The 57,671-nt window shown below is 56.8% G+C and carries 47 protein-coding genes (2 of these 47 only partly in view); 30 read left to right on the top strand and 17 right to left on the bottom strand.

Annotation, left to right across the window (positions count from 1 at the left end; all coding sequences use genetic code 11):
- From OYW20_RS04270 to OYW20_RS04255, 4 genes are all read left to right on the top strand, one after another.
- Positions 1-6,571 carry the 3' portion of a retention module-containing protein gene (locus tag OYW20_RS04270; RefSeq protein WP_268799492.1) on the top strand. It extends 3,353 nt beyond the left edge of the window, so 6,571 of the gene's 9,924 nt are visible here — the last part of the coding sequence; its start codon lies beyond the left edge, outside the window; it ends in the stop codon at positions 6,569-6,571.
- 81 nt (positions 6,572-6,652) lie between these two features.
- On the top strand, positions 6,653-6,991 hold the full coding sequence (locus tag OYW20_RS04265; RefSeq protein WP_268799491.1) for a tryptophan synthase subunit beta: 339 nt from the start codon (positions 6,653-6,655) through the stop codon (positions 6,989-6,991).
- A gap of 562 nt (positions 6,992-7,553) precedes the next feature.
- The gene (locus OYW20_RS04260; RefSeq protein ID WP_268799490.1) at positions 7,554-7,886 is read left to right on the top strand and encodes a helix-turn-helix domain-containing protein; all 333 of its coding nucleotides are present in this window, start codon (positions 7,554-7,556) and stop codon (positions 7,884-7,886) included.
- Positions 7,886-9,100, top strand: a complete 1,215-nt coding sequence (locus OYW20_RS04255; protein WP_268799489.1) for a type II toxin-antitoxin system HipA family toxin — start codon at positions 7,886-7,888, stop codon at positions 9,098-9,100. The genes OYW20_RS04260 and OYW20_RS04255 overlap by 1 nt, the downstream gene beginning before the upstream one ends.
- Positions 9,101-9,322: 222 nt before the next feature.
- Here OYW20_RS04255 and lapD read toward each other — a convergent pair whose 3' ends face one another.
- Both lapD and lapG read right to left on the bottom strand, forming a co-directional pair.
- A complete protein-coding gene (gene lapD, locus OYW20_RS04250) occupies positions 9,323-11,269 on the bottom strand; it encodes a cyclic di-GMP receptor LapD (RefSeq protein WP_268799488.1) in 1,947 nt (648 codons plus the stop codon).
- A gap of 8 nt (positions 11,270-11,277) precedes the next feature.
- Positions 11,278-11,973, bottom strand: a complete 696-nt coding sequence (gene lapG, locus OYW20_RS04245) for a cysteine protease LapG (RefSeq protein WP_408005460.1) — start codon at positions 11,971-11,973, stop codon at positions 11,278-11,280.
- Between the two features lie 542 nt (positions 11,974-12,515).
- Between lapG and OYW20_RS04240 the strand changes: the two genes are divergently transcribed.
- The 13 genes from OYW20_RS04240 to OYW20_RS04180 all read left to right on the top strand — a co-directional run bounded on the left by OYW20_RS04240 (position 12,516) and on the right by OYW20_RS04180 (position 28,008).
- Positions 12,516-13,607, top strand: coding sequence for a glycosyltransferase family 2 protein (locus OYW20_RS04240; RefSeq protein ID WP_268799487.1), 1,092 nt, complete (start codon positions 12,516-12,518; stop codon positions 13,605-13,607).
- Between the two features lie 604 nt (positions 13,608-14,211).
- The gene (rfbC, locus tag OYW20_RS04235) at positions 14,212-14,757 is read left to right on the top strand and encodes a dTDP-4-dehydrorhamnose 3,5-epimerase (protein ID WP_268799486.1); all 546 of its coding nucleotides are present in this window, start codon (positions 14,212-14,214) and stop codon (positions 14,755-14,757) included.
- Positions 14,757-15,584, top strand: a complete 828-nt coding sequence (locus OYW20_RS04230) for an ABC transporter permease (protein WP_268799485.1) — start codon at positions 14,757-14,759, stop codon at positions 15,582-15,584. Before rfbC ends, OYW20_RS04230 begins: the two co-directional genes overlap by 1 nt.
- The gene (locus tag OYW20_RS04225; protein WP_268799484.1) at positions 15,574-16,938 is read left to right on the top strand and encodes an ABC transporter ATP-binding protein; all 1,365 of its coding nucleotides are present in this window, start codon (positions 15,574-15,576) and stop codon (positions 16,936-16,938) included. The genes OYW20_RS04230 and OYW20_RS04225 overlap by 11 nt, the downstream gene beginning before the upstream one ends.
- The gene (locus OYW20_RS04220; protein ID WP_268799483.1) at positions 16,931-21,223 is read left to right on the top strand and encodes a glycosyltransferase; all 4,293 of its coding nucleotides are present in this window, start codon (positions 16,931-16,933) and stop codon (positions 21,221-21,223) included. Before OYW20_RS04225 ends, OYW20_RS04220 begins: the two co-directional genes overlap by 8 nt.
- A 51-nt stretch (positions 21,224-21,274) precedes the next feature.
- The gene (locus OYW20_RS04215; protein WP_268799482.1) at positions 21,275-22,540 is read left to right on the top strand and encodes a glycosyltransferase family protein; all 1,266 of its coding nucleotides are present in this window, start codon (positions 21,275-21,277) and stop codon (positions 22,538-22,540) included.
- On the top strand, positions 22,537-23,163 hold the full coding sequence (locus tag OYW20_RS04210; protein ID WP_268799481.1) for a hypothetical protein: 627 nt from the start codon (positions 22,537-22,539) through the stop codon (positions 23,161-23,163). The genes OYW20_RS04215 and OYW20_RS04210 overlap by 4 nt, the downstream gene beginning before the upstream one ends.
- Before the next feature lie 14 nt (positions 23,164-23,177).
- On the top strand, positions 23,178-24,278 hold the full coding sequence (locus OYW20_RS04205) for a DegT/DnrJ/EryC1/StrS family aminotransferase (RefSeq protein ID WP_268799480.1): 1,101 nt from the start codon (positions 23,178-23,180) through the stop codon (positions 24,276-24,278).
- Positions 24,275-25,225, top strand: a complete 951-nt coding sequence (locus OYW20_RS04200; protein ID WP_268801040.1) for a glycosyltransferase family 2 protein — start codon at positions 24,275-24,277, stop codon at positions 25,223-25,225. The genes OYW20_RS04205 and OYW20_RS04200 overlap by 4 nt, the downstream gene beginning before the upstream one ends.
- On the top strand, positions 25,212-26,174 hold the full coding sequence (locus OYW20_RS04195; protein WP_268799479.1) for a WxcM-like domain-containing protein: 963 nt from the start codon (positions 25,212-25,214) through the stop codon (positions 26,172-26,174). Before OYW20_RS04200 ends, OYW20_RS04195 begins: the two co-directional genes overlap by 14 nt.
- Entirely contained in the window at positions 26,167-26,562 is a 396-nt protein-coding gene (locus OYW20_RS04190; RefSeq protein ID WP_268799478.1) for a GtrA family protein, read from the top strand. Before OYW20_RS04195 ends, OYW20_RS04190 begins: the two co-directional genes overlap by 8 nt.
- A 44-nt stretch (positions 26,563-26,606) precedes the next feature.
- On the top strand, positions 26,607-27,125 hold the full coding sequence (locus OYW20_RS04185) for a hypothetical protein (protein WP_268799477.1): 519 nt from the start codon (positions 26,607-26,609) through the stop codon (positions 27,123-27,125).
- A gap of 118 nt (positions 27,126-27,243) precedes the next feature.
- Positions 27,244-28,008, top strand: a complete 765-nt coding sequence (locus tag OYW20_RS04180; RefSeq protein WP_268799476.1) for a hypothetical protein — start codon at positions 27,244-27,246, stop codon at positions 28,006-28,008.
- Positions 28,009-28,135: 127 nt separating this feature from the next.
- Here OYW20_RS04180 and OYW20_RS04175 read toward each other — a convergent pair whose 3' ends face one another.
- The 9 genes from OYW20_RS04175 to OYW20_RS04135 all read right to left on the bottom strand — a co-directional run bounded on the left by OYW20_RS04175 (position 28,136) and on the right by OYW20_RS04135 (position 37,660).
- On the bottom strand, positions 28,136-29,071 hold the full coding sequence (locus OYW20_RS04175) for a glycosyltransferase (RefSeq protein WP_268799475.1): 936 nt from the start codon (positions 29,069-29,071) through the stop codon (positions 28,136-28,138).
- Positions 29,072-29,104: 33 nt separating this feature from the next.
- Positions 29,105-29,995 (bottom strand): glucose-1-phosphate thymidylyltransferase RfbA, encoded by an 891-nt coding sequence (gene rfbA / locus OYW20_RS04170; protein WP_268799474.1) that lies wholly within the window; start codon positions 29,993-29,995, stop codon positions 29,105-29,107.
- On the bottom strand, positions 29,992-30,897 hold the full coding sequence (gene rfbD, locus OYW20_RS04165; RefSeq protein ID WP_268799473.1) for a dTDP-4-dehydrorhamnose reductase: 906 nt from the start codon (positions 30,895-30,897) through the stop codon (positions 29,992-29,994). Before rfbD ends, rfbA begins: the two co-directional genes overlap by 4 nt.
- Positions 30,894-31,970, bottom strand: a complete 1,077-nt coding sequence (rfbB, locus tag OYW20_RS04160) for a dTDP-glucose 4,6-dehydratase (protein WP_268799472.1) — start codon at positions 31,968-31,970, stop codon at positions 30,894-30,896. The genes rfbD and rfbB overlap by 4 nt, the downstream gene beginning before the upstream one ends.
- A gap of 253 nt (positions 31,971-32,223) precedes the next feature.
- On the bottom strand, positions 32,224-33,558 hold the full coding sequence (locus OYW20_RS04155; protein ID WP_268799471.1) for a DEAD/DEAH box helicase: 1,335 nt from the start codon (positions 33,556-33,558) through the stop codon (positions 32,224-32,226).
- A gap of 48 nt (positions 33,559-33,606) precedes the next feature.
- On the bottom strand, positions 33,607-34,506 hold the full coding sequence (gene yedA, locus OYW20_RS04150; RefSeq protein ID WP_268799470.1) for a drug/metabolite exporter YedA: 900 nt from the start codon (positions 34,504-34,506) through the stop codon (positions 33,607-33,609).
- Positions 34,507-34,784: 278 nt separating this feature from the next.
- Entirely contained in the window at positions 34,785-35,399 is a 615-nt protein-coding gene (locus OYW20_RS04145) for a 3'-5' exonuclease (RefSeq protein ID WP_268799469.1), read from the bottom strand.
- A 136-nt stretch (positions 35,400-35,535) separates the two neighbouring features.
- The gene (locus OYW20_RS04140; RefSeq protein ID WP_268799468.1) at positions 35,536-36,015 is read right to left on the bottom strand and encodes an NYN domain-containing protein; all 480 of its coding nucleotides are present in this window, start codon (positions 36,013-36,015) and stop codon (positions 35,536-35,538) included.
- Between the two features lie 820 nt (positions 36,016-36,835).
- Positions 36,836-37,660, bottom strand: coding sequence for a DUF2076 domain-containing protein (locus OYW20_RS04135; RefSeq protein ID WP_268799467.1), 825 nt, complete (start codon positions 37,658-37,660; stop codon positions 36,836-36,838).
- A 199-nt stretch (positions 37,661-37,859) separates the two neighbouring features.
- Between OYW20_RS04135 and OYW20_RS04130 the strand changes: the two genes are divergently transcribed.
- From OYW20_RS04130 to csgH, 8 genes are all read left to right on the top strand, one after another.
- Complete coding sequence (locus OYW20_RS04130) at positions 37,860-38,522, top strand: YciC family protein (protein WP_268799466.1); 663 nt, start codon at positions 37,860-37,862, stop codon at positions 38,520-38,522.
- Between the two features lie 66 nt (positions 38,523-38,588).
- Positions 38,589-39,707, top strand: coding sequence for an endonuclease/exonuclease/phosphatase family protein (locus tag OYW20_RS04125; protein ID WP_268799465.1), 1,119 nt, complete (start codon positions 38,589-38,591; stop codon positions 39,705-39,707).
- A gap of 701 nt (positions 39,708-40,408) precedes the next feature.
- Complete coding sequence (locus OYW20_RS04120; protein WP_268799464.1) at positions 40,409-40,852, top strand: CsgE family curli-type amyloid fiber assembly protein; 444 nt, start codon at positions 40,409-40,411, stop codon at positions 40,850-40,852.
- 11 nt (positions 40,853-40,863) lie between these two features.
- Positions 40,864-41,292 carry a curli assembly protein CsgF gene (locus OYW20_RS04115; RefSeq protein ID WP_268799463.1) on the top strand — a complete coding sequence of 143 codons (429 nt, stop codon included), beginning with the start codon at positions 40,864-40,866 and terminating at the stop codon, positions 41,290-41,292.
- Positions 41,293-41,355: 63 nt separating this feature from the next.
- Complete coding sequence (locus tag OYW20_RS04110) at positions 41,356-42,363, top strand: hypothetical protein (RefSeq protein WP_268799462.1); 1,008 nt, start codon at positions 41,356-41,358, stop codon at positions 42,361-42,363.
- 53 nt (positions 42,364-42,416) lie between these two features.
- Positions 42,417-43,319 carry a CsgG/HfaB family protein gene (locus OYW20_RS04105; protein WP_268799461.1) on the top strand — a complete coding sequence of 301 codons (903 nt, stop codon included), beginning with the start codon at positions 42,417-42,419 and terminating at the stop codon, positions 43,317-43,319.
- The gene (locus OYW20_RS04100; RefSeq protein WP_268799460.1) at positions 43,303-43,812 is read left to right on the top strand and encodes a curlin-associated protein; all 510 of its coding nucleotides are present in this window, start codon (positions 43,303-43,305) and stop codon (positions 43,810-43,812) included. Before OYW20_RS04105 ends, OYW20_RS04100 begins: the two co-directional genes overlap by 17 nt.
- A gap of 11 nt (positions 43,813-43,823) precedes the next feature.
- The gene (gene csgH, locus OYW20_RS04095) at positions 43,824-44,132 is read left to right on the top strand and encodes a curli-like amyloid fiber formation chaperone CsgH (protein ID WP_268799459.1); all 309 of its coding nucleotides are present in this window, start codon (positions 43,824-43,826) and stop codon (positions 44,130-44,132) included.
- Positions 44,133-44,520: 388 nt separating this feature from the next.
- Here csgH and hrpB read toward each other — a convergent pair whose 3' ends face one another.
- On the bottom strand, positions 44,521-47,052 hold the full coding sequence (gene hrpB, locus OYW20_RS04090) for an ATP-dependent helicase HrpB (RefSeq protein WP_268799458.1): 2,532 nt from the start codon (positions 47,050-47,052) through the stop codon (positions 44,521-44,523).
- 143 nt (positions 47,053-47,195) lie between these two features.
- Between hrpB and OYW20_RS04085 the strand changes: the two genes are divergently transcribed.
- Complete coding sequence (locus OYW20_RS04085; RefSeq protein WP_268799457.1) at positions 47,196-47,621, top strand: polyribonucleotide nucleotidyltransferase; 426 nt, start codon at positions 47,196-47,198, stop codon at positions 47,619-47,621.
- A gap of 54 nt (positions 47,622-47,675) precedes the next feature.
- Positions 47,676-48,569 (top strand): cation diffusion facilitator family transporter, encoded by an 894-nt coding sequence (locus OYW20_RS04080; RefSeq protein WP_268799456.1) that lies wholly within the window; start codon positions 47,676-47,678, stop codon positions 48,567-48,569.
- A gap of 3 nt (positions 48,570-48,572) precedes the next feature.
- Here OYW20_RS04080 and OYW20_RS04075 read toward each other — a convergent pair whose 3' ends face one another.
- On the bottom strand, positions 48,573-49,712 hold the full coding sequence (locus OYW20_RS04075) for a DUF6515 family protein (RefSeq protein ID WP_268799455.1): 1,140 nt from the start codon (positions 49,710-49,712) through the stop codon (positions 48,573-48,575).
- 505 nt (positions 49,713-50,217) lie between these two features.
- Between OYW20_RS04075 and OYW20_RS04070 the strand changes: the two genes are divergently transcribed.
- Positions 50,218-50,697, top strand: a complete 480-nt coding sequence (locus tag OYW20_RS04070) for an Lrp/AsnC family transcriptional regulator (RefSeq protein ID WP_268799454.1) — start codon at positions 50,218-50,220, stop codon at positions 50,695-50,697.
- 33 nt (positions 50,698-50,730) lie between these two features.
- On the top strand, positions 50,731-50,937 hold the full coding sequence (locus OYW20_RS04065; protein ID WP_268799453.1) for a DUF2788 domain-containing protein: 207 nt from the start codon (positions 50,731-50,733) through the stop codon (positions 50,935-50,937).
- Positions 50,938-51,120: 183 nt separating this feature from the next.
- Here the strand turns inward: OYW20_RS04065 and OYW20_RS04060 are convergent, their stop codons facing one another.
- From OYW20_RS04060 to OYW20_RS04045, 4 genes are all read right to left on the bottom strand, one after another.
- On the bottom strand, positions 51,121-51,753 hold the full coding sequence (locus tag OYW20_RS04060; protein ID WP_268799452.1) for a pseudouridine synthase: 633 nt from the start codon (positions 51,751-51,753) through the stop codon (positions 51,121-51,123).
- 79 nt (positions 51,754-51,832) lie between these two features.
- Complete coding sequence (amn, locus tag OYW20_RS04055; RefSeq protein ID WP_268801039.1) at positions 51,833-53,329, bottom strand: AMP nucleosidase; 1,497 nt, start codon at positions 53,327-53,329, stop codon at positions 51,833-51,835.
- A gap of 31 nt (positions 53,330-53,360) precedes the next feature.
- Positions 53,361-55,001 carry an acyl-CoA dehydrogenase family protein gene (locus OYW20_RS04050; protein WP_268799451.1) on the bottom strand — a complete coding sequence of 547 codons (1,641 nt, stop codon included), beginning with the start codon at positions 54,999-55,001 and terminating at the stop codon, positions 53,361-53,363.
- Positions 55,002-55,187: 186 nt separating this feature from the next.
- Entirely contained in the window at positions 55,188-57,164 is a 1,977-nt protein-coding gene (locus OYW20_RS04045) for a sensor histidine kinase (RefSeq protein WP_408005497.1), read from the bottom strand.
- A 258-nt stretch (positions 57,165-57,422) separates the two neighbouring features.
- Here OYW20_RS04045 and OYW20_RS04040 point away from each other — a divergent pair, with 258 nt between their 5' ends.
- Positions 57,423-57,671, top strand: partial view of a hydroxymethylpyrimidine/phosphomethylpyrimidine kinase gene (locus OYW20_RS04040; RefSeq protein ID WP_268799450.1) — the start only. Its footprint extends 549 nt past the window's final position; the window shows 249 of its 798 coding nt (coding positions 1-249); it begins with the start codon at positions 57,423-57,425; the stop codon falls past the right edge of the window.

Below are 57,671 nucleotides of genomic sequence, written 5' to 3'. Positions count from 1 at the left end.
AGACTTCAACGGCGTGATCAACCTGACCGTGACGGCGACCTCCACCGAAGCCACCGGCCCGACAGCGTCTACTTCGCAAACCCTGCCAGTGACCGTGACGCCAGCTAACGACGCGCCGATCCTGAATTTCAGCAGCGTCGAATACACCGAAAAAGGTGCAGCAACACCTATCGTCAAAGACCTGGTCATCAGCGATATCGACAGCACCGAGTTAAGCGGCGCGAAGATCACCCTCACCGGTGTTCAGGCCCAGGACCTGATCGTCTCCGAATACTATAAAGGTGGCGAAACCGGCACGGCTGTTCCAGGTGTGACCTACACCGTCAGCAATGACGGCGCCGGCAACGTGGTCATTGAACTGACGGGCAACGCCTCGATTGCGCAGTACGAAACGCTGATCAACTCGATCAAGTACCAGAACACCAGCGTTGATCCGAGCACCGACGTGCGCGGCGTGAAGGTTGAAATCACCGACGCTGATGCAAACGGCAACAACAATCTGAAAGCCATCCACGACGGCACGATCACCGTCAACCCGGTCAACGACGCCCCGGTGGTCCGCGATTCAGCAGTCGTCATGGACGAAGACGCGCCTCGCACTGCCATCACGCTGACCGGCAGCGATGTCGATGGCAACGTGAGCCAGTTCCGCCTGTCGAGCCTGCCTGAACACGGCACGTTCGTAGACGCAAACGGCAACACGCTGACCACGTCCAGCGTGATCACCGCGAGCGGCAACAGCGCCACTATCTACTTCAAACCCGACGCAGACTGGAGCGGCAAGACCAGCTTCACCTACAGCGCGGTCGATAATCAGGGCACCAACAGCACCGGCACCGCGACTGTCGACATCGACGTCGCGCCCGTGACCGACAAGCCAAGCATTGCGCTGGTCGGCGAAGGCTTCAGCCGTGGCATCGACTTCGAAAGCAGCGCCAACGTGGGCAACTGGAAAGACATTGCTGTCGATCAGTTGGGCGGCGGCCTGTGGCAAACAGGCAACCGCAACAACGCCGTCGAAATTGGCAAAGCCAGCACTTACGGCGTCATCGACCCCAAAGAGAGCGCGGGCAACCACGTCATCGAACTGGAAAGCAACGCAGGCGAAGTCCGCAACCTGTACACCGACATTCCGGCCAAGGCTGGCGCGACTTACACGATTTCAGTCGACTACTCGCCACGTGCCGGCTCACTGGACAACTCAGTGATCAACGTGACGTGGGGTGGTGTCCTGATTGGCACGCTCAACGCCTCGCAAACCGGGCTGAAAACCTACACCTTCCAGGTGCCGGTGACCTCCGATGGTTCCGCGCGTCTGGAATTCAAAGGGGTGGACAGCAACTCGTTCGGCGGCATTCTGGACAATATCAGCGTCACTCAGGCTGCCAACACCGGGCTTGAAGGTCACTCGATTGCGCTGTCGCAGTTCGCGGCCGCTGCAACCGACACCGATGGCTCGGAAAACGCATCGCTGAAGTTGAGCGTCAGTGGCCTGCCTCAGGGTTCTGTGATCACCGATGGCGTGAACACTCACACCATCACCACCGCAGAAGCGGGCAAACCGTTCGACATCACCGGTTGGGACACCAGCAAACTGGCGTTCACCCCAGCTACCGGCTTTAAAGGGGATGTCCCGCTGGTCTTCACCGTCACCACGCAAGATGGCAGCGCCGCAGCGAGCAGCAGCGACCTGAACCTCATGGTGCACGTATTGCCAGTGACAGCGCTGGTGCTTTCGGCGGCTGCAACCGGCGTGGAAGGCAGCCCGATCGAGTACACCGTAGCGCTGCAGGACAGCTCGAAAAACCCTGTTGTCGCCAGCGCCGACATCACCGTCAAGCTGGACAACAACCAGACGGTCACTATCCTCAAAGGTCAGTCGAGCGGCACTGTCAGCGTCGCCGGCCCGGGCGATGACGTCTATAAAGATGGCGGCACTCTCGTCCACTCAATCAAGGAAGCCACCGTTGGCGTGACTGCCGGGTTGACGGTCGATAACTCTCCAGTCAGCACGCTGATCAGCGACACCATCGACACCACCCGCGTGACGCTGAACGCCAACCTGGATTCGGTCAACGAAGACGGCACCGTTCGCTACACCGCCACACTGGATCACGCAGCCCAGACCAAGACCGAGCTCACCCTGTCCAACGGTCAGACCATTGTCATCGACGCCAACAGCAAAACCGGTTACGTCGACTACAAAGTGCAGAACGACGTCTACAAGGCGAGCGATCTGACGGTCAACGTCACCGGCACCACGACCACCACCGTCAACGGTAAAACCGTGGTCAACGATGGCAACTTCGAAAACCTGGACTACAGCAACGCGACGGTGACCACCAAGGTCGTCGACGTGGTCAACAGCAGCAACATCGCGCTGACGGCTGAAAGCAATGTGACCGAAGGCAACTACATCACGTACACCGCGACGCTGAAGAACGCCGCACAAACCGACATGCTCATCACCCTGAGCAACAACGCCACGATCACCATCGCGGCGAACACGACCTCGGGTTCCACGAAGGTCTACACCCACGACGACACCATCTATATCGATGCGGCCTCGGTGGGTGCGCACATTGTCAGCGCGGTAGGCGGTAACTTCGAGGCCGTGAATTACGCCTCAGGCGACCAGACCACCCAGATCCTGGACAGCAAAGACACTACCCAGCTGGCGCTGTCGACCGTGGGCACTGCGACTGAAGGCGAGACCATCACCTACACCGTGAAACTGACGGGCCCAACCGGCACGCCGGTGACCGCGCAGACCGACATGTCGGTCACGCTGGCAAACAACATGGTGATCAAGATCGCCGCAGGCCAAAGCTCGGGCTCGGCGCCTTACACTGTGCCGGACAGCGCCTACACCGACAGCGCGAGCAAGGTGTCGACCGCGATCAAGAGCTACACCGGCGGCAATTTCGAGGACGTGAACGCGGACCGCAGCGCGGTCAATACGCAGATCACTCAGGTCAACACCGACACCGTGGTGACGGTTCAGGCGCCGACTCAACTGCTTGAAGGCGGCACTGGCGTGTTCACCATCAGCGTCGATCACGCACCGAAATCCGACCTGACGCTCAAGCTGTCCAATGGCGACGTGGTCACTATCAAGGCCAACGAAACCAGTGCCCAGTACAGCGTGAGCGGCGACACGAACGACGTTTACAACACCGTCGCTTCCAAGACCGTCACCGTGGTCGGTTTCGCCAACGACAACAGCGGCCACGGCAACCTGGAAGGCCTGGACGTGAGCAAGGCAACGGCCACCGTCAACGTCAGCGACGTGATCGACCCCACCCAAGTGACAATCACCGGGGCCGGCTCGGTCATCGAAGGCGCCAGCGCAAGCTACGTCCTGCACCTGGACAACCCGGGCCAGACCGACGTGGTGGTGAAGTTGAGCTACAGCGGCGTTGCCAAAGATGGCAGCGACTTCACCGGCGTAGCAGAAGTCACGATTGCGAAGGGCACCAAAGACTTTGGCTTCAATATCCAGACGCTGACGGATTCGCTGGTAGAAGGCGCTGAAAGCTTTACCGTCAAAGTCGCTTCGGCAACCGGTGGCAACTTCGAGCAACTGGTGATTGGCGGTGCAGACAGCGTGACGACGACCCTCGTCGACAGCAGCCTGCCCACGGCCAACAGTGGCACGCAAACCGTCAAAGAAGACACGGCGATGGTGCTGTCCTGGAAAACCTTCGGCATTGCCGATCCTGCCAGCTCCACCGTTGCCATGAGCGTCAAGATCAGTGGCTTGCCGGCCAGCGGCACCCTGGAATACAAAGACGGCAGCGCCTGGAAAGCCGTCACTGCGGGTCAGGAATTCACCAAGCAATTCATCGTTGACGGCGGCTTGAAATTCATGCCGGTCGCCAATGAGTCCGGCGACAACTCGTACACCGCGTCCGGCGTCGGCAACATGCACGCGGACTACGCAGAGCTGGGCTTCGTGCCCGTTGCGGGTGGTTTGAGCGGTGCGTCATCGACGCTCAAAATCGACATCACGCCAGTCGCTGACGTACCGAGGATCACGCTGGGCACCACCCCGATCACCTCGACCGGTCTGGTCAAGGATGTGTGGGTCGGCACGCTGACCAACATGGGCAACGGCGGTGGCGGCGCCAATGAAGCGACCATCAAGGCTGGCTTCAACACCACGACCGCAGCCACCACCCACGGCCTCGCGAGTTCGGCAATCGACAGCAACGTGGTTCAGGGCACCGGCACCAAACTGTCCGGCCTGATCTACCTGGAAGCCGGTAAAACGTACAGCTTTGGCGGCAAGGCCGATGACAGCTTGCTGATCACAATCGGCGGCAAAACGGTTGCTACCGCGCAGTGGGATCATTCGAGCGGCGCGCTGAGTTCGACCGGCTACACGCCGACCGCGTCCGGCTATTACACGCTGGACATCTACCACTACAACCAGAGCGGGCCGGGCAGCTACGACCTGAACCTGGTAGTGGGCGGCACCAGCGTTGCACTCAACAGCAGCAACGCGCTGCTCTACACGTCGGTCGATGACCTGAAAGCGTCCGGCCTGAGTGTTTCCGGTCTGAACGAAGTCAACGGCGTCAGTGGCGAGGGCTATTACAAAGGCTACGAACTGAACCATGGTGTTGAAAACAGCCCGATCAAGCTGAGCTCGATCAACGTCGCCTACACCGACAACGATTCGGAAACGCACGTCACTGCCCTCTCCGGCGTACCGAAAGGTTCGGTGTTGACGGATGCGGCGGGCCACACCGTGACGAACACTGGCGACACCAACACGCAGGTGGACATCCGCGGGCTGGACCTGACAACGCTGACGATCAAGACGCCGGACTACTTCCACGGCACGTTCAACCTGACCGTTACCGCCACCGCCACTGAAAACTCGAACAAAGACGTAGCCGTCACCACCCAAGTCATCAAAGTGACGGTCGATCAGGGCGTTTACAACACCGGCAATGGCGATGCAGGCAGCGATCAAACGCCGCTGACCGGCAGCGCTGCCAATGACATCCTGGTGGGCGACGTCTCGGGCACCAGCATCGTGCAGGGCAAGAGCTACAACATCGCGTTCATCCTCGACAGCTCGGGCAGCATGTCCAACACGCTCGCCACTGCCAAAGCGCAGCTGTCTTCTGTCTTCGACAAACTCGCCACCAGCGCGAGCGGTTCGGATGCAGGCAAGGTGACGCTGATGCTGCTGGACTTCGACACCAATGCACGTGTGCCGGTGACCGTGGACCTGAAGGACAAACAGGCGGCACTCGACTCACTTGAGCAGGCGATGAACGGCATCAAGGCTGACGGCCGGACTAACTATGAGGACGCGTTCAAGACAGCGGCTGACTGGTTCATCGAGGCCAAAGCTGCGAATCCGGGCGCGCAGAATCTCACGTACTTCATCACTGACGGCGCGCCGAACGAGTTTCAGAGCACCGACGGTACGCTGTTCAACTACAGGGATTCCAACGGCAACGTGACCAACGTTACCCTGGTCGATGCCCTGGCGACCTGGAGTGTTGGCAAGACCGTCACGCAGACGCTGTACGGCAAAACCTATACGTTGATCGACACAGCGGGCAACGTTGACGCCTACAAAGGTTCGGGATCGACCCTGACCAAGACCGACATTGGCAAACTGTCGGCGCATGACGACGGCAAAGGCGGCACCGAATACAGCTTCACCGTCGCCCAGGACAGCCTGGACAAAGCGATGGCCGAAGCCGATACCGGTTTTGCGCTGCTGAGCAAGTTGTCCAACAACGGCGTCGAAGCCATCGGTATCGGCAGCGGCACCAACACCACCGTCCTCGATCACTACGACACCAGCGGCAAATCGCTGGCCAACGTCAGTGTCGATGATCTGGCCGCTGCGGTATTGGGATCCAAGACGGCGGTTGCGCCAGGCAATGACATGCTCGTGGGCGGCGATGGCAATGACATCCTGTTTGGCGACGTGATCAACTTCGGTGGCCAGGAAGGCACCACTGCACTCAAGGCTTTTGCCGAGAGCAAAGGGGTGACGATTGCCGACAACCAGGCGCTGCATCAGTACATCACCGAGCATCTGACCGATGTCATCGCGCTGTCCAACAACTCGACGACGGCTGGCTCCAACGGCGGTAACGACACGTTGATCGGGGGCAATGGCAACGACATCCTGTTCGGCCAGGGCGGCAACGACATATTGATCGGGGGCAAAGGCAACGACATCCTCATCGGTGGCGCTGGCAGCAACACGTTTGTCTGGAAGCAAGGCGACGTCGGCACCGACGTGGTCAAGGACTTCAAGGACACGCCGGTGAGCAAGGGCGGTGACAAGCTGGACCTGAGCGATCTGCTGCAAGGTGAAGACGGCAACTCCGACGCCATCTCCAAGTTCCTGCAGATCACCAACGACGGTAAAAACACCACGGTGGAAGTCAGCACAACGGGCCAGTTCAACTCAGCTGCGGACGTCGCTAAAGCCGATGTTCACATCAAGCTGGAAGGCGTGACCTGGAGCAACGACATGATCAAGTCGCTGGTCGGCGGTACTGATCCAACCATCAAGGTCGATCATCACTCCTGATGACGAGCGTTAGATAGCTGATGTACTGTGCCGGCAGCCGCTCACGCGGTTGCCGGCCTGTGCTTTTTTAGGGAGTGGTCCATGTTTTACGTTCAGCGCGATGCCAACGGTGAGATCACGCGTGTGGAGGCTGCCGCCTTTGCCGAAGCGAGCGAAACCTTGCCAGCCGATGACCACGAGATACAGGCGTGGTATGCCGATGAAGTTGTCGAAAAAAGTCTGAACCAGCTCAAGATGAGCGACATGGAGATGATCCGTGTACTCGATGACTTGATTCAGGTACTGACGGCAAAAGGCATTTTGAATATCACCGACCTGCCCGTTGCGGCGCAGGCCAAATTGATGGATCGCAACCAGGCCCGGGAATCACTGGGCGGCCTGAGCGATCTGATCAACGACGAAGAAACCGGGCTGATCTGAGCCGGTTGCGCCTGCGGACAGCGGGCATGATGTCAATCACCTTTAACCCGAAAACGCCTCGGCGGGCATCCGTCTGTGGGCGCGAAACCCTTCGCGTGGCGGCGCTGCTGATTCAATCCATAACGCCGCAGCGCATTACCCGTAGGAGCGAATTTATTCGCGAGACGTCAATCCTGTCTCAACCCGCAAGACGCCTCGCCAACATGTTGACTCCTACAGCAGCTCATTGCTAAGCAGATCCTCATTACCCGCGACTCTTACGCCCTCCCCTGTACGAGTTGACGAGCCTGGGCGAGGCCGCGATTGCGGTGGGTCAGACAAATTGCATCGCGGCCTCGCTTTGGCTCGTGAACTCCTACAAAAGCGCACACAGCGCAAATCGGGTAGCGCGAACAGCCACTACTAGCCACTCTCGTTTCATGATTTTCCGAAAAATAAGACTCACCAATCCGAGCCTTAAGATCTTTAATATTGAAAAATCCTAGCCTTAACCTTTAATCACACCCGGTTATGTATGCTAATTTCAGCCTTAAACGGCTTAAAGCTTACGTGGATTAGTATTATGGATAGTTATTTTCCGGTCATTTGCGCAGACGCACTGCGCAAGATTGGCCTTCTGGTAAAAGCGAAGCGTCTCGTACTGGGATTGCGCCAGGCCGATCTCAAGGCGTCACTGGGTGTCTCTACACATACTCTGCGTAAAATCGAAAGCGGTTCTGAAGCGGTAGACCTGAGGTCGTTCCTACTGGTGCTGTGGCGGCTTGGTCTTACCGAAGCGATCTTCGCCTCTCTCGACAGCATAGAGCTGACCCCAGCAACTACCCTCGAGAACAAGCGCGACACCATTGCGTCAAGGCGAGTGCGGCTGACCAAGCCCAGACCGGAGGACTTCTGATGCAGCGTGCCTACATCTATATGGAGCATCCCGAAACCGGTGAGGTTCTGACTCTCGGCAGACTGACATTGATAGGGAAAACCGGTGAGTTCATCTACGCTCCTGATTACGTAAAGCGTGGAGGCTGGGTACCGGATTCGATCAATTATCCGTTACGTAACGAACCCTATACAGGCATCAGCAAAAACCGCGGGATACCCGGTTTCATCAATGACGCCATGCCCGATGGCTGGGGGGAGCGTCTCCTCCATCGCTCATATGGTCAGGACCTGGGACCGATTGACTACTTGCTCAAATCCCCAAACAGCGACCGCATCGGCAATCTTATGGCGGGAACTACGTCTACGTCCCCGCCTGGCATTGGCCACGCTAACGTCCCGACGTTGAAAGGACTAGCCAAATTCGTTGAGGCTTGCGAAGCGGTATACGACGGCCAACTCGATAGCGACTCAGCCACCAGTCTCAAGATTCGCCAGCAGCGGTCCGCACTCGGCGGCGCGCGCCCCAAAAGAACGCTGCAGGATAACGGCATGTTGATCCTCGCCAAACCACAGGACCGGTTTGATGACTATGCCCTGCCCCCTGTCGAATACGCGTGCATGACCTTTGCCGCCTCGAAGGGGCTGAATGTGGCCAAAACAGCTTTGCATGCAGAGCGTCCGTCCACACTACTGGTCGAGCGATTTGATCGTACCGCCATTGCGCAAGGTGCCAGACGCATACCGATGCTCAGCGCCTTGACGCTACTGAATTCGGAATGGAATGACTCATATCACCGGGACTGGCTCTACGCAGGTGTCGCTGATGAGATGCGTCGTCGTGGCGTGCCGGACGTGGACCTGCAGGAGCTGTTCAAACGCATGTGCTACAACGCCTTGGTGGGCAACTCCGACGACCACCCAAAAAACCATGCGGTCATCTGGGTCAGTGGTCAGTGGCGTCTGTCCCCTATGTATGACGTTTTGCCCGTACTTGGCGAGGGGCCCGCACAAACGTTGATCATGTCGGTTGGCCAGGAGGGACGCAGAATCAGCCGATCCAACATGATCAGCCACCATAGCCATTTCGCACTGTCTCAGAATGCAGCAGAGGAAATTCTCGAAGAGGTCGCAGGCTGGGAGATGGAATTGAAAGACCATTACGGTGAGAGGCTAAACGGCGCCGAACTGGAAATGGCCTGCGATGCAACAAGCTCGATACGGATGCTCAGCTGACATCGGCCGGTGTGTCACCGCGACTGCATCGCGACATCCATCTGTGGGCGCGACTTCATTCGCGTGGCGGCGGCTTATTCAATCCATGACGCCACAGCGCCTATCGCTGTAGGGGTTGACGAACCAGGGCGAGGCCGCGATTGCGGTGGGTCAGACAGATTGCATCGCGGCCTCGCTTTGGCTCGTCGGCTCCAACAAAAGCCAGGTCAGCCGGGACGCGGTTTACTTCCAGGGCGCAGGATCGCCGACCAACTGCCCCTGCACGCCTTCAATGCCCATCTCGGCTATCACCAATCGCTCGCCTTCGGTTTCCACACGCTCGGCGATCAGCGGCAGATCGATGCTGTGCGCGGCACGCTTGACCGCTTCGATGAACAGACGCTTGTGGCTTTCCTCGTCAATGGCGCGGATGTAACTGCCGTCGATCTTCAGGTACGCAAGCCCAAGGTGCGCCAGGTTGCCGATCATGCTGAAGCGCCCCCCAAACCGCTGCAACGCCAAGGTGAAGCCAATTGCCTGAAGCCGTCGGGTCAGTTGCTCAAGCACCGCTTGCTCCGGCAATTGCTCCTCGCCGATCTCGAACGTCAGGCGGGCGCCCACTTTGGAGTGCTGACGCAACGTATCGAAGACTTGATCCAGCGCCTGACTGTCTGCCAGCGTCGCCGCAGAGAGGTTCAAGGCCAACGCGTGATCGTGTGTCTGCAGGTGCAGCAACACCTGCTGCACCATCCACAGATCCAGACGCGTCGACCAGCCAAAGCGCTCGATCCACGGCAGGAAGCGACCGGCAGGAATGGTATGCCCGTGCTCATTGACCAAGCGCGAAATCACTTTGAAATGCAGCACCCGATTCTCATCACGCGCATCGACCACGGGCTGGAAAAACAACTGGAAGCCGCCTTTGCTCAACGCCTGATCCAGCACCCGGTGCCAGGTGTGATGGTCATCGCCCAGATTGGTGACCGCGCCGTGATCAATGCAACTCCACGTCTGCTCACCCTGGGTTTCCGCCTGGGACAGCGCCTGATCGGCGAGACCGAGCAAGGTCAGTGGCGCATCGCCAGGGCTGTAAGGCGCAAGACCCATGTGCGCGACCGCGGACACATCCGACGCGCCTGTATCGGCCAGAGTCTGCAACGCGACTTCAAGATTTTGTGCCAACTGCAGCGCTTCTTCCCGCACCATCCCCGGCGCCAGCACCGCAAACTCGCCGCCACGACTGCGGCTGATCAAATGCCGCGTTTCCGGGTAGTGCTCGCACTGGCGCACCAACTGCTGCGCCACGGCGATCAACAACGCATCGGTGCGTTTGCCACCCAGGCGCTGGTTCAGACCGGCCAGGTCCTGCACCCGCAACAGCAACAGATAACCCGCGCGCTCTTCTTCAAAATTGCTCACGTGAGCGGCCAGTTGCATGTCGAAATAACGGCGATTGGACAACCCCGTCAAACTGTCCTGATACGACTCAACGCGCAGCTTTTCACTGCGCTCGGTGCTTTCCTGAAACAGCGCCTTGAGCTTTTCGACCATCTGGTTCATGGCCTGCACCACGCGGCGCAACTCAGGCGTGCGCGGCAGCTCCTTGATACTGGTGAACTCACGACGACCGATGGCGTGGGACTGCGCGACCATGTCATCGAGCGGGCGCAACTGACGACGCAGCAACAACGCACCCAGAATCGCACTGACCACCCCGCACACCAGCAACCACCCCAGACTCCCCAGCGCGCTTTGCCACAATTTGGCCAGGGCGAACATCGGATGGCTCACCACCTCGACCCGTGCCCTCTGCTGCCAACCGCTGCTGACAATGGCCTCGCCTCCCGCCGGCTCAAGCCCGATAGCGTTGATGAACCACTGCGGCACGCCCTGATTGTCCGGTGTTGCGCTGCGCTCGACGATGGCTGTGTTGCTCGCCAGGTCCACCACGCGGATGCTTGCGTAATAACCGCTGTCGAAAATCGAGCTGACCATCAACTCAACCATCGCCGGGTCTTCAATGTTGGACGTGAGCGACAACGCCAGCGAAGTAGCAGCATCCTGCGCGTGGGAGCGCAACTGGTTGACGTACTGCGCACGGGAGCTTTCGAGGCTCACGACAAAGCTGCCGGCAAACGCCACCACCAGAAACAGACAGATCGCGATCAACAGTTGTTTGAACAGAGACATCGAAACTCCTAGTACTCAGGCTCGGCCGGGAAGCCTTCAGCGGTCATTTTCTTCAGCAGATCCTGCCAACGGGACAGACGCTTGGTGTCGCCCACCTTCTTGTTGCCCTGCGCGCCCGGCAAAAAAAGTCCCTCGCCATTAAAGGCATAAACAGGCAACAGGTCGGGACGTTCGTTCGCAGGCTTGATCACGTCAATCAGGCTGTCGAGCACCAACGGCATGGCGTTGGGGCTTGGGTAATAGGTCAGCACCATGTGCGCTCGGTTCAGGCGCAGGGCTTTGACGTAGGTGATCAAGAGTTTTTCGCTGGGGACGCCCAATCGCCTCAGGCTGAAATACTTGGCGATGGCGTAATCCTCGCAATCCCCCGCACCTTTCATCAGCGACTGAATGGGCGTGGCCCAGTAGTCGACCTCGTGCCACAGGTCGATGTCTTCTTCGTAACGCATCTGCTTGTTGAAGAACCGGTTGACCACGTTCAGCTGTTCAAGCTCGGGCGTCTGCTTTTGCGTGGCGAGCAGATTCTGCCAGGCATCGATGCGCTGCTTTCCAGCGCCCAAAGGCCCGTACAACGCTTCGGCGCGCCGACTGATAACAGAGAAATCCCAGTCGGCATTGAGATAGCCCGCCCCTGCGCCGCAAAACAACACGAGCGCAAGCAGCAGCCAAAGCCCAGGCCGTCCATGAGCTGAACGTACTGCCAATTCGTTTGACCCGATATGCAAGCAGGTGGCAAAAAAGCGATGGTGACGGGTTGTAGGGGGAAAGACAATGGCGGGGTGGTCGAGACGATGGAGCAGCTCCGTACGCTCAACAATCAGCGGTCGACACTGGTGATCGCGCCTGCTCAACACTCCCTTATATAAGCTAGCGACTGAAACGTCTTAGTATGATTCTGCCCCACTCATCGTAGCCCGCCTTTCTCAGCCGCTTATCAATGCGCATGCCACGAGAGACATAAAAAGCCCCATCAGTGCGGGCTGATTGCAGACTACAGCCAATACCAGAACAGGCACTCCGATAATCACTAACGGATTACGTAAGACCTTAAACCCCCTCAAAACGCGCTCCTCTGTGCTGGACATTTTAATAGGCGATGTAGAGGCGCCTCGTGACACGAGGTACTGAGCCTGCGGTTACTTGAACAGCCACCTCAGAAGCCCGAAAATGCTGATAAGCACAGCATTTCGGCCTAGATAAAGACACAACTATGATAAGGCCGGCTATACCAAGCGCAAGTGACAATTTGCTTAATGCGGATGCTGACGTCGATCAGGGCCGCGGGTTAAGATGCGCCGTTGTTTCGGCTAATGCCTCATTAACAAATACCGATAGTACGGAAGAGGGTAAGCAGCCGGTGTCAAGTCAGGTCAAAGACCAAGCTCCACAAGCCCCCTTTGGCGGTGTTGAGGATCCTCAAACAAGCGTCGCGATTCTGATGTGTACCTTTAATGGCGCTCTGTTCCTCGACCAGCAGCTCGACTCGTTTGAAGCCCAATCGTGTACCAACTGGACGCTCTACGCCTCAGACGACGGGTCGACCGACGCCACCAAGAAGATTCTTGCCGAATATCAAACACGTTGGGGTTCTGATCGACTGATCATCCTCGATGGCCCTAGAAAAGGCTTTGGTCAAAACTTCCTGTCTTTGATCCGCCGTCCGGAAATAAATGCGCGCTACTTCGCCTTCAGCGACCAAGACGACATCTGGTTTCACAACAAGCTAGAGCGCAGCATCGCTCACCTTCAAACAATGCCACCTGACAGGCCATGCATCTTCTGTTCGAGAACCAGGCTTGTTGATGAAAAAAATTATGTGATTGGCCATTCTCCAGCATTCTTGAAACCCCCCTCATTCCAAAACGCCTTGGTACAGAGCATCGCTGGAGCCAACACGATGCTGGTGAACGGTGCAACCAGACAACTTCTGGCGCAGGTGTCACCTGAAGCAAAAATTATTGCTCATGACTGGTTGACCTATCTGCTTGTCACGGCATGCGGCGGCAGCGTCAAATACGACGTTAAACCGAGCATTGATTACCGCCAGCACAGCAATAACATCATTGGCGCGAACTCAAGCTGGCGTGAAAGAGTTATTCGACTGCGAAAAATGTGTGAAGGGCAGCGCAAAGAGTGGAGCGACGCAAATCTGTCGATACTGAACGATATCCATACGCCACTATCTAGCGATGCCAAAGAGACACTTCTGCATTTCAGTCGAGGCCGTGCCGGCGGAATAGCAACCCGGCTTCGCGAAATTATAAAATCCGGGATCTATCGTCAAACGCTTGAAGGCAATTTGAGCCTCTACGCGGCTGCGATCCTCGGAAAGATCTAGGTACAGCTGTAAGACATGTCTGATTATCGCCGCGGACAGCGTTCACTGTTGCAGCTCGGTCGGGAAATCCCTTACCGTTGCGACCTCCCCCTCTTTCACACCGGATCGAAAGGGGAAAACGCCCGGCGCTGAATGTCCGAACGCCCTGATTATGGTAATGTGCCGCCCGCCCAGCGAAAGCGGAATTGCAAGTTAAAAGCCGAGAGCGTCGGTTCTCAGAACAAGTGCCCCCGATTGGGGTCTGAGAGCTTACCTGCGAAACCAAAGAGGATAAAAAGAGGCAAGTGGCGCATTCCGACTGCTCAAAAAATATACGCTTTTGGCGCATTGCTCCCGCAATGATGATTGCGTATTTCCTCATCGCAGCCAATATTTGCCAGCGCCCGGTTGCGGCACCAAGGGCAAATAAACTGACCTTTGCGTGCCTGCTTCTTAGCCCAACTCGTCCAGACCGGCGCGTAGATCAGGTATTGGCATGACAACGAACACGTAACAAGCTGATCCTGCCTTCAGTGGGGTCAGACTTCCTGAACTGAGCTAATAGAATTTCAAGCCAGCAGCGCCGCCTATCCGGCCCTGGCTTCTTTTTGGAGATACCGTAAAAATGAGAGCTACCGCCCTCGCCATTCCGGATGTTGTTCTATTTGAGCCGAAAGTATTCGGAGACGAGCGTGGCTTTTTCTATGAAAGCTTCAACCAAAAAGTGTTCGAAGAAGCCGTTGGAAGACCGGTACAGTTCGTCCAGGACAACCATTCCAAGTCAGCGAAGGGAGTGCTTCGCGGGCTGCATTATCAGATCAGCCAAGCACAGGGAAAGCTCGTTCGGGTGACGCAAGGAGAAGTGTTTGATGTGGCCGTGGACCTACGCAAAAGCTCAGCAACATTTGGCAAGTGGGTAGGTGTCCACCTCAGCGCCAACAATCGATCACAGCTCTGGATCCCAGAAGGGTTCGCCCATGGCTTCGTAGTGCTCTCGGAGACTGCCGAGTTCCTGTACAAAACCACCGATTACTGGGCGCCTGAATTCGAACGAAGCCTGGCGTGGAATGATCCCGCCGTGTCGATTGACTGGCCTTTCGCCGAGCAACCAATCCTCTCTGCAAAAGATGCCGTCGCCGTGAATCTGGCCGACGCAGAGGTGTTCGCCTAGTGAACCCTCATCTTACCCCTTCCGCAGGTCCGGTCAGCTTAACGACCAGCTTGTGGAGAAACCGCTCACTGATTTCACAGATGACCAAGCGTGAAGTTATCGGGCGGTACCGCGGATCTGTGATGGGTCTGGCATGGTCGTTCTTCAATCCAATCCTGATGCTGGCTGTCTACACCTTCGTGTTCTCTGAGATATTCAAATCTCGCTGGGTGGGCGTGGACACAGGGAAAGGTGGATTCGCGATTCTGCTGTTTGTAGGAATGATCGTTCACGGCTTGTTCGCCGAGTGTGCCAACCGCGCGCCTTCGCTGGTCATGACAAACAGTAACTACGTAAAAAAAGTCGTCTTTCCGTTAGAGATTCTTCCCGTCATTACGTTGGGGTCAGCGCTATTTCACAGCTGTATCAGCCTGTTCGTTCTGCTGGTCGCTCAGTTCTTGATCATTGGCACGCTGCATTGGACGGCACTGCTGTTCCCCCTGATCCTGGTACCACTCATTCTTGCAACACTCGGCATCAGCTGGTTTCTGGCATCTCTCGGCGTATTCCTTAGAGATGTTGGCCATGTAATCACCGTGCTGACCACCGTTCTCTTGTTTCTATCTCCAGTGCTGTACCCCGTAGCGGCGCTGCCGGATGCATATCAGCCGTGGCTGAAGCTGAACCCTTTGACTTACATCATCGAGGAAAGCCGCAGCGTGCTCCTATTTGGCAATCTGCCGCAGTGGGACAGCCTGGCTATAGCTATCATCATTGGGGCAGTGATTGCTTCCATAGGCTTCTGGTTCTTCCAAAAGACACGCAAAGGGTTCGCTGATGTCATCTGATCACTCGGTAATCAGCGTTCGGAACGTCTCCAAATGCTTCTACACTTACGACAAACCTCACGATCGCTTGAAACAAGCGATCGTGCCTCGCTTTCAACGCTGGGCCGGTGATCAAGTCACCACTTATGGGAAAGAATTCTGGGCATTACGCGACATTAGCTTTGAAGTCAAAAAAGGCGAAACCGTAGGGATAGTTGGTCGCAATGGGTCAGGAAAGTCGACTTTGCTTCAAATCATCTGCGGCACGCTGACCCCAACGACCGGTGAAATTGAAACCCGCGGGCGTATCGCCGCCTTGCTCGAGTTAGGCTCTGGTTTCAACCCTGAGTTTACGGGCCGAGAGAACGTCTACCTGAACGCCGCCGTTCTGGGCCTGACCCGTGAAGAAGTCAACAATCGGTTCGATGCCATTGCAGGTTTTGCAGACATTGGTGAGTTCCTCGACCAGCCGGTAAAGGCTTACTCAAGCGGTATGGCTGTGAGGCTTGCTTTCGCCGTCCAGGCGCAAGTGGATCCAGAGATCCTTGTGGTGGACGAAGCCCTTTCGGTAGGTGATGCACGTTTCCAGGCCAAATGCTTTGAGCGTCTGCGCCAATTGAAAGAGAATGGCACCAGCATTCTTCTCGTTACCCATTCTAGCGAGCAGGTTGTCACACACTGCTCCCGTGCGATCTTACTTGAGCAAAGTCGGGTTGAGATGATTGGAGAGTCGCGCCCGGTTATCAACCGCTATACCGATATACTTTTCGGTCGCGAGAAAACTGACGTCGCAGCTGTCGCGGACCTTGCAGCTTCGGAAGCCCCTGTAGGAAAAACGCAGGATGCACGACCCGACGTTTCATTGAGTTTTGACGAAGACGTCTATAGCTCACGTCCCGGGTACAACCCACACGAGTATCGCTGGGGTGATGGCGCGGCAATCTTGACCGACTTCCATTTGGCTTCTGCTGGTCGTGAATACCCGAGCAGCGTGGAGCCGGGAGACGAGATCACGCTGACTTTGGCCTTTAAATTCAATCGTCATATCATCAATCCTATATTGGGCTTCACAGTTAAAACAAAGGAAGGCGTGACCGTATACGGCACCAACTCCTACCTGCTCGACTGCGAAGAAGCCAGAGAGATGGGAGGGACCGGAGCTAAGTCTAAAGCCAAGTTGCGGTTTAAAAACCGACTTGCCACCGGCGACTACTTCATTTCTATAGGCCTAGCGTCTCGCGAAGGCGAAGAGATAGTCCCACACGACCGTCGTTATGATTCCATTCATTTTATCGTTGAACCCACGCCCAAACTCTTGGGGTTGATTGACCTAGCCGTCACCATGGAAATCGACCCGGTAAGCCACAATGCATAAACTTGACAAATATGGTTATACCAAGGATCCCAACACAGGCGTTTGGGTCCGCTCTGACTTCCAAGGTATCGCCTACAGCGACGGCGATAATGCAGAAACCGAACTGGCGAACATAATCCGTGACGCCAAAGACGTTTCCGTTTTGTCGGATGAGTTACCTCAACACTGCACTGACTGGGCAAAGCTTTACCACCTCAGTGCGACACGCGGGAATATCCTGCGTCCGTTTGAGAAACTGCTCAAGGGAAGGGTTTTGGAGATCGGAGCCGGCTGCGGTGCGATCAGCCGATATCTGGGTGAGTGTGGAGCTGACCTGCTTTGCTTGGAAGGCAGCCCACGCCGCGCGGCCATGGCAGCTAGCCGTACACGCGGTTTGGACAATGTTACCGTGCTTGCCGAGCGATTCGACGACTTCAAAATCGAAGAACAATTTGACGTCGTCACCCTGATTGGTGTGCTTGAGTACGCCAGTATGTTCAGCACTGCGGACAACCCTGCGCTGGCGATGCTGATGCGGATTCGCCAGCTCTTAAAACCGGACGGTCATCTATTCATAGCCATCGAAAACCAGCTTGGTCTCAAGTACTTTGCTGGAGCTCCTGAGGATCACCTCGGGGTTACCATGTATGGAATCGAAGGCAGATATGAGCACGGACAGCCGAAGACTTACGGCAAAAAAGAACTAAGCGACCTGATTAAGCGCTCGGGGTTTGCTTCGTCTGACTTCTTGGCGCCAAGCCCAGACTACAAACTTCCGAACTCGATCATTACTGAAAGCGGCTTTGAGCACGAAAAATTCGATTCGGCGGCTCTCGCTTGGCAGAACGTGAAGAAAGACCCGCAACTCCCAGAGTTGACAACATTCAATCTCGAAAAAGCCTGGCCTGTCGTTATCAACAATAACTTGGGAATGGAGCTTGCGAATTCTTTTTTGATTGTCGCCTCGTGCGAAATAGAGGAATCCATTACCAATAATATTCTCGCGTACCACTACAGCACCGGCAGGAAAACGCGCTACTGCAAAGAGTCGCTTTTCGTCGACACGCCTCAAGGTATCCAAGTCCACTACAGAAAGTTAGGGGACGCCCCGGAAAGTACTTGGGAAACAGACGCAGAAGGCGCATTCAAGTATGTGCTTCCTCGCATAGACACGTACGCAAAAGGCAGCGTTCTAAGCCTAGACTTTCTAAACATAGCAGCGCGCCGCGACTGGAACGTGGCAGGTTTCACTCCTTTTTTGCAAAAGTATCTGGCCTGCCTGCAAACACTACTTGCAGAGGAAGGCTCCGATGTCCAGCTGACGTCGGTCAACTCCGTGCTTCCAGGCCGTTACATCGACGCAGTTCCCCAAAATATCGTTATCGACTCCAACGATGTCCCACAACTCATCGATGTCGAATGGGAAATGAAGGAGGGCGTTGAGCTCGGCCACCTTATGATGCGTGGACTGCTGCTGCTCATGGCCGCCGCGAACCCGTTCTCTCCGAGTAGTTCGTCAGTGAGTCGACAGGAGTTCGTTACGCAGCTTTTAGCAAGCGCTGGCATGGATATCAGCGCCGACGACCTGACACGTTACATCGCTACTGAAGCAGCCTTCCAAGAAAAAGTTACAGGGGCTGACGCAGATCAGTTCTTGAACTGGGCTCCGGAAGCCAAGATCCATAAACTGGGCGTCGTAACGCAGGCTTCGAGGAGTGCCACGCTTTACATAAGCAATGAATACGGCAATTTTTCTGAGGAGTCTGCCCTACATCAAGCAGTCACTGACGGGCACCAGATCGTTAGATTTACGCTGCCGGAGGCTCTAGCTTCGGGACTGACGCTTCGATTTGATCCGGTCAATCATCGCCAAAGCTTTTCGATTGAGGACATCAAGGTATGCTCTGGCTCCGAAACGGTCTGGGAGTGGCATGATGACATCAATCACCCGCTTGTCAGTGCCTCCGCAATGCGGATATCCCGAGCCGATCACAACACGCTTTATCTAGCGCTGAGTGACGACCCTAGCGTGTTGATTCCTTTAGATGCCAACACGCTTAGTGGCGCTGACCTGCTTGAGCTGGAAGTAAGCCTCACATTATTCACGGAAGAGCAACTGGCTCATGAGATCAACGTGCTGAATGAATCTGGACTCAAAAGTCCCAACTCCGAATTGCAAAGCAAGCTGGACCTCAAAAATGAAGCGCTCCAGGCTACGCTCGCCAGATGGCAAGAGTCGCTAATGGAGAAGGATACCCACGTCCGTAATCTGGAAGAGATGTTGCGGATCCAGCAGGTACAGAAAGACACACACATCCATAATCTGAACTTACAAATTATCGCGATGCAGGCCTCGTCAAGCTGGAAAGCAACCGCTCCCGCTCGCAAGGCTGCGCGTCTAGCTGGGCGCAGCAAGAAAGCCTGGAGATTGCTGCGGTCCGTTATTCGTCGCGGCGGCGGACTCAAAAACACCATTCGTAAAGCCATCGCAGTTTGGCGCTTACAGGGCACTGCGGGTTTGGTCGCACGCGTTAACTGGATGGCCGGGGCTAGCAACTTCGCTTTCGTGGGCCAGGAAACGCGCGAAGTCTTGGACCGCCACGACTACGCCACTTGGGTGAAATACTACGACACCCTTGATGATAATGGCCGTTGGAAGATCAGCGAAGAAATCACAAAGTGGAAAACCAAACCAATCATTTCGATAATAATGCCCGTCTACAACCCACCACTCGATCTGTTGCGCGAGGCTGTGGATAGCGTCAAATCTCAGCTCTATAAAAACTGGGAGCTTTGTATCGCTGATGATGCGTCTACGGATGCAGACGTCATCGCATACCTCAAGTCCCTCGCCAAGCAAGATCGGCGCTTCAAGGTTATGTTCCGTACAGAGAACGGCCATATTTCCAATGCCAGCAACTCCGCTCTGGAGTTGGCCTCTGGTGAGTTCCTGGCGCTGATGGATAACGATGACCTGTTGCCAGAGAATGCGCTTTACTGGGTAGCGCGTGCTATTCACGACAATCCAGATGTCGGAGTCATCTACTCTGACGAAGACAAGATCGATACTGCTGGCAAGCGTACTTCGCCTTACTTCAAATCGGATTGGAACGAGTTTCTGTTCCGCTCCCAGAATATGGTCTGCCACCTTGGCGTATACCGCCGAGATCTCGTTAAAGAAGTCGGAGGGTTCCGGGTAGGCTTTGAAGGCGCGCAAGATTACGATCTCGCGCTGCGATGCACTGAAAAGCTGAACCGTAACCAGATCGTGCATATCCCACGCGTCCTTTACCACTGGCGCATACACTCCGGCAGTACCGCAATGGCAGGGCAAGAGAAGCCTTACGCAGCGTTGGCCGGCATCAAAGCGCTTGATGAACATTTGCACCGCAAAGGCGAGATCGGTAGCACTGAGTTGCTCCCCATGGGTATGTATCGCGTCCACTATGCACGCCCTACCACTCCCCCGCTGGTTTCTCTGATCATCCCAACCCGTAACGCTCACGGGTTGGTGAAGCAGTGCATCGACAGCATTGAGAATCTGACCACCTACAAAAATTACGAAATCATCCTGATCGACAACGGATCTGATGATCCGGTGTCTCTCGAATATTTTGAACAACTCGCTCAGCAGGACAACATCAGAGTAATGCGCGACGACGGACCGTTCAACTACTCAGCCCTGAACAACAGCGCGGTCAAGCTTGCTCGCGGTGAATTGATTGGCTTGATCAATAACGACATTGAAGTGATCACACCTGAGTGGCTTGAGGAGATGGTCTCTATCGCTCTGCAGCCAAATGTTGGAGCAGTCGGTGCGCGCCTCTGGTACCCGGACGATCGTCTGCAGCATGGCGGGGTGGTAGTAGGCGTAGGCGGGGTGGCAGGTCACTCTCACAAATATCTGCCCAAGGGCGACTTTGGTTATTTCTGCCGAGCTGCATTGATTCAAGAGTTCTCGGCAGTTACGGCAGCATGTCTGATCATCAAGAAGTCCATCTTTGAGCAGGTCAACGGCCTGGATGAAGAGAATCTCAAGATCGCATTCAACGACGTCGACTTCTGCTTAAGGGTGCAAGAGGCAGGCTACATCAATGTCTGGACGCCTTTCTCTGAGCTCTATCACCACGAATCGGCAACACGTGGCCTTGAGGATACCCCTGAGAAAAAAGCGCGTTTTTCTAAAGAAGTCCTCCATATTCAGGCGCGCTGGCCAACGATTCAGGAAGACTATACCTACAATCCTAATCTGACTCTGGACCACGAAGACTTTGGCTTGGCATGGCCACCAAGAGTCAAGATATAAACGGGCTGGTCGGTTGAGAGGCTGTCTTAAAATTAAATCAGGGGCCAGATAGTGCTGAATGAACACCCTACCTGTAGCTCTACAGGTCTATCCAACTTTCGCTGCCAGCTTTTGCTGGCAGCGTTCTACTTTTGTGTTGTTGCACTTTGGTCGATAGGAATCGCCTTCAACGGTGCACCAGACGAATCAACCCACTTTTTCCTGCTGGAGTATTTAAAAGCGTTCCATACGCTTCCCCTCGCCTCAGAACCTCATGAAGCTTTGCTTGGACCGATATCTGGGCATACATGGCAAAAGGGTGATTTTTGGTACCACGGGCTTCCATTCCCGCACATCGCTGGCGCACTTATAACAACCTATGTTGGTAGTTGGATTCTTCCCGCGGACATGATTTATATGGCCGCCAGAAGTTTTAACTGGATTTTGGGGTGCGTATTCATATGCGCGTTATTCCGGACCTCTCGCTCGACGGGATTGCCGGTCCTCATGTCAGCGCTAATAGCGCTGGTTGTGGCGCTGATCCCGCAAGTGACCTTCGTATTCTCCTACCTCAACAGTGATGCTTATGGTCTTGCAAGTATCGCTTTACTGATTAGCACGCTCGTAAGCTTTCTAAATTCGCCAACAAGAAAACGCGCTCTCTACCTCGGGATGGCGTTAGGCTTGATGTTCATGGCCAAACTCTACTTCATCCCTGCCCTAGTATTTGCATTTACCCTGCTGGCGGCAAACCGCGCGTTCAAAAATACACAACTTTTCAAGCATGCACCTACTGCCATCGTTGTCTCTTTAGTTGTCTCGCTCCCTATGCTGCTGCTTGTCTATACAAAGTATGGCGAGATATCTGGAGTATCGGGGCAGATCGACTTCGTCAATATGCATAAGCTAAATCCGGCTGCAGGATATGGCACCTGTTATTTGTTGTGCGGCGACCATTTTTTAAATACGGAAACTGTGTTTCCCTGGCTTAATCTGACGCTCAAAAGCTACTTCTCAGTGACCGGCTGGATGAATATTTTTATCCCGAATAGCTATTACCTAGCGTCTGCTTTCATTTTGATAAGCATCGCTTTAATTGCGCTTTATCAGATGAAACCGATCGATAGATCTGAGCGCAAACTGGATATTGCGCTGCAATACGGTTTACCTCTTGTGATGATCATCGCGCTTTATCCGTCCATCACGCTGATGAGTCTCATAGCTTCCCAGAACTCACTTCCTCAGCCGCAGGGGAGATACCTCTTCGTCACTATCCCCTTTCTAGGGCTGTTGCTGTCCCTGACTGCTAAGCGATTCATTCAGAGGAGTGTCAGATGATTGCTACTGAACCTAAGGCATCGAAGATCAACAGAAGGATTTGCATAACCTTGCTGTTGTTGGTGATATTTATGGTATTGAGCAACCTCTCGACATGGGAAGCTAACACCACAACGTATGGCAATTTGCACAAATCAGTGATCGGCGCGGCCATACAACAGGGCCTCGCTCAAGCGACCAGTCCAAAAGACAAAGCTACAATTATGCTCGGCAAAGATGACTTAGTCAGCAGGATGTCTATCCCTCTAAGTGCTACTCCTTACCTCTCTGTGCAGCTTATCGCAGATACTGTCGCGTCAGGTAATATTGACGAAGTAACCATGGTCGGCTCCGGCTTGAAAATAACAGGGTGGACTTACGTCCCTGAGAATGCCGGCAGTCCCGAATTCATCATTGCCGTTGAAGATGGAAAAGTCATTGGCGCACTGACGGTTACGGAGCAACGACCCGATGTCGCCAAAGCACTGAATAATCCGAAGGCCGCGCGCACAGGATATTCGGGGCAAATCATTAGCCAAAGCAACTCGCGAGGTTGTAAGTTAACGCTTTACACCCTGACCTCATCCCTGAAGCTCTTCGCAATGCCAAGCGTTTGCGAAAAAGCCGATCATTCCGCTCAGTGATTCTTGGAATTTTTATGGAAAACATCGTTCTTTTCTCCGCAGTCAAAGCTAATGCCGGTCTCGACTTCGTCACGCCATTGAAAGCCGTCCTGGACAGCCACTGGTACGTTCTGGGTAACGAGGTGAAGCTGTTTGAGGAAGAGTTTGCAAAATACGTGGGCGTGAATCACTGCATCAGCGTGGCCAACGGCTCGGATGCCCTTGAGCTGGCACTCAAGGGGTTGAGCGTAGGAAGTGGCGATAGCGTCATCGCGGTTGCCAACGCAGGCTTCTATGGCAGCACGGCTATTCACGCGGTGGGGGCCAAACCGTTTTATATCGATATCGATCCCGTCAGCCTGACGATCTGTCCAAAAGCACTTGCCGCGGTCATCGAAACCAAGCCTTCCGCCGTAATTGTCACGCACCTGTATGGCCAACTGGCAAACATCGAAGAAATCGTGCGCATTGCATCAGCTGCCGGTGTTCCTGTGCTGGAAGACTGCGCTCAGTCTCACGGCGCCCGCCGCAATGGTAAGCAATGCGGAAGCTTCGGCACTATCGCCTGTTTCAGCTTCTATCCGACAAAGAATCTCGGTGCGTTGGGTGACGGCGGCGCGATTATCACTGACGACGATCAACTGGCTAAGCGTATTCGCCAATTGCGCCAATATGGCTGGACGCAAAAATATCAGGTATCGATCCCCGGCGGCCGTAATAGCCGCCTGGACGAAATGCAGGCCGCGATCCTGCGCGTGAAACTGCCTCACCTGGACGCATGGAACGAACAACGTCGCTCCATCGCCAAGCGCTACAGCGACGCCTTCGCTACACTGGACATGCAACTCCCATCCTCCACGGACGAAGATTACGTTGCTCACCTTTACGTCGTACGCGTCAAAGACCGAGCCGCGTTTGCTGCAGCGCTCAAAGAAAAAATGGTTAACACGGACATCCACTATCCAATTGCAGATCACAAACAACCTGCTTACGCCGTTGACCAAGTAGCCTCGCTTGAAGAGACTGAGCAAACATGTGAGAAAGTTATTTCTCTGCCTTGCTACCCTGGTTTGACCGACCAAGAAGTCGATCGCGTGATTGAAGCGGTCACTGCTTACTTCACCGAGGGGAAATAATCTTGCTGACGTTGGTCATCCCGGTATATCGCAACGAGGGCAACGTCCCGGATTTGCTATTGGCCCTCGCAGGCTTGAATACTCAACTGGACAACGACCTCGAAGTTGTGTTCGTTGTGGACGGCAGCCCGGACCGCTGTTACGAGATCCTTAGGGAAAAGCTGCCCTCGCAGCCCTTCCTTTCCAAGTTGATTCTCCTGTCGAGAAACTTCGGATCGTTCATGGCGATCCGTACCGGCCTGCAGAACGGAAGCGGCGACCGATTTGCGGTGATGGCGGCGGATTTGCAAGAACCACCTGAACTGGTGCTTGAGATGAATCGCGTCCTGCTGCGTCAGGAAGTAGACGTCGTGGTGGGTGTCAGGGAGGGTCGCGAGGACCCTTGGGCCACGCGCACAGCCTCAAGAATATTCTGGGGTCTTTACCGCCGGTATGTGATCCCAGAAATCCCTCCGGGTGGCGTGGATATGTTTGCCTGCAACAAGGCGTTCAGGGACACATTACTCACGCTGGATGAGCGGCATAGCTCGTTGATCGCACAAATATTCTGGCTGGGGTATCGCAGGGAGATTGTGACCTACACCCGTCAGGAACGAGTTCACGGCAAATCGGCATGGACCCTGCGTAAAAAGATCAATTATCTTATGGACAGTGTCTTCTCATTCACTGACTTGCCCATCAGACTGCTGACCCGAGTGGGCGCCTTTGGCTCTGTACTCGCTGCAGTATTCGCTTTAGTCACTTTGATAGCGAAGCTCAACGGCATGATTGAAGTGCCAGGCTACGCAATGATCATGCTGACGATAACCTTCTTGGGCTGCTTGAATCTCCTGGGGCTGGGCATCGTAGGCTCATACGCTTGGCGCACTTACGAGAATACAAAAAACCGGCCATTGGCAATTCCAATGCGGGTCGAAGATTTTGGAGACAGGAATGAGCAAAACTAAGGACTTTTTTGTTCACAGCCATGCGCTGTGCGAATCGGAAAAAATTGGTAAAGGCACGCGCGTATGGGCCTTCGCCCATGTCCTGCCAGGTGCCACTCTAGGCAGCGAATGCAATATATGCGACAACGTTTTCATTGAAAATGATGTAATCATCGGCGACCGCGTCACACTCAAGTGTGGCGTACAGGTCTGGGATGGCATTACCATTGAGGACGATGTTTTCATTGGCCCCAACGCAACGTTCACCAACGATCTGTTCCCTCGCAGCAAAGTTTATCCGCAAACTTTTGCTCGAACCATTATCCGAAAAGGAGCCTCGCTTGGCGCCAATTGCACGATTCTGCCGGGTATTACAATCGGCATAAACGCAATGATCGGCGCAGGGGCGGTTGTAACCCGCTCGATTCCGCCCAACGCCATCGTGGTGGGTAATCCAGCGAAAATCATCGGTTATGTTGACGCTAAACCGGTCAGCGCTGTGCAGGATGCAACCAGGGCCGACAAGGCCAAACCAAGCATCGTTGCGACCTCAATCAAAGGCGTCACGCTACACACGATGACCGAAGTCGCTGACATTCGCGGCAGCCTGTCCGCTGGTGAATTCGAGCGAACCGTTCCGTTTAAATCAGAGCGCTATTTCCTCGTCTACGATGTGCCTACCGCTGAGACGCGCGGAGAGCATGCTCACCGGATCTGCCATCAATTTCTGGTCGCAGTAAAGGGCTCGGTGCATGTTGTCGCTGATGACGGTAAAACCCGCGAGGAATTCATCCTCGACAAACCGAATAAAGGGATCCACCTCCCGCCTATGACTTGGGGCATTCAATACCGTTACTCCCATGATGCAGTGCTGCTGGTATTTGCATCCCATTACTATGACTCTGAAGATTACATTCGTAACTACGACGAATTCAGGTCGATAATTGGCACCCCACAAAGTCATGAATAAGCTTTACTCGTGCATCGCACGGCTCGACTTCAGTAGGTTTTTACTGTCTGGCGGCTTTAACACCGCCTTGACATACATCGTGTATATTTTATTGCTTAACGTTGCCACGTACAAAGTGAGTTACACCATTTCATATGCACTAGGGATAGTGCTGGCATATTTTCTAAACCGATTTTTTGTTTTCCGGACACACCGGGGAATAAAGTCAATCCTATTCACACCCTTAATTTACCTAATTCAATATTGCTGCAGCTTGATTATAATTTGGCTTTTGGTAGAAAAAATGCTTGTCAGCCAACTTTTCGCCCCTCTTGCTGCCATTGCCTTTACACTTCCAATAACATTTATATTGAGTAAATTAGCATTCGGAAAAATGCAAAAACAATAACGCGACCTGTCAAAGACAATTCACAAAGAAATCAAGGATAATGGATGAGCCGGCAGATCTGGTACCTTACTATAACCGTATTTTTTATACTCATTGCGTCAATGCTTATCTGCGGTACCATACCGGTTGGCAACGGTGCTGGATGGGACGGGGCCGGCTATTTACGCGTTATTGAAGACATCGGAAAGGGGATTTTTCTAAAAAACGACCCTTATCACGTCACACGCCTTCCGGGATTCGCACTGCTCATATTGTTTTCCGTTTTAGGATTTAAAGGTGGCGACCTGGTAAATATCCAGATCGGAGTCAATATCCTACTGGCCACATCCTCCGTCATCCTGATCTATCATACATTAACAACGCTTACATCCTCTAAGGCCCGATCTACCATATGTGCGCTAACGCTACTGTTTAGCTGGCCATTGTTAGTCATGCCTGTATATTATCCAATCCTCAGCGACCATATAGCTTTATTTATTTCATGCTTGAGCATTTGGCTGTGGGCCAATCATCATCAAAAATTTTTGTATGCCATATCGGGCGATTTTACCTCAATGCGCTAAGACCATAGTTACAGAAAAACCGAATTTGCTAGGCAGAATATTTCTCTTCCTGCTGCTAATCGCTGCCTTTGCCAAAATAGCTGTAGCTAAATTTCTTGAAATCCCAGACGAGTCCATCGTGCAACAAGGTAAAAACCTTGAAGGCGAGACTGCTCTAATTGGATTGAAGTTACTCTCAGGTTCAATGGCGTTTTTGCTAATGGCTTTTTTACTTTGGAGAGCGGGCTCATACCTGCTGACCAAATCCACTTGGACATCGATCAGCATCCCCAAGCTAGTAGGCGCACTCTTACTACTTTTGATAAATGCGCTAATCATGTTCAAGGGTATAAATTGGGATACTGGCTTCAAAGGCCCACCACTATTAAACTTCATGACCGCACAAACTCTTGCACTTCCCCTTAAACCGATCGTAGCTCATTTTATAGGGTTAGGGCCTGCAGTCCTTGTAGTGTTGGCCACAATACTTTTTAAATCCACATCTTGTCGATCCATCATAAGCCTCGAAATTATATTCATTAGCTTTACCCCGTTATTAATTTTTGGGGCAGAAAGTAGACAATGGATTGGCATTCTGCCAGTTGTAATATGCTTACTAGGTGTCTACAACTGGACAACCGCGCAGCGCGTATGGTGCCTTATAGCCTCCGCGCTGATTGTAGCACCTGCTCTGCTGCTTAAAAGTCAGGTTACCCTTGCCACAACACAGTCTCTAAGCTTTCAAAGCACTGCTTGGCAATACTATTTCAACCGACAAGGCCCGTGGATGTCTGTTTACTCCTACGAGATCGCCCTGATTGCACTCGCGATATTTATAATTGTATTTATTTACTTACCATCGATAACCAAAACACTTAAAGCAGTCGGGAACTCGCCTTCGTAACGATAGATTAAGACACATTATTTTCACCACCAATGACCGTCGAGTTAGCGCCTCGGCGCTCATATAATACGGGCATATTTAAAGCTCTCGACGGCTAAGTGGCAGAAAAACAATAGCTCAACTCGGATTAGCGAAGGCGAATAATAGATAAACCATGGAGCAAACAAATAGCTCCAAGTAATATCTTCTCTGCTTTACGCCTTCTACACTGAGGAGAATACCAGGCCAGCTCTATCATCGAACTACGCGTCTTAAGCGCATAACTTTCATTCCACCATGGAGCATCAGCTTCTGTTAAAGACGAAATCAGACGAATTTGATCAAACCACCAACCGTTGAATACTTTTTTCAGGCGTGAGGCTCCTGAACGAATACCAGCATTTACGCCTAACTGATTATTCGCATGCTGGCGATAGTCCAGTCCGGGCACAGGATCAATGAACCATTCGTATCCGGAACTTCGGGCGAACGCGTAGCAGTACCAATCATGCAGGCTCACATCCTGAGCCATAAGCCAATTAGCGATCAATGAGTTCTTGAAGTCAGTGACCAATTGTTTGGTCATAACATAAGTACTGCCGGGCCCTGCCGCTTCAAACAGATGGTCCCATTTGACCTGAGGCTGAGCCTTATTGATCAACATGCGCCGGCCATCTGGCCAGAATGCAGTGACATTACTGGAATACCCGTCGTAAACGCCCGACGCTAGAACCCCAACCGCTCGACTAAGCTTGTCGTGGTTCCAGATATCATCCTGATCGGAAAAGGCGACGTACTCATACATAGAAAAGTCAACGTCGCGCAGCAGCCTGAAGAAGTTCCGCGCTGCACCGCCAAAGCGTCCTGTTGGCGCAAGTATGACGGTATTGGGATGTGCCGCTGCGTAGGATGCACACCACGTTTCGGTGCCGTCCACAGAGGGATCGATACTTATGAATAGGGTCACGCTCACATCAATTTGAGCCTGGATTGAAGCAAGCTGCTCTTCAATCCAGGCCATGCCGTTATAGGCAGCCAACAGGATGGCAATCTTGGGCTGCGCTATCGGCATCGTCGGGTCCATCAGTCAAATCACAGGGCGGCTAGCAAACGTAGGTCAGAGAGACCCTTCTTCGAAAAGCTTCTGCAGGTACTGCCCGTAACCGGTTTTCTTCAGCTTTTCAGCCTGAGTACCCAGTTGCTCGGCGGTGATCCAGCCGCTGGTGTAGGCGATCTCTTCAAGACACGCCACTTTCCAGCCTTGACGCTGCTCGATGGTGTGAACGAAGTGGCTTGCTTCCAGAAGCGACTCGTGAGTACCGGTGTCCAACCAGGCAAAACCGCGACCCAGCATCTGAACGGTCAGGGTTTTCTGATCGAGGTAAGCGCGGTTGACGTCGGTGATTTCGAGCTCGCCACGTTCCGATGGCTTGATGTTCTTGGCGATTTCAACGACCTGGTTATCGTAAAAATACAGACCGGTGACTGCATAGCTGGATTTCGGAACGGCTGGCTTCTCTTCGATACTCAGCGCACGGCCAGTCTGGTCGAACTCGACCACGCCAAAGCGCTCGGGATCGTTGACGTGATAGCCAAAGACTGTCGCGCCATGCACCTGCTCAGACGCAGCGCGCAAGTTGTCCGAGAAGTGTTGGCCGTAGAAGATGTTGTCGCCCAGAATCAGGCAGCAAGGGTCATTGCCGATGAATTCTTCGCCGATGATGAAGGCTTGGGCCAGACCATCGGGGCTCGGTTGTTCAGCATAGGTCAGCTCAATGCCGTACTGACTGCCGTCACCCAGCAGTTTTCGGAAGCTAGGCAAATCTTCGGGCGTCGAGATGATCAGGATCTCACGCATGCCTGCCAGCATCAGAACCGACAGCGGGTAGAAAATCATCGGTTTGTCGTAGATGGGCAGCATTTGCTTGGAAACGCCCAGGGTCAGCGGGTGCAGGCGCGTGCCCGATCCGCCGGCCAGAATGATTCCCTTACGATTGGTCGTGTTCATTTATTGAGGGCTTCCATAAGCATTCGGGTTACGCCACTTTGCCAATCCGGCAAGTGTATCGAAAAGGAGTCGCGGAGCTTTTTCGTGTCGAGACGCGAATTCAAGGGGCGACCGGCGGGTGTGGGATATTCGGTCGTGGCGATGGGATTGATCGTTTCCACAGCCAGCAGTTCACCCATTGCGCGAGCAGTGTCGATTACGTATTGCGCATAAGCGTGCCACGACGTCTCACCAGCAGGCGCCAGATGGTAAATTCCGGACAACTCCGGCTTGGTGCGCGCTTGCAGCAAGGCCATAACCGCTACGTCAGCCAGCAGGTCCGCCCCTGTCGGCACGCCGATCTGATCGGCAATCACGTTCAGGGAAGTGCGATCCTTGGCGAGCCTGAGCATCGTCTTGGCAAAATTGTTGCCCCGCGCCGCATAGACCCAACTGGTCCGGAAGATCAAATGCTTGCAGCCAGACGCCACAATCAGCTGTTCGCCTTCAAGCTTGGTTGCTCCGTAATAATTGACTGGAGCGACCTCATCGCTTTCTTTCCAGGCAACCGTGCCGCCGCCATCGAACACGTAGTCCGTGGAGTAATGCACCAGAAACGCATCAAGCCGCTTGGCCTCTTCAGCCATCACCTGGCTGGCGAGCGCGTTTATCGTGTGGGCCAAATCGCGCTCGGTCTCTGCCTTGTCGACTGCAGTGTAAGCGGCAGCGTTGACGATCACGTCTGGCGCAACCTGACGGATGGCTTCACGCAGGCCTGCCAGATCAGCTAGATCGCCCGCGAGAGTGCCGTAGGCGGTCAATGCAGGATTGCGATCCAATGCAATGACTTCGCCAACAACGCCCAGCGCACGCTGCAGTTCCCAGCCTACCTGGCCGTTTTTACCAAGCAGCAGAATCTTCATGCTTTGTCAGTACGTGCGGCGTAGTTTTTGTCGATCCACTGCTGGTAGCTACCGCTTTTAACATGCGCCACCCACTCAGGGTTTTCGAGATACCACTGCACCGTCTTGCGAATGCCCGAATCGAAGCTCTCTTCCGGCACCCAACCCAGCTCGCGTTCGATCTTGCTGGCATCGATCGCGTAACGCAGGTCGTGACCCGGACGATCTTTGACGTAGGTCAGCAGGTCGGCATGCGGACGGAAAGCGGAATCCGGACGCAGCTCATCGAGCAAGGCACAAACGGTGCGCACGACTTCGATGTTTTGTTTTTCGTTGTGGCCACCGATGTTGTAGGTCTCGCCAATCTCGCCTTCGGTGACGACTTTGTAGAGTGCACGGGCGTGATCTTCTACAAACAGCCAATCGCGGATCTGGTCGCCCTTCCCGTAGATCGGCAGCGGTTTGCCTTCCAGTGCATTGAGGATAACCAGCGGGATCAACTTCTCGGGGAAGTGGAACGGACCGTAGTTATTGGAGCAGTTGGTGACCAGAGTTGGCAGACCGTAAGTGCGTGCCCAAGCGCGCACCAGATGGTCAGAGCTGGCCTTGCTGGCAGAGTACGGCGAACTTGGCTGGTAAGGGGTGGTTTCGGTGAAGAGATCTTCCGGCCCATGGAGATCGCCGTACACTTCGTCGGTCGAAATGTGGTGGAAGCGGAAGGCCGCTTTGCGCGTTTCATCCAGTGAAGACCAGTAGCCGCGGGCAGCTTCCAGCAGCACGTAGGTGCCAATGATGTTGGTCTGTATGAATTCCGAAGGCCCGGTGATCGAGCGGTCAACGTGCGATTCGGCGGCCAGGTGCATCACGGCATCGGGCTGGTGATCACGGAACACGCGATCAAGGTCTTCGCGGTTGCAGATATCGACGTGTTCAAACGCGTAGCGCTCGTTCTGGTCAACGGCCTGCAGGGACTCCAGGTTACCCGCGTATGTCAGCTTGTCGACGTTGACGACGGAGTCTGCGGTATTGGAAATGATGTGGCGAATGACCGCCGACCCGATAAAGCCGGCACCGCCGGTAACAAGAATCTTCACGCGAATTCATACCCTCAGTTGCTGGCAAACCCTCATGCAGGGCTGCCTGATCCATGATGCGAGCGCTGGACGACTATCGTTTCAGCGCCTGTAAAACTAATCCGTCAGATGCATCGACAGCTGAACATCGGACGACCAGCAAATTCCTTCGACTGCATTTTACTGACAAATACATTTATTGCTAAAACAGAATGCAACTCACGGGTGCGAACCGGCGCGCGTCACCGTGCGTGGCGGCCAGCACTGGAAGACCTCAAGGCTTACGCTTCCTCGGCCCGGTATTAAACACCGGCACTTTGCGCACAGGCTTGACCGACGGCGCTTCTGGCGCTGCATCACCGCTGTCCACCCATTTGCCCAGGTTGCGCTTGCCGCCACCGCTGACTTTCGGCTTTTTGGGTTTTTTCGGCTTCTTCAGTATCTGGCCGCTGGCGTCGGTGGCCGGAACGCGGTGTTCAGGCTCGAAATCCTGCTCTTCCTTACGGGTGAGGGTCTGGCGCGTCAGCATCTCGATGGCGGACAACAGCTCCACCTCGTCGGCGCACACGAACGAAATAGCTTCCCCGGTCAGGCCGGCGCGCCCGGTGCGGCCGATGCGGTGGATGTAGTCTTCGGCAACGATCGGCAGGTCGAGGTTGACCACGGTCGGAAGGTCGTCGATGTCCAGACCGCGTGCAGCCACGTCAGTAGCGACCAGAATCTGCACTTCTTTGGCCTTGAAGCGGTCCAGCGCACGCTGCCGTGTGGCTTGCGGTTTGTCGCCGTGAATGCCGTCCGCGTTAATGCTCAGGCCTTGCAGGCGGTCAACCAGTTGATCGACACCGACGCGGGTTTTGGCGAAGACCAGCACTTGGGTCCAGCGCTGTTTTCTCAGCAGATGGATGAACAGTTCGGCCTTGCGCTTTTTGTCCACCGGCACGACCCATTGCTTGACCGAGGACGCCGCCACGTTGCGCGGGCTGACTTCGATGCTCAGCGGATCATCGAGCATCTGTGCGGCCAACGCGCGGATGGCATCCGAGAACGTCGCGGAAAAAAGCAGCGTCTGGCGGCGCTTGGGCAGCGCGGCGTAGATGTCGCGCAGCTCTTCGGAGAACCCCAGATCCAGCATGCGATCGGCTTCGTCGAGGATCAGCGTTTGCACCTGGGAGAATTTCACGGCGTTCTGCCGAAACAAGTCCAGCAAACGGCCTGGAGTCGCCACCAACACGTCCACGCCACGGCGCAGTTTCATCATCTGCGGGTTAATACTGACGCCGCCATACACCGCGTAGGTGGTCAGCGGCAGGTGCTCGGCGTATTGAGCGATGTTCGCGTGAACCTGTTCGGCCAGTTCGCGGGTCGGCACCAGCACCAAGGCGCGAATCGAGTTGGAGACTACTTTCGGGCCTTCCATGGTCAGGCGTTGCAACAGTGGCAAAGCGAAACCGGCAGTTTTGCCAGTGCCGGTCTGGGCGGCTGCCATCAGGTCGCGCCCGGCCAGCACGGGAGGGATCGCCTGCGCCTGGACAGGCGTCGGGGTCTGGTAGCCGAGCGCATCAAGGGCGCGCAGCAAGGGTTCGATCAGGCCGAGAGAGGCGAATGTCATGGGGATACCGTAGGAAAAGTGTCAGCACGTTTTGCAATGGCCGGCAGTTTACCCTTTCTCGGCGGGTTTCTGCTTGCGCCACTGCGGCAAGCCGATCAGCACCACGGCGCTGATGATCACGGCCATCGCCAGCCCTTCTTCGATGCCAATGTGTTCACCGGCGAACGCGACGCCCAGCATCACCGCCACCGCGGGGTTGACGTAGGCATAGCTGGTGGCGGCGGCCGGGCGCACATTCTTCAGCAGGTACATGTAGGCGCTGAACGCGATGATCGAGCCGAACACCACCAGATACGCCATGACCAGCCAGCCGGAGAGGCCGGGCGATTGGGTCATGCGCTCGCCACTGAGGACGCTGCCAGCGAGCAACATGGCACCTGCGATGAGCATTTCACAGGCGCTGGCCATGGGACCGACCGGCAGCGGCAAGTATCGACTCCAGACCGAACCGAACGCCCATGACGCGGCAGCCAGGATAACCAGCGCGGCGCCCATAGGGCTGGCTTGCAGATTGGAGCCCAGGTTGAGCAGGCCTATGCCCACCAGCCCCAGCAGAATGCCGGCCCATTCAAGCCGGGTGTTGCGATGCCCCCAGAACAGACCGAACAGCAAGGTGAACAACGGCACGACCGCGACAGACAACGCAGCAACGCCTGACGCCACGCCTGCGTGCTCAGCCAGCGTCACTCCCCCGTTGCCACAGGCCAGCAGCAAAAACCCGATCATGCCGGCGGACACCCACTGGCGCCGGGATGGCATCGGCGCCCCGCGCCAGCACATGAAGGCGAACAGCACCGCGCCGGCAATCGTAAAACGCACGCCCGCCATCATCAGCGGCGGCCAGGTTTCGATGCCGATGCGAATGGCGAGGTACGTAGAGCCCCAGATGACATACAAGGCGAAAAAAGCACCCATCAACAACAGGGGGAAACGGCGAGAAACAGGCATGAATAGCTCAAGGTCTAGTTGTTGTGGCGGATCATTTTAGGAATGACAGGCGCTGGATATCAGCAACACATGGGATTTATTCGACCCATACACTTTTTTGGCGCTTGGTCTTGGCATCTGCCACAGGCTTTGCTGCGGCTGCGCGGCAGATCGCAGGCAAGCCAGCTCCCACGCCCTTCGCGCAGAAGCGAGATCGCGCTGCGTTTACATAAACGACAGCCGCTGTCTGTAGCCAACTTGTTGGCGACGGGGCGCACAGCGGACGGCGCAGCCCGGTGTCAAAAACCGCGATGGCGTTTGATGGCTTCGCTGACTTTTTTGGCCGGGACTTTTTGCAGGGAGCACATCATCTGGTGGGACACGCTGCTGACGCCGTGGGTGTGGCGCAGTTCGTTGCTGAGGTGCGCGGTGAGGTTGGCGGCCATTTCAGCATCGGCCATGGCCCGGTGGGCCTTGCCGGTGTTTGGCAGGCCGGCCCACGTGGTGAGGGTGCCAAGCTTGTGATTCGGTGCGCCAGGCATCAGGCGGCGCGCAAGTAGCAGGGAGCACGCGAAGCTCTGCTCGCGCAGGCGCTTGATGCGCGAAAGTTCGTAATCCCAGAACTTCTGGTCGAACGAGGCATTGTGCGCAACCAGCGGGGTGACGCCGACGAACTCGGCCACTTCGTTCATCACTCGGTCGGCGCTGGGGGCTGTGCGCAGCATGCTGTTACTGATGCCGGTCAACGATTCGATAAAGGACGGAATGCGTACACCGGCGTTCATCAGGCTTTGATAACGCTCCACGATGCGCCCTTGCTCCATGATCACCACGGCAATCTCGGTGGCGCGGCAGCCAGCGCCGGGGGAGATTCCGGTGGTTTCAAAGTCGATAACAGCGATGCGCTCGTGCACGGTTTTAATGGCCTTTAGCGATGGTCTTGAATGTACGGCTCGCCCTGTAGGAGCCAATTTGTTGGCGAAGCGGTCACAGTGTTGTGTCAGGAACGCCGCCTCGCGAACAAGTTCGCTCCTACAGTGGAGTGCGGCTCTAATTCTTGAGCAACAACCCGCCTTCAATCGGCACATATCGGCTGGCCGCGCGGATCAGCGAGTTGGCAGTGAGCCCGGGCACGCCATACGCCACTGCTTCAACGCCGTGCTTGCTGATGATGCGCTCGAGTAGCAAATCAAAATCGCCATCACCCGAGGCCAGCACGACTTCATCCACGTTGGGCGCGACGTCCATGATGTCGATGGTGATGCCCACGTCCCAGTCGCCTTTGGCCGAGCCATCGCTGCGTTGAATGTACGGCTTGAGTTTGACGACGAAACCCAGGTTGCGCAGGATCTGCTGGAACTGTTGCTGCTTGCTGTCGCCACGGTCGATGGCATAGGCATAGGCTTCGACAATCTGCCCGCGCTGGCTGATATCAGCCCACAGAGCGGCATAGTTGAAGTGGCAGCCATGAGCCTGACGCACGGTGTAATAGAGGTTTTGTACGTCGGCGAACACCGCAATTCTTTTCACCGGAAATCCTCGATGCGCTAACGAGCGACAACGGCCCGAAAGGCGAGCCGGCGCTCAGTATGCCAGTTTGAGGAAGTGATTGAAGAGTGGCGTGGGAAGGAAGACCGAATTAGCGCGTTGAGAACCCGGTGACGCGCGGCTGACACCGCGGGCTGTAGACGCGAATTCATTCGCGTGGCGTCGGGACTGATTCAATCTTTATCCGAAACCGCCTCGCCAACAAGTTGGCTCCTACAGAACCGAGGCGCTTCTGAATGGGCGCTTGATCTGTAGGAGCGAATTCATTCGCGTGGCGTCGGGACTGGTTCAACCTTTATTCGAAACCGCCTCGCCAACAAGTTGGCTCCTGCAGAACCGGAAGCGCTTCTGAATGGGCGCTTGATCTGTAGACGCGAATTCATTCGCGTGGCGTCGGGACTGATTCAACCTTTATCCGAAACCGACTCGCCAACAAGTTGGCTCCTACAGAACCGGAAGCGCTTCTGAATGGGCGCTTGATCTGTAGACGCGAATTCATTCGCGTGGCGTTGGGATTGATTCAATCCGCACGGCCGCCTCGCCAACAAGTTGGCTCCTACAGAACCGGAAGCGCTTCTGGATGGGCGCTTGATCTGTAGACGCGAATTCATTCGCGTGGCGTTGGGATTGATTCAATCCGCACGGCCGCCTCGCCAACAAGTTGGCTCCTACAGGGATTTGCGTTCAGCGCGAAGCTTGTTGAGCGAGGCTTGCCCGCGAAGCTTCGCTGACCAGTGCACATCTCCTGTGCACAGGAATTCATTCGCGAGGCGTCATAACGGGGTGGATTCGTGACGATGTATCAGACGAACGAATCATCGTCGTCGAACATGCCGCCGCCATCGTCGTTACCATAGTCGGTATCGGCAAAGCCACCTGCATCGTTGTTCCCGCCCCAGTTGTCATTGCTGGTGACGTTCTGCTGATCATCGTTCCAGCCACCGGTGCTGCCTGAGTCCTGGCTGAAAGTGTCGCTGACGTTTTGCGCCGGCTCCTCTTTGATGACTTCGACAATCTCCTGCGGCTGGCTGTTTTGATGAAACAGGCTGCTGATGCCTTGCGCCAGCATCACACCGCCGGCCACGCCTGCCGCTGTTTTCAATGCACCGCCCAAAAAGCCGCTGCCCATTGGCGAGGCAGGTGCTTGTTGCTGCGGCGGCTGCTGCGGCTGCGCGTAATTACCTTGCGGCGCGGCGCTGTTGTAAGGCGGTGGGCTAGCGGGCCCCGAGTCCCGCCAGCCGCCCGAAGAAGGCTGCGGATTGGACGGACGCTGTTGGGAAAACGAAGAAGGCTGCTGAGCCTGTGGCTCCCGGGCGCCACCACCAAAGATGCTCGACAGGAAACCGCCGCTCTGAGCCGTTGCGGGCGCCTGCGCCTTGGCGCGCTGAAGCTCGGTCTGCAACTGCTGGATCTGTTCATCGCGCTGGCGACTCTGGGCCTCGAGCTGCTTGATGGCCACTTCCTGCACGATGATAGCTTGCGCCATGTAATAAGGGGCGCCTGGCTGCTCGCCGAGGTGTTCCTTGATCCGCGCTTCGGCCTGGGCGTCTCGTATGGCCGAATCCTTTTCTGCTTGCTTGAGTTTTACAAACAAGTCGTCGATCAGGGTTTGCTCTTCGCTGTTCATGGCGACCTCGTTAGATTGCCGTTGGAATTCGTTGTCAGACCAAATGGTCGGATACAGGCAAGGTAATGGGGCTGTTCCGGGGCGTTTCAATAGGATGTAAAAAAAGTTAACCGGGCCGGGCCCGGCACAGCGCATCCCATTAGCCCGCGCGCTGGCACTGCGTTAAAGTGGCGGCCTGCTTTCAGCCTGTGATGTCGCAATGAACCCGCTGACGATTCTCCGAGATTCCCTTTATTTTTTCCGGCGCAACCTCGCCAGCATCCTGACGCTGTGCCTGCCACTGGTGGTGCTTGAGGCGTTATCCAAACAATTGCTCAGCAGTACGCTTGATCCGAATGCGACCGCGACGTATGAGTTGCTGATCGGGCTGCTGTTCTACCCGCTGTACACCGGGGCGCTGATCCTGTTTCTCGACGCAAGGAGCGGTGGTGACGAGCCATCCAAACGCAATCTGCTGGCCGCCGCGTTGCGGTTGTGGCCGACGTTTGCGGTGCTGTCGGCGCTCAGCACATTGCTGATCATGGGCGGTCTGTCGCTGTTCATCCTCCCCGGCATCTGGGTGATGATCAAACTGGTGTTTTCGGAATATCTGCTGGTGTTGCGCGGCTTGAGGCCGTTGGCCGCCATGCGGGCGAGCTTCATGATGACCCGTGGCCACATGCTGCGCATCCTGACCTGCGTGCTGTTCGTTTACCTGCCGTTGTCGGTGCTGGAGGGCATCAGTTACTACGTTTTGCCTGAGCAGCAAAGCTTTGCGCTGTCGCTTGCGGTGGACAGTACTTCGAGTTTCCTGCAGCTGTTTATCAGCGTGGTGATGTTTCGGATGTTCATGTTGATCGACGAGCAAACCAAGCCTGTCTGACTGAAGCTACAGCCTGCTGCTAGCGCAACGCTCTCCCATTGATCAACTGAGGTGCCAGCCAGAACGATGCCTCGATTAACACGATATGTGCTGATTGCCACGCTGCTGGCGGCGTTCTGCGCAGGGCTTGTCTACGACGTCACCTGGCACCCTGCCGAGCACGAGCGCATGCCGGTGAGTTGCAACGCCAAGGACGCAGCCGCGCCACAACTGGCGCCAGGGCAGACGCTCAAGGTCATGACCTGGAACATCCAGTATCTGGCGGGCAAACGCTATGTATTCTGGTACGACATGGCCGACGGCAGCGGCCCGGACGAGCGCCCGACACCTGAGGATGTGGCCTACAACCTGGACGAGGTGGCGCGAGTCATTCGTGACGAGCAGCCCGACGTCGTGCTGTTGCAGGAAGTGGACGACGGCGCCAAAAATACCGATTACGTCAACCAGCTCGCCTTGCTTCAGGCGCGCGTGACGGACCTGTACCCGTGCAGCACCGAAGCGTTTTACTGGAAGTCAGACTTCATCCCCAACCCGCACATCTTCGGCAGCGTCGGCACCAAGCTCGCAATCATCAGCCGCTACGTGATCGACAGAGCCGAACGCCTGCAACTGCCCTCACCCGCTGGCAATTTCATCAGCCGACAGTTCGCCCCCCGACCCGCGTTGCTGGTGGGTTATCTGCCCATGACCGATGGCAAGCACTTGGCGATAGTGAACACTCATCTCGGGGACTCACACCCCGGCGACCGTACCGCAACGCGGCAGCTTGATGTGATGAGAGGCCTGCTCGACGAATTCGAACATGCACAGGCGCCCTGGATTCTCGGGGGGGATTTCAGTTTGCTGGCAAAGGATCAATACCACCGTTTGGCGCCTGAATTACGCGGTGAATTCGCGCCTGTCAGTGAACTGCAGGCGCTGTGGGACCGTTACCCGATGGTCCCGAGCAACGACGACGCGGCCGGCGAGGATCGGCGTAAATGGTTCACCCGATTCCCCAACGACCCACGCGTGAGCGGCCCGGACCGCACGGTCGATTACCTTTTTTACAGCCCAGCGATGAAGCGCCTGACAGCTCGGGTACGTCAGGACGACACCCTGTTGATCTCTGATCACCTGCCTGTCATCGCCCGGCTCCTGCTGCCCGGAGTCAGGGCTCCTGATTCCGGCCAGCTCCCCCGATAAACGAAGGGCGGGTTGGTGTTGATTCTGTCCGAAGGCTTTAGGCGTGAGCGTACTCGCGATGTGCCAGGGCTGCGTCCAACAGCGTAGCGGCAGCAACTAAAGTCTCTTTGTGCACGCAGGCATTAACGATTAAAAAAGGCAAGACCTGCGACTTAGAGCGACCCTGTCACTAATACGCACCGCAATACACTCATACCTTGCCCACAGAGCGCCTATCTTTTCGCGCAACTAACTTCATTTAAAAACACCAATCTCCGAACGCTAACGCTCAGAACCACCGGACACTTACCCTCCTCAAAAACGCAGTCCCAAGTGCATCGCTAACGCGCAAGACTTGATCATCCCCACACTGGCACCCATGCGAGATCGCTTTACCCTCGCTTGAATGATCAACAGTATTTGACGCTGGACAACCGACGCCATCGAACGATGCAGCCCACTAACCACTTGACCTCCAGCCAACCAGCAACCTGTCAAAAAAGAATCCTTTCTCTGCCGGAAAACAGACAACCCACTATATAAATTAAAAATTGACGCCATATTCCCGTTAACGAAACGACTGTTAGCCCGCTATTTAAAATCGCCACTCTAAGTAAAATTTGACGCCAACAAAAATATTTAAAATATTTCAACTTTAGTAGTGGCAAAGCGTATTGCTTCATCTATAACTAGCAACAGACCCGTATTAGCGGCTCATAAAAATGAATAACAAAAAGACTTGGGGCGCCCTCGCCCTGCAACTATTAGTTGTTGCCACCGCCTGTGCGCAGTCCAGCGTAAGCACTACTGCAACTGTCGATCAACATCGAACGCTCAACCATAAAGACGTGGGCGGTATTGTCATCGGACAAACCATCACGCTGGCCGGCCGTGCCTTTTATGACAGCTTCGCAGTGGCCTGGAGCGAGAAGGACGAAACCGGAACCTTCACGGTTGCGATCACGGAACGCCCGACTGCGCGACTCGGCAGCCAGGTCTTCGTCGACTACGGCAATCGCCGTCTGTTCCAGACGTTTCTGCCGCCAAACCGCACGCTCATTCCGGCCATTGGCGCTGATGCAGCTGCGCAGGTTTTTCAGGCAATTCTCGACTACCAACTCGCGCAATTTTTTGGCGATCCGGACCTGGGGCGCGACGAACTATGAAAGGTATTTCTATGCAGCGTTTATCTCTGACAGTCATCGGCCTGACGCTGATGTCCGGACTCGGCCAGGCCGCGCATGCCAGCGAACTGGCCTATGTGCCCAATAACCCCTCGTTTGGCGGCAATCCATTGAACGGCCCGGTGCTGCTGAATCAGGCCCAGGCGCAAAACCGGTTTACCGAGAAGTCGTCGTACTCGTCGGCTTCGGGACAGACCGCCCTGACTCAATTCAACAGCATGTTGCAGAGCGCCATTCTCAGCCGGGTGTCGTCTGCCGTCACCTCAAGCATCGTCGGCGCCAACGGCCAACTGGTGCCGGGAGTGGTTGAAACCACCGACTTCCGTATCGCGATCACCAATCTTCAAGGTGGGCTGCTGCAAATTGTCACCACCGACAAGAACACCGGGCAGACCACGCAGTTTCAAGTGAATCAACCGTAGGACCCGCTGTACCTGTGCGTCACCAAAACAAAAAACAATCACACGTTGAAAGGATGACTTCTCATGCAAGCACGTAAATCACTGCTGTCCATCGCCGTTCTCGTTGCACTGTCTGGCGCTGCCATGGCCGACTCCAGCACCGTCAACACCTACCAGGACGGCTCCAGCCAGATATTGAATGTCGAGCAACGCGGCGCTACCCAGTCGACCGTCAATATCGATCAAAGGGGAAGCCGCAACAGCGCTGGCACCGTCGCCGGCAACCGCTCCTCCGGTACGCCAATCAGCCAGAGCGCGACTTACAGCGTTTTGGGCATCAATCAAAACGGCAGCAGCAACTTCACCGAAGCCAGTCAGGCGGGTAAAGACAACAGCGCCACGGTCAATCAGACTGGCAGCGGCAATCAAAGCGCCAGGCTTGATCAGTCGGGCGGCTACAGCACTGCCACCATCAACCAGGACTACAACACCCGCACCGGCGCCAGCATCACTCAGGGCGGTGGCAACAACAACACAGCCAACACCTCTCAGAGCGCCAACAACACGTTCGTCAGCGCGGCGATTTCCCAGTCGGGCAGCTACAACTCGGCCGGTGTATCGCAACAAAACAACAACAACGTGGTGTCGGGCAAGGTCAGCCAATCTGGCAACAGCAACACCGGGACCGTTGCGCAGCAGTACAACCAAAATCTGGTGTCTGCAAACGTGCAGCAAAACGGCAACAACAACATGGGCTCCATCGGTCAGGCTGGCACCAGTTTCAGTGCTGCCTCTGCGCTGCAACGCGGTGATTACAACACTGCCAGCCTGTATCAGAACGGCAATGTCCTGAGCGCAGACGTTCAACAACGCGGCAACAACAACTTCGCGTCCAGCACTCAAACCGGCTCCTTCAACGAAGAAACCCTCCTGCAGACCGGCAACAGCAACCGCGCAGTTGTCAGCCAGACCGGCAGCGGTTCTTACCTGGCGGCCAACAGTGTTGGCCTGACTCAGTCGGGCAACAACATGGTCGCCAACGTCACCCAGACCGGCGGCAGCGGCAACGTGGCCGCTATCTACCAACACTAAGATGTTTTACCCCGCCGGGGCTCCGGCGGGGTTTCTTTGCAGGAAGAGAAAGCATGTACATCCGTTCGTTATCATTGATCGTATCTGCCGTAATGTTAGTCGCCGGTTGTGCCACTTCCCGTCCCGCATCAACCGTATCTCCGGCCACGCTGTCGCCTGCCACCCAGAGCCTGCGTGACCTGACTCATTTGCCTGCGCCCGCTGGACCTATCAGCGTCGCGGTATACGGCCTGCGTGACCAGACCGGCCAATACAAACCCTCGCCCGACAGCTCGTTCTCGACGTCGGTGACCCAAGGCGCCGCCTCGCTGCTGATCACCGCGCTGCGTGATTCCCGCTGGTTCAAACCGGTGGAGCGAGAAAACCTGCAAGACCTGCTTACCGAACGCAAAATCATTCGTGCGCTGGAGCAACCGCAAGATCAGGCGCAGGTTCAGCTGCCTGCATTGCGCCCGGCCAACATGCTGATCGAAGGCGCCATCGTCGCGTATGAAAGCAACGTCAGAACCGGCGGGATTGGCGTGCGTTATCTGGGCATCGGACCGTCAGAGCTGTACCGGCAGGATCAGGTGACAGTGAACCTGCGTGCGATCGACATCCGCACTGGGGACATCATCCAAAGCATCACCACGACCAAGACGGTGTTTTCGATTCAGGTCGACTTTGGCATCTTCCGCTTCGTTTCCCTCAAGCACCTGCTGGAGGTCGAAACAGGCCTGTCGCGTAACGAACCCGTGCAGCAGTGCGTGCGTGAGGCCATAGAAACCGCGTTGATCCACATGATTGCCCAAGGTGCCCGCGATGGCAGCTGGAACCTTAAAAACCCGGACGACATCAACAAGCCGTTGCTGCAGAGCTACCTGAAAAACTACGACGAGCAGATGTCCACGTTACCGATTACAGCGTCCGACCGAGACTTGATTCCTGACGGAGAGAAAAATGGCACTCAAAAATAATCGACGGTGGTGGCTCGCTGCCGCTCTGTCCTGCGCCGGCGCGCTGTCCCAGGCGGCAGATCTGATGCCCGAGGCGCGTTACTCGGATATCACGGTGGGCAATAGCGTTTCCACCATCGCGCAGATCGGCTCGAACAACAGAACCCGCGTCGACCAGAGCGGCGCCGCCCAGCGTCTGAATCAGATTCAGTCAGGTAACCGAAACCTGGCGACGATCAACCAAAGCGGCATCAATAACTCGATAACGGCGCAACAGACAGGCGTCAGCAACGGCATGGAAGTCAGCCAGTCGGGCAACAACAACCAGGCGGGCGTGGTACAGAGCGGCACCGGCAACGCAGCCAGCGTCGTGCAAAACGGCGCGTATAACCAGGCGTTTGTGGGGCAATACGGGCAAGCCAACCAGGCATCGGTCAGCCAGGCCGGGTTTGGCGGCACGGTCTCGATCACCCAATACGGCGACAACATGAACGCCACCGCGACGCAGAAGTAGAGGCAACTCCGATGATGGATTTCTCGCAGTTAGCCGTATCAATCGACATGCAGCGCAACGGCAGCGTCGTGATGATCCGCCCACACATCGAGAACCCGACCCCGCTGTCGCTGCATTATCGAATGGCGATCAAGCAAAGCAGTTCGAGCGGTCACTCAGGGATCAATCAGGACGGCGAAGTGCAGAGCGGCGCACCGGGCAACAGCGTCACCCTGAGCATGCCTGAGGGCGCGACGTGCCAGGTGCACCTTGAAGTCTTTCAAAATGACACGTTGCTCAAATCGGTAGAGGGTTCGTGCAGTGACGCGTCCGTAGACTGAACGCGAAGGTGTATCGCTATTGATTCTGGCCACAGGCTTTGAAAAATTCACATCTGCGCCGCTGTTGCTTCTGGCCTGAAGCTTCGGGAACCGCATGTGCTGGCTGTTGCTTCTGGCCGGAGGCCGTGGGAGTTAGCTTGCTGACGATCTGCAGCGCAGCGGCAGTAGAGCCTGCGAATGCGGTCTTTCAGATAGAACCAGGATCCTGCGAATCAAGGCCGCCTCATCGCGGCCTCGCCCTGGCTCGTCAACTCCTACAAAGGAAGGCGTGACTTTCGCGGGACCTCGTACTGCCGCTCGCTCGCGCTAACAGGATGTGCGCTATGTGGGTAAACGATGCCGCTTTTGTAGGAGTTGACGAGCCAAAGCGAGGCCGCGATGCACCACCTCACTTCCTCGGTTTTACCCGCGCCGTGGGCTCAGCCACTAGCGGGTCGTCGGGCCAGTAGTGTTTCGGGTAGCGGCCTTTCAGATCCTTCTTCACTTCGGCATAGGTGCTGCGCCAGAAATTGGAGAGATCCTGAGTGACTTGCACCGGTCGCCGTGCGGGGGACAAAAGGTGCAGTTTGACGATCTGGCGACCTTGGGCGATGCGTGGCGTGTCGGCCAGGCCGAACAGCTCTTGCAGGCGCACGGCCAGAATCGGTGGATGCTCGCTGTAATCAAGCCGGATCGACGAACCCGACGGCACGCTCAGGTGGTGCGGCGCTTGCTCGTCAAGGCGCTGCGGCAACGGCCACGGCAGCAAGTTATGCAGAATCGAAGACAGGTCCAGATTGCCGAAATGACTCAGTCGCGAGACCTTGCCCAGATACGGCAGCAACCAGCGCTCCAGGCTGGCAAGCAGGGCCTCATTACTGACATCGGGCCATTCGCTCGCATCAAGCCTCTCCAGATCCAGCTGCCTGAGCAACGCAACCCTCGCCTGCCATTGCCGCAGCTCGGGCGTCCATGGCAGCAATTCGAGGCCTTTGCGCCGCACCAACGCCAGCAACGCATGGCCACGGGCAGACTCGTCCAGCCCGGTCAAAGGCTCTCGACTGACGATCAGCTCACCGGCCTTGCGCTGACGTTCGGCGCGAAACACGCCTTCGCGCTCGTCCCACTCCAGGTGATCGACTCGCGTCACCTGCTCGCTCAGGACTGAGTCGAACAGTGTTACGTCAAACTCTGCTGCGAGGTAGATCCGCTCCTCGCGCTGTCCCTGACGGCTGCCGAGGTCGGCCACCACCAGCCACGGCTGCTTCATGAGGGCGTCCGGCTCGGCAAATAACGCTGCGCGGCCATTGGCGAGGCGATATTCCGCACCACCCGCTTTACGTTGCTGCGCCACACGGTCCGGGTAGGCCAGCGCCAGCAAGGCACCCAGCCAACGCGAGTGCTCGGGGTCCGCGACCGGGCTCGTCACGCTGCCACGCAAAAAACCCCGGTACTGCCGTGCAAGTTGTTTGGCACGCTGCACGCCGCCTTGTGCGCCACGTGCTGCGCGCTCAGTACCGGCCAGTAGCGTGAGGCGGCTGTGCAGATCGGCACCGGCGCCGCGCAGAATGTCGCGTTCCCCCAGCAAAGCGGCGACGTCACAGGCCAAAGCACCCAACCCCCATGCATGACCGCGCAGCAGCAAATGAGCGATCCGTGGATGCGCGGGAACCTCGGCCATCGCCTGGCCGTGTGGCGTGAGTTTCCACCCCCCGTCGGCGGTGCGCGACAACGCACCCAGGCGACCGAGCAAATCCTGCGCCTGTGCATACGCTGCAGCGGGCGGCACGTCGAGCCAGACCAGTTGCGCAGGCTCAACGCCCCATCGCGCCAATTGCAAACCCAGCCCGGCGAGATCAGCCTGCAGAATCTCGGCCGCGCCGTAGGCCGCCAACTGCTCGTGCTGACTTTCGGACCACAGCCGATAACACACGCCGGGCTCCAGTCGCCCCGCCCGGCCGGCACGCTGGGTGGCGCTCGCCCGGGAAATGCGCTGGGTGTCGAGCCGGGTCATGCCGCTGCCAGGATCAAACCGCGGGACACGTGCCAGCCCGGCATCGACCACCACTCGCACGCCGTCGATGGTCAGGCTGGTTTCGGCGATGTTGGTGGCCAGCACCACTTTGCGCGTGCCTGTGGGCGCCGGCTCGATGGCGGCGCGCTGAGCGTTCAAATCCAGCTCGCCATGCAGCGGGCACAACAAAATATCGCGGCGCTCACCCAAGGCATCCGCCAGTTGCTGATGGACACGGCGTATCTCCGCTTGCCCCGGCAGAAACACCAACAAGCTGCCGGTTTGACTGCCTAGCGCGTCCAGCACCGTCTGCACCACGCGGGGCTCGATGAACTCACCTTGCTGAAACGGCCTTCCCCAGTGCATCGTCACCGGGAACATCCGCCCGTCGCTGCGCACGATCGGCGCATCGTCCAGCAGCGCCGACAACCGCTCGCCCTCAAGCGTTGCCGACATCAGCAGCACCTTCAACGGTTGGTCATCGCGAAACAGCGCCCGACCGTTCAGGCTCAAGGCCAACGCCAGGTCGGCATCGAGACTGCGCTCGTGGTACTCGTCAAAAATAACCAGCCCCACGCCCTCCAGCGCCGGATCATCCTGCAGGCGCCGGGTGAGGATGCCTTCGGTCACCACTTCAATGCGCGTGTCGGGTCCAACCTTGCTGTCCAGACGAATGCGGTAGCCGACCGTTTCCCCCACTTTCTCGCCCAGCTCCGAGGCCAATCGCTCTGCAGCCGCTCGGGCTGCAAGGCGCCTGGGTTCGAGCATCAGAATGGTTTGCCCGGCGAGCCACGGCTCGTTGAGCAGCGCCAGGGGTACACGCGTTGTCTTGCCCGCGCCCGGCGGCGCTTCGAGCACAGCTTCGTGGCGGGCAGCCAGGGCTTCACGCAGGGCAGGCAGAACAGCATCGATTGGCAAAAAAATCATGGGGGCTCCAGAACAGGCCGCCGATTATACGGCGCTGTTCATGGCTGTGTGGGTTGGTGAAACGAACCGTCTGCACGCTTGGATAGTCTTAGCGATTAGGCATTTGCCTTGTATAGTTGCGGCTTCCCCTGAGGAGATCCCCCATGCGCATTCCTTCCCGTTTGATTGGCGGCGTTCTGGTCGCCACCTTGCTGACCCAACTGACTGCCTGTGGCAGTATTTTCTACCCCGAACGTCGTGGCCAGATTCAAGGCAACGGCCGAATGGACCCGGCTATTGTGATACTCGATGCCGTCGGGCTGCTGTTCTACATCATCCCCGGCGTGATCGCGTTTGCGGTCGACTTCGCCACCGGCGCGATCTACCTGCCCGAAGGTAAACACGCGCAAATCGATCCACAAAAACTGCAACCAGCCGTTCGCACGGACGGCACCGTCGACAACGCTAAATTGCAGGCCATCATTCAGACCGAACTGGGCCGCAGCCTGCCTTTGGATGACCCGCGCCTGATCCAGCACAAAGGCAGCACCGAGCAATTGGCGAGCCTGGGATTGATCCCGTCCGCCTGACCGGACTGATGCGTAAAAAGACCGGCATAGCCGCCCATACTTGAAGGAAGCCTCATGATCACCAGCCCTGAACACGTCCGACTGTTGCGCCTCGCGACGCGGGCCTCGCTGGTGGTCGCCAGCACGTTGATCGTTGCCAAAGCGATTGCCTGGTGGCTCAGCGGATCGGTCAGCCTGCTCGCCGGGCTGACCGACTCCATGCTCGATGGCGCGGCATCATTCCTTAATTTGTTGGCGGTGCATTACGCGTTGCGCCCTGCCGACGACGATCACCGATACGGGCATGGCAAGGCCGAAGCGCTGTCTGGCATCGCGCAATCGTTGTTCATTGCGATCAGTGCCTTCTTGATTGGTTTCCAGGCTATCGGACGCATCCTTCATCCGGAGCCGGTCGGCGCGCCGGGGCTGGGCATTGCAGTGATGGTGCTGTCCATTGCGCTGACCGTTGCACTGCTGATGCTGCAACACAAAGTGGTCAAGGAAACCGGTTCGGCCGCCATCCGTGCTGACTCACTGCACTACCGCTCTGACCTGCTACTCAACGCCAGCATCTTGGTCGCGCTAGGCCTGGCGTATTTCGGCTATGCACAACTGGACGCGTGGTTTGGTCTGGCGATTGCGCTATACATCCTCTGGAGCGCTATCTCAATCGCACGGGAAACAGTGTCGGTGCTGATGGATGCAGAGCTGCCGATAGACGTCAGCGCCCGCATGCTCGAGCTGGCGCAAGGCGTGCCCGGTGTACTGGGCGCCCACGACCTGCGCACGCGGATTTCGGGCAGTCACTGGTTTGTCCAGTTGCACCTTGAGCTGCCAGGGTCGCTCACGCTGTCGGCGGCGCACACGCTGTGTGATGAGGTGGAGCATGCGATTAACCGGGAATTCCCGAGGGCCGAGGTGCTGGTACACGCCGACCCTCAGGAAGTGGTCAACAACGCGGTCGTCTGACTGTCAGTTGACGTTGTAGCCCCGCCCGACCAGGCAACTGGCCATTGATTGCTGATACACGTTCAGCACTTCTGGCGCGGGCGCATAAGTGGCAGTGCTCGGGTTGAAGTTGCTCTGCGACACGGCATAGTTGTAGCAATCGTAGCGGTCCTGCTGCACCTGCTCAGGGCCTTGGCCGTTGGCGGGATAAGCGGGCACTCCGTACGGGTCGGTTTGTTGTTGTTGCTGCTGTGGAGGCGGTGCCTGGGGTGGCGAGTAGACCGGCTGGACGTTTTCGGGTGGTTGAGCGACGACGTATTCCTGAGTGTTCTGCTCGTAGGTGTAATACGTACCCGCCGCGAGGAAAAACAGCGCGCTGCCCAGCCATACTTGTTGCGCGTAGTCTGGCAAATTGCGCACACGGGCGCCGCGCGGTGGTTCGACCACGATGTAACGCGGGCCTTGCGGGCGGTACCAGTAGCCACTTGAATAGAAGTAATCCTGCCCGCGATATGGCACACGCGAGTAGCCACCGGGCACGCGGTCTATCTCATACCCCGGACGATACCGCGGCCCGTCGCCCCAGCCGTTGCCATGACCGAAGTCCGGACGGCGGTCATTTCCGGCCCGCCAAGAATCGTTATGCCGACCGCGAGGAATGTCCTCGTAAAAGCCCTGGCGCGGTTGCTGGGTTTGACGCGTTTCATTGGGACGAGGCTGGATTGGCAGATTGGTCTGTCGATCCTGCAACTGGCGCTCCTGCTGTTGACGCTCCTGAGTCTGCCGCTGCTGCTGTTGCTGTTGTTCCTGACGCTGTTGTTGCTGGCGGTCCTGTTGTTCCTGCTGCTGTTGGCGTTGCTGCCGCTCTTGCTGATCGCGTTGCTGGCTCGAACGCTCCTGGTTTTGCTGTTGCTGTTCGCGCTGCTGAAACTGCTGTTGTTGACGTTGCTGCTGGTTTTGCTGCTGTTGAATTTGCTGCTGCTGACGTTGTTGGTTCTGCTGGTTTTGCTGCAGCTCACGCTGTTGCTGCTGAGGTGGCGGCGGACCACCGTTGGCGTTGCCGCGGTTTGAGTCTCGGGGGTTGTTATCGTCGGCCAGAATCTGAGCGCTGATGCTCAACGACAACAGGCTGACACCTGCCAAAAGCCAGATGCGCGTTTTCATGCTTTCCTCACTGCGGCGCGGATACCTGTTAGTAGGACTGCATTCTCGGTGCGCCGTTCGCGGCACTCTATCAGTCTGGTAAGGGTTGGCGAATAGCACGGCTCAATGTGCCGTTACGATGCAATCGCTCAGGTGGGCATGCATCGGGCTTGAGAACGGCCGTGCATCTGGAGATCACAAATCGCGCGCATAAAAAAAGGGGACCGCGTGGTCCCCTTTTGGGAATACCGTCCTGGCTCAACGCTTTTGGCGTCGGCTCACCTCGCATCGTCTTCTGGACGGTGCGTAGCCCGGGGGCCTACTCAACCCTGTTGGGTTGGCGGCCGCGACTGACCTGATTCGGAGAGTCGCGCTGGACGCTATGTCCGGGCAGTGATTCTGTTAAAAAGAATAGGCTTTGGCGGGTAGCTGGGGATTGCGAATATTGCTGACGGAAACATCACTTGCGCAATTTTTCACTTCGGATGAATAATTCAGCGCAATCCATCTAATAAAGGGACAATTCGTGAGCAAGCTCGATAGATATGATCTGAGTATTTTGGCTGAGCTGCAGCGTGATGCTCGCATTTCCAATCAGGAACTGGCCGAACGCATCGGCTTGTCTCCATCGCCTTGTTCACGCCGGGTCAAGCAACTTGAAGACGACGGCTACATTGTTGGCCAGGTCGCGCTGCTGGATCGCAAAAAACTGGGCCTGAGCCTGACCGCTTACGTCCTGATCGGCATGGACCGGCACACCCCCGACCGCTTCGAGAATTTTGAGCAACAGATACGTACGTTGCCGCAGGTCCTGGAATGCAGCCTGGTCACGGGCGTTGACGCCGACTACCAGCTCAAAGTGGTCGTGCCGGACATGGACCATTATCAGAAATTTCTGCTTGGGCACCTTACCCGCATCGATGGCGTGACGAGCGTGCGGTCCAGTTTTGTACTCAATCAGGTGCTGGCCAGCACCGAGCTGCCACTGATCCATTTGCGCAGCTAGGCTATCCGCGCAGCCTCATAGAAGGAGCAAGCCATGGACCCGGCCGTGTTCGAAGAATGGATGATGACGATTCTGATGACGCTTCTGGTCGGCTTCATGGCATTCATCGTCTGGGACCTGGCGAAGAAGTCCAAAGCCGGGCGTTTCGGCACGATCATTCTGTTCAGCGTGCTGGGTTTGGGCGTGCTGGCGTTCGTGATCAAGGAAGTGGTGATCGCGTTGGTTGAACAAGGCGGCTGATTAGGCGAAATCACCACGGCCGTATGGTTTCAGGGCCGCTTTGCGCCCCATCGCGGCCTCGCGCGGCTCGTGCGCTCCTACAGGGAATTTGCGGCGTTTGAGAGATTTTGATTCTGCCCGCAGGGCGTGGGAGTTCAGCTCGCTTTTGATTCTGCCCACAGGGCGGGGCTGAGCTGACTTTCCCTAAAGCTTTGCAGGCACTTCCCGCCATTGCCCTTGATCCAGCCCCTCAATCGTCCAGTCGCCAATCTGTACGCGCACCAACCGCAATGTCGGCAAGCCTACGGCCGCCGTCATACGCCGGACCTGGCGATTGCGTCCTTCCTTGATTACCAGCTCCAGCCAGCTCGTGGGCACGCTTTTGCGAAAACGTACTGGCGGCGTACGTGGCCATAGCTGCGGCTCTTCCAGTTGCCGTGCAAGCGCAGGTAGCGTCGGGCCGTCATTGAGTTGCACGCCCTCTCGCAATTGCTGCAATTGCGCAGGCGTTGGCTCGCCCTCGACCTGCACCCAATAGGTTTTTGCCAACTTGTGTTTAGGGTCCGCAATGCGTGCCTGAAGCTGACCGTCGTTGGTCAGCAGCAATAGCCCTTCGCTGTCCCGGTCCAGGCGCCCTGCCGGGTAAATACCGGGGAGCTCGATGAAGTCCTTGAGCGTTGCGCGGCCTTCGCCGTCACTGAACTGGGTCAGAACGTCGAACGGTTTATTGAACAGAATCAGGCGTGGCTCGGCTGGCGGCGCTTTGGCGACACGGCGGGGTGCACCTGGATTATTGACGGCAGGGCGGCGGGAGGCAGGACGTTGGGTGCGCGGCATACGGACTCGAAACACGGAAACAGAAAGGGCCACTTTAGTGGCCCTTTCTGCAAATACCTAATTCATCGACGCATTAGCATCAACGGAAAGGCGGCTCGTCGAAGCTGCGCAATTTGCGCGAGTGCAACGAGTTGAGCTGGGCGCGCAACAGGTCCAGCGCGGCAATACCGATCTTCAAATGCTGAGTAACCGCGCGCTCATAGAAAGCGTTGGCCGAACCGGGCAGTTTGATCTCACTGTGCAGTGGCTTGTCCGACACGCAAAGTAACGTCCCGTAAGGCACGCGCAAACGATAACCCTGCGCTGCAATCGTGCCGCTTTCCATGTCCACGGCCACTGCGCGCGACAGGTTGATCAGCGGACGCTCTTGCGCCCAGCGCAGTTCCCAGTTGCGGTCGTCATACGTCAGGACGGTGCCCGTACGCAGACGCTTTTTGAGGTCTTCGCCACGCTCTCCGGTGATCTGCGCGGCCGACTCTTGCAGCGCCATCTGCACTTCTGCAAGCGCAGGTATCGGGATATTGGGCGGCAACACGCGGTCCAGAATGCCGTCGCGTCGCATATAAGCGTGTGCCAGCACGTAATCGCCGATGGTCTGCGACTGACGCAGCCCGCCGCAGTGGCCGATCATCAACCAGCAATGCGGGCGGAGTACGGCCAGGTGGTCGGTGATGTTCTTGGCGTTTGAGGGGCCGACACCGATATTGACCAGCGTCACGCCATGGCCGTCTTCAGCGATCAGGTGATAAGCCGGCATCTGGTAACGATGCCAGACCACGCCGGCAACGATGGCCTGCGCCTCGCCGTGATCCATGCCCTTGTCGACGATGACGTTACCCGGCAAGACCATACGCACGAAGCGCGGGTCGTCGCGCAGTTTTTCCAGACCATGGACGATGAACTGGTCAACGTAACGATGGTAGTTGGTCAGCAGAATCCATGGCTGCACATGCCGCCAGTCACTGCCGGTGTAATGCACCAGGCGGCGAAGGGAGAAGTCCACGCGGGCTGCGTCGAACAGCGCCAACGGCAGCGGGTCGGTATTCGCCCAGTCGTACAGGCCGTCGGCGATGCCATCGGTGGCGGCAGACAAGTCGGTGCTCGGGAACACGCGCGCCAGAGTAGCGGCGGTGACGCCCGTACCGGCCAGCTCATCGCCCTGCTCGACCACGTAGGGGTAAGGAATATTTTGCTCACTGATGCCCACTTCGATGGTGACGGTAAAGTCATTCATCAACGGCACGAGTTGCTCAAGCAGGTATTTGCGGAACGCCGCCGGGTGGGTCACGGTGACGGTGTAAGTGCCGGGGAGCTGGACTTTCGCGTAAGCACGCGTGGTCAGGGGGACTTCGCCCTGGCAGTGATAGGTCAGGCGTAATTCGGGGTAGCGAAATTGCAGACGCTCCGCCGCAGTAGGCTCGACGCGGTCTTTGAGGTAACGCTTGAGCGCCTGGCTCAGGGCGTTGGTGGCATGGGCATGCAGCTCAGCCAGCCGGTCCACGGCTTGTTCGGCAGTTTCTACGACGATAAAAGCTTCAGTCACAATGCGCATCCTTCTGATCTTGCAGGCGGACATCTTGCCTGCATCGCCGGTCAAGTGCACGCCATCAACTGTAGGAGCGAGCGAGGAGCGCCTCGACACCCACACCACGTGGCAGCGTGCCGTACACCCGACCGGATTGCTGAAGCCGACCGGCAATAAAGCCATCGCTGACCACCGAGTTGCCCGCCTCCAGCAACAGCCTGGCCTGCAAGCCCACGGCGATGTCTTCTGTCAGTTGTCGGGCGCGGTACTGAATGTCATGGGTGTCGGTGAACGCATTTTTCAGCCGCTCAATGTGCAACGCCAGACGCTTGTCGCCGTGGCCATCGCCCAACTCCTGAAACAGAGCATCCAACACGCCGGGCTCTTTCGACAGGGCCCGCAGCACGTCCAGACATTGCACGTTGCCGGAGCCTTCCCAGGTCGAGTTGACCGGTGCTTCGCGGTACAGGCGCGGCAGGATGGTGTCCTCCACGTAACCGGCACCGCCCATGCATTCTGCCGCCTCGTTGATCATTGCCGGGGCGCGCTTGCAGATCCAGTATTTACCCACCGCTGTCACCAACCGGGCGAAACGCGCCTCGTGCGGGTCATCAAGCCGCTCAAGTGCGCGGCCCATGCGCAGGGTCAGTGCCAGCGCTGCTTCACTTTCCAAAGCCAAGTCAGCCAACACGTTTTGCATCAACGGCTGCTCGCTGAGCAAACGACCGCTCACAGTCCGGTGAGCGCAATGGTGCGCGGCCTGGGTCAATGCCTGCCGCATCAAGGCACTTGAACCGGTCATACAATCGAAGCGGGTCATCGCGACCATTTCAATAATGGTCGGCACCCCGCGCCCCTCTTCGCCGATCATCCAGGCCAGCGCGCCACGGAACTCGACTTCGCTGGAAGCATTCGACCAGTTGCCCAGTTTGTTCTTCAAACGCTGGATGTAGAACTCGTTGCGCGTGTCATCCGGGCGATGGCGCGGCAGCAGAAAACAGCTCAGCCCTTTGTCGGTTTGCGCCAGGGTAAGAAACGCATCGCACATCGGCGCCGAACAAAACCATTTGTGACCAACCAGTTCATACGCCTGGCCCGGCCCCGGTTGCCCCACTGGATAAGCACGGGTGGTGTTGGCGCGCACGTCGGTGCCGCCCTGTTTCTCAGTCATGGCCATGCCGATGGTCGCGCCAGCCTTGTGCGCGATGCCCACGTTGCGCGGATCGTATTGAGTGTCGAGGACTTTTGGCAGCCAGATGTCCGCCAGGTCAGGCTGCAACTTGAGCGCCGGCACGCTGGCGAACGTCATGGTCAGTGGGCAACCGCTGCCCGCCTCAGCCTGGGTGTGCAAGTAGCTCATGGCGGCGCGTGCGACGTGGGCGCCTTCGCGGGGATCGGTCCAGGGCAGAGACGGAATACCGTGTTCGACGGCCGTGCGCATCAGTTGGTGATACGCCGGGTGAAACTCCACCAGGTCGATGCGATGCCCGTAACGGTCGTGGCTGGCAAACACCGGCTTGTTCTGGTTGGCGAGGAATCCGGCTTCCATCAACGGCCCGCCCGCCAGTGCGCCATAGGCGTCGATTCGGGTGTGAGCCCAGCCCGCGCCGAATCGCTGCGACCACTCCTGAAGCGGCACATCAATGCGGAAGAGATTGGCGCCGTCCAGCGAGGGCGGCTGGTTGGTGACGTCGTGGGTTTCGGCGAACTGATGCAGATTCATGGCGTTCTCCCGTCCGGTCGGCGCGCGGCGATCGCGCAGAAGATCACCAGTGAATCACGCACGCTGAGCGATAAAAAGCGCCATAGACGACTAATAGACGGTGGGTTTTACACCTGAACTCGCGCTACGAGGGAAGCCTGATCCCTGCGCCGAACCTGCGTCGGACGCTGATCTGTAGGAGCGAATTCATTCACGAGAGGCCGGAAAATCATAATGGGTTTGCAGTGAGCACTCTTCCTTGGCCCGGAACAGATCCAGACTCAAACGGAACTGGCTGCCCGCCCCCGGCTCGGACATATGACTCAAGCGACCATTCTGCAATTCGATCAACTGGCGACAAATCGCCAGACCAATCCCGAGGCCTCCGTGCTCACGGGTCATTGAGCCGTCGACCTGGAAGAAGGTCTGGTACACCGTCGCCTCATCAAGACGGCTGAAACCGATGCCGGTGTCGATGACATCAATCAGCAGGCGCACGTGTTGCCCGTCGGCACATTGCCCGGACACCTTTATTTTGACTGACCCGGTCGCCGTGAACTTCACAGCGTTTTCCACCAGGCACTCCAGGCATTGCCTGAGTTTGGCGGCGTCGCCCATCAGGCTGTCCGGCATGACGTCGTCAATATCTACGCTGATGCTCAAGCCCTTCTCCCGGGCCTGAAGCTCATATCCGCTGCGCACCTGAAACAACACATGCCGCAAGCTGAACATTTCGTTGCGCGCCTCAAGTCGCCCGGCTTGCAACTCGGTCAGCGTGAGGATGCCGTTAACGATGCCCATCATATTTTGCGCAGAGTCGGCGGCGGTCTGGCGGTAGAGCTCCAGATGCTCTTGCCCACCCTCCATCTGCATCAGTTCCAGCGAGCCGATGACCCCGTTCATGGGTGTGCGCAGCTCGTGGGTGAGCGTCGCGAGGAACTCGTCTTTCAAGCGGTTGCTGATCGCCAGTTGCTGATTGAGTGCTGCCATTTCACGACTGGCCTGCGCGGTGATTTTCTCCTGCTGCTCGCGCATGGCATTAATCCGATCCGCCAGCGCCAGCGAAAGCAGCGTGACCTCGATCACCGAGCCGATCTGGCTGGCGTACATGGTCAGGAAATTATTAGGCAGAAAGCCCAGCAACATGATGGCGTTAACGACTCCGCCCACCAGAAACGCCGACCACGCCAGCACGAAATAACGCGCAACCCGCTGGCCCTTGATCCCGGCGCTGATGCCAACGAAAAACACCACCAGCGTGAATACCAGCACCAGCCCGGTCACCAGGCGCAACGCCAGGCCGTAATCGGTCACCAGCGACAGAATCATGATCGCGCCAGCGCAGACCATCATCAGCACCAACGGCACATCCAGCCAGCGCCCGAGTTTGGGGGTCTGCAGCAGTGTGCGAGAGAACTGGCTGGCGAACAGGATCGCGGCTGCAATCAGGAACGTCGTCGATACGTTGGCCCACCAGGGATTGTCCGGCCAGAAAAACTCGATGCCTGCGCCATTGACCGACAGCTGATACAAGCCGAAACAGGTGATGTAGAGGATGTAATAAAAGTAACTGCGGTCGCGGATGCTTAAGAAAATAAACAGGTTGTACGCCAGCATGCCGGCCAGCACACCGTAGATCAGACCCAGGATATACAACCGTTGCGGTTGATCCTCGATATAGGCATGGCTGAACCATAGATTGAGCGGCGCCTGAATCGAGCCATGACTGGCAACACGCAGGTAAACCGTTTGCGCCTTGTAAGGCCGCAGATTGAGGTCGAACAGGTAATTATTCTGTTTTATCTGCCGGCTGGAGAACGGCAGCATGTCGCCAGTCTGCCAGGCCAGGCTCGGTCGGCCGTTATCATCGGGGAGGTACAGGTCGACGTGGTCCATCGGCGGGTAGGCCAGCTCCAGTAGCCAGTCCATATCGGCACCGGGATCGACGGGCCGGTAGGTCAACACAACTTTCAGCCAGAACGCCGACCTGGAATACCCGGCATTGAGCGAGGCCGTATCCAGCGCACGGAACCGGACGGCCATGTCCGCGGCGGCGACATCGTCAATACTCGCATTACCCTCCGGGTCCTCAAATACCTGCACGGACCGTCCCAGCGACAAGTTGCGCGTGGTTTCGTCAAAATCCACAGCCGACGCCATCAGGGGCAGGCAGGCCAACAGCATGATCAGTAAGTAACGCGACTTGTTAAACCGGCAACACACTTGCAGACACTCTTTAGGCGGAAAGACGTGACAGGATAGACTGATAGCCAGATGACACCACCACTCATCATCTCGCGTCCGCCGCTCTGTCGAGTGCCAGCCCACTGCGAAGGCCGGATAGTCTTACGTAAATCGTGCGGGATGTGCCACCCGTGATGTGAGAAAAATCCGACGCGGACGGGCGGTCCGGCAAAAGCTTTAGTGGTAAGCTCGCGCACCATGAATATCTATAGCTCCCGCCCCGTTGTCCTCTGTCTCTCCGGCCACGACCCCAGTGGTGGCGCCGGCTTGCAGGCAGATATAGAAGCCCTGCTCGCCCAGGGTTGCCACGCCGCTCCGGCCATTACCGCCCTGACCGTACAGGACACCGTGAACGTCACTGACTTCAGGGTGCTGGACCGTGAGTGGGTGCTGGCCCAGGCCAACGCCGTGTTCAACGACTCCGAGGTTGCTGCCGTGAAACTCGGC

The sequence above is a fragment of the Pseudomonas sp. BSw22131 genome, assembly GCF_026810445.1.
In the GTDB taxonomy this organism is placed as follows: domain Bacteria; phylum Pseudomonadota; class Gammaproteobacteria; order Pseudomonadales; family Pseudomonadaceae; genus Aquipseudomonas; species Aquipseudomonas huanghezhanensis.
Note: the sequence above shows the minus strand (reverse complement) of the source record. Positions and strands in the feature narration are given on the sequence as shown.

What these genes read in the sequence shown, in the direction of transcription:
- OYW20_RS04135 (WP_268799467.1), bottom strand. Translation starts at nt 37,660, where the DNA reads ATGAACAGCGAAGAGCAAACCCTGATCGACGACTTGTTTGTAAAACTC.
- OYW20_RS04125 (WP_268799465.1), top strand. Translation starts at nt 38,589, where the DNA reads ATGCCTCGATTAACACGATATGTGCTGATTGCCACGCTGCTGGCGGCG.
- rfbD (WP_268799473.1), bottom strand. Translation starts at nt 30,897, where the DNA reads ATGAAGATTCTGCTGCTTGGTAAAAACGGCCAGGTAGGCTGGGAACTG.
- OYW20_RS04065 (WP_268799453.1), top strand. Translation starts at nt 50,731, where the DNA reads ATGGACCCGGCCGTGTTCGAAGAATGGATGATGACGATTCTGATGACG.
- OYW20_RS04110 (WP_268799462.1), top strand. Translation starts at nt 41,356, where the DNA reads ATGCAAGCACGTAAATCACTGCTGTCCATCGCCGTTCTCGTTGCACTG.
- OYW20_RS04080 (WP_268799456.1), top strand. Translation starts at nt 47,676, where the DNA reads ATGATCACCAGCCCTGAACACGTCCGACTGTTGCGCCTCGCGACGCGG.
- csgH (WP_268799459.1), top strand. Translation starts at nt 43,824, where the DNA reads ATGATGGATTTCTCGCAGTTAGCCGTATCAATCGACATGCAGCGCAAC.
- OYW20_RS04115 (WP_268799463.1), top strand. Translation starts at nt 40,864, where the DNA reads ATGCAGCGTTTATCTCTGACAGTCATCGGCCTGACGCTGATGTCCGGA.
- OYW20_RS04075 (WP_268799455.1), bottom strand. Translation starts at nt 49,712, where the DNA reads ATGAAAACGCGCATCTGGCTTTTGGCAGGTGTCAGCCTGTTGTCGTTG.
- OYW20_RS04045 (WP_408005497.1), bottom strand. Translation starts at nt 57,164, where the DNA reads ATGCTGTTGGCCTGCCTGCCCCTGATGGCGTCGGCTGTGGATTTTGAC.
- OYW20_RS04155 (WP_268799471.1), bottom strand. Translation starts at nt 33,558, where the DNA reads ATGACATTCGCCTCTCTCGGCCTGATCGAACCCTTGCTGCGCGCCCTT.
- OYW20_RS04185 (WP_268799477.1), top strand. Translation starts at nt 26,607, where the DNA reads ATGAGCCGGCAGATCTGGTACCTTACTATAACCGTATTTTTTATACTC.
- OYW20_RS04050 (WP_268799451.1), bottom strand. Translation starts at nt 55,001, where the DNA reads ATGAATCTGCATCAGTTCGCCGAAACCCACGACGTCACCAACCAGCCG.
- rfbC (WP_268799486.1), top strand. Translation starts at nt 14,212, where the DNA reads ATGAGAGCTACCGCCCTCGCCATTCCGGATGTTGTTCTATTTGAGCCG.
- OYW20_RS04210 (WP_268799481.1), top strand. Translation starts at nt 22,537, where the DNA reads ATGATTGCTACTGAACCTAAGGCATCGAAGATCAACAGAAGGATTTGC.
- OYW20_RS04085 (WP_268799457.1), top strand. Translation starts at nt 47,196, where the DNA reads ATGCGCATTCCTTCCCGTTTGATTGGCGGCGTTCTGGTCGCCACCTTG.
- OYW20_RS04225 (WP_268799484.1), top strand. Translation starts at nt 15,574, where the DNA reads ATGTCATCTGATCACTCGGTAATCAGCGTTCGGAACGTCTCCAAATGC.
- OYW20_RS04220 (WP_268799483.1), top strand. Translation starts at nt 16,931, where the DNA reads ATGCATAAACTTGACAAATATGGTTATACCAAGGATCCCAACACAGGC.
- OYW20_RS04130 (WP_268799466.1), top strand. Translation starts at nt 37,860, where the DNA reads ATGAACCCGCTGACGATTCTCCGAGATTCCCTTTATTTTTTCCGGCGC.
- OYW20_RS04260 (WP_268799490.1), top strand. Translation starts at nt 7,554, where the DNA reads ATGGATAGTTATTTTCCGGTCATTTGCGCAGACGCACTGCGCAAGATT.
- OYW20_RS04205 (WP_268799480.1), top strand. Translation starts at nt 23,178, where the DNA reads ATGGAAAACATCGTTCTTTTCTCCGCAGTCAAAGCTAATGCCGGTCTC.
- OYW20_RS04195 (WP_268799479.1), top strand. Translation starts at nt 25,212, where the DNA reads ATGAGCAAAACTAAGGACTTTTTTGTTCACAGCCATGCGCTGTGCGAA.
- hrpB (WP_268799458.1), bottom strand. Translation starts at nt 47,052, where the DNA reads ATGATTTTTTTGCCAATCGATGCTGTTCTGCCTGCCCTGCGTGAAGCC.
- yedA (WP_268799470.1), bottom strand. Translation starts at nt 34,506, where the DNA reads ATGCCTGTTTCTCGCCGTTTCCCCCTGTTGTTGATGGGTGCTTTTTTC.
- OYW20_RS04100 (WP_268799460.1), top strand. Translation starts at nt 43,303, where the DNA reads ATGGCACTCAAAAATAATCGACGGTGGTGGCTCGCTGCCGCTCTGTCC.
- OYW20_RS04175 (WP_268799475.1), bottom strand. Translation starts at nt 29,071, where the DNA reads ATGGACCCGACGATGCCGATAGCGCAGCCCAAGATTGCCATCCTGTTG.
- OYW20_RS04060 (WP_268799452.1), bottom strand. Translation starts at nt 51,753, where the DNA reads ATGCCGCGCACCCAACGTCCTGCCTCCCGCCGCCCTGCCGTCAATAAT.
- OYW20_RS04120 (WP_268799464.1), top strand. Translation starts at nt 40,409, where the DNA reads ATGAATAACAAAAAGACTTGGGGCGCCCTCGCCCTGCAACTATTAGTT.
- OYW20_RS04190 (WP_268799478.1), top strand. Translation starts at nt 26,167, where the DNA reads ATGAATAAGCTTTACTCGTGCATCGCACGGCTCGACTTCAGTAGGTTT.
- OYW20_RS04105 (WP_268799461.1), top strand. Translation starts at nt 42,417, where the DNA reads ATGTACATCCGTTCGTTATCATTGATCGTATCTGCCGTAATGTTAGTC.
- OYW20_RS04255 (WP_268799489.1), top strand. Translation starts at nt 7,886, where the DNA reads ATGCAGCGTGCCTACATCTATATGGAGCATCCCGAAACCGGTGAGGTT.
- rfbA (WP_268799474.1), bottom strand. Translation starts at nt 29,995, where the DNA reads ATGAACACGACCAATCGTAAGGGAATCATTCTGGCCGGCGGATCGGGC.
- lapD (WP_268799488.1), bottom strand. Translation starts at nt 11,269, where the DNA reads ATGTCTCTGTTCAAACAACTGTTGATCGCGATCTGTCTGTTTCTGGTG.
- amn (WP_268801039.1), bottom strand. Translation starts at nt 53,329, where the DNA reads ATGTCCGCCTGCAAGATCAGAAGGATGCGCATTGTGACTGAAGCTTTT.
- OYW20_RS04265 (WP_268799491.1), top strand. Translation starts at nt 6,653, where the DNA reads ATGTTTTACGTTCAGCGCGATGCCAACGGTGAGATCACGCGTGTGGAG.